Annotated in this window: 52 protein-coding genes (2 of these 52 only partly in view); 36 read left to right on the forward strand and 16 right to left on the reverse strand. The window is 43.6% G+C overall.

What is annotated here, in order from left to right:
• The 3 genes from infB to PW220_RS01740 form a co-directional block, all read left to right on the forward strand.
• Window positions 1-2,504: the 3' portion of a translation initiation factor IF-2 gene (gene infB, locus PW220_RS01730; RefSeq protein WP_248054932.1), read on the forward strand. 295 nt of this gene lie to the left of the window's left edge; 2,504 of the gene's 2,799 nt are visible here — the last part of the coding sequence; its start codon lies off the left edge, out of view; the stop codon is at window positions 2,502-2,504.
• 121 nt (window positions 2,505-2,625) lie between these two features.
• Window positions 2,626-2,979, forward strand: a complete 354-nt coding sequence (rbfA, locus tag PW220_RS01735; RefSeq protein ID WP_024391503.1) for a 30S ribosome-binding factor RbfA — start codon at window positions 2,626-2,628, stop codon at window positions 2,977-2,979.
• 243 nt (window positions 2,980-3,222) lie between these two features.
• Window positions 3,223-4,368 carry a carbohydrate-binding domain-containing protein gene (locus PW220_RS01740; protein ID WP_248054931.1) on the forward strand — a complete coding sequence of 382 codons (1,146 nt, stop codon included), beginning with the start codon at window positions 3,223-3,225 and terminating at the stop codon, window positions 4,366-4,368.
• 41 nt (window positions 4,369-4,409) lie between these two features.
• Here the strand turns inward: PW220_RS01740 and PW220_RS01745 are convergent, their stop codons facing one another.
• Window positions 4,410-5,069 (reverse strand): trimeric intracellular cation channel family protein, encoded by a 660-nt coding sequence (locus tag PW220_RS01745; RefSeq protein WP_248054930.1) that lies wholly within the window; start codon window positions 5,067-5,069, stop codon window positions 4,410-4,412.
• Between the two features lie 233 nt (window positions 5,070-5,302).
• On the opposite strand from PW220_RS01745, the gene PW220_RS01750 reads away from it, so the two are divergent.
• The 9 genes from PW220_RS01750 (at window position 5,303) to rpsR (ending at window position 13,872) form a co-directional block, all read left to right on the forward strand.
• Window positions 5,303-6,271 carry a thiamine pyrophosphate-dependent dehydrogenase E1 component subunit alpha gene (locus PW220_RS01750; protein WP_002942391.1) on the forward strand — a complete coding sequence of 323 codons (969 nt, stop codon included), beginning with the start codon at window positions 5,303-5,305 and terminating at the stop codon, window positions 6,269-6,271.
• A 51-nt stretch (window positions 6,272-6,322) separates the two neighbouring features.
• On the forward strand, window positions 6,323-7,318 hold the full coding sequence (locus tag PW220_RS01755; RefSeq protein ID WP_248054929.1) for an alpha-ketoacid dehydrogenase subunit beta: 996 nt from the start codon (window positions 6,323-6,325) through the stop codon (window positions 7,316-7,318).
• Window positions 7,319-7,535: 217 nt separating this feature from the next.
• On the forward strand, window positions 7,536-8,921 hold the full coding sequence (locus tag PW220_RS01760) for a dihydrolipoamide acetyltransferase (protein WP_248054928.1): 1,386 nt from the start codon (window positions 7,536-7,538) through the stop codon (window positions 8,919-8,921).
• A gap of 196 nt (window positions 8,922-9,117) precedes the next feature.
• Window positions 9,118-10,878, forward strand: a complete 1,761-nt coding sequence (lpdA, locus tag PW220_RS01765) for a dihydrolipoyl dehydrogenase (protein ID WP_248054927.1) — start codon at window positions 9,118-9,120, stop codon at window positions 10,876-10,878.
• Between the two features lie 95 nt (window positions 10,879-10,973).
• The gene (locus tag PW220_RS01770; RefSeq protein ID WP_105095601.1) at window positions 10,974-11,357 is read left to right on the forward strand and encodes a VOC family protein; all 384 of its coding nucleotides are present in this window, start codon (window positions 10,974-10,976) and stop codon (window positions 11,355-11,357) included.
• Between the two features lie 286 nt (window positions 11,358-11,643).
• Entirely contained in the window at window positions 11,644-12,633 is a 990-nt protein-coding gene (locus PW220_RS01775) for a lipoate--protein ligase (RefSeq protein WP_248033733.1), read from the forward strand.
• A 171-nt stretch (window positions 12,634-12,804) separates the two neighbouring features.
• Window positions 12,805-13,095 carry a 30S ribosomal protein S6 gene (rpsF, locus tag PW220_RS01780; RefSeq protein WP_024418487.1) on the forward strand — a complete coding sequence of 97 codons (291 nt, stop codon included), beginning with the start codon at window positions 12,805-12,807 and terminating at the stop codon, window positions 13,093-13,095.
• An 11-nt stretch (window positions 13,096-13,106) separates the two neighbouring features.
• Entirely contained in the window at window positions 13,107-13,601 is a 495-nt protein-coding gene (locus PW220_RS01785; protein ID WP_044754145.1) for a single-stranded DNA-binding protein, read from the forward strand.
• A 31-nt stretch (window positions 13,602-13,632) separates the two neighbouring features.
• The gene (gene rpsR / locus PW220_RS01790) at window positions 13,633-13,872 is read left to right on the forward strand and encodes a 30S ribosomal protein S18 (RefSeq protein WP_002939250.1); all 240 of its coding nucleotides are present in this window, start codon (window positions 13,633-13,635) and stop codon (window positions 13,870-13,872) included.
• 208 nt (window positions 13,873-14,080) lie between these two features.
• On the opposite strand, the gene PW220_RS01795 is transcribed toward rpsR, so the two are convergent.
• Both PW220_RS01795 and PW220_RS01800 read right to left on the reverse strand, forming a co-directional pair.
• Window positions 14,081-14,737, reverse strand: a complete 657-nt coding sequence (locus PW220_RS01795) for a DUF1129 domain-containing protein (RefSeq protein ID WP_248054926.1) — start codon at window positions 14,735-14,737, stop codon at window positions 14,081-14,083.
• A gap of 15 nt (window positions 14,738-14,752) precedes the next feature.
• Entirely contained in the window at window positions 14,753-15,697 is a 945-nt protein-coding gene (locus PW220_RS01800) for a magnesium transporter CorA family protein (RefSeq protein ID WP_105118273.1), read from the reverse strand.
• A gap of 574 nt (window positions 15,698-16,271) precedes the next feature.
• On the opposite strand from PW220_RS01800, the gene uvrA reads away from it, so the two are divergent.
• The 5 genes from uvrA to nusB all read left to right on the forward strand — a co-directional run bounded on the left by uvrA (window position 16,272) and on the right by nusB (window position 21,907).
• Complete coding sequence (gene uvrA / locus PW220_RS01805; RefSeq protein WP_248054925.1) at window positions 16,272-19,100, forward strand: excinuclease ABC subunit UvrA; 2,829 nt, start codon at window positions 16,272-16,274, stop codon at window positions 19,098-19,100.
• A 99-nt stretch (window positions 19,101-19,199) separates the two neighbouring features.
• Window positions 19,200-20,261: a M24 family metallopeptidase gene (locus tag PW220_RS01810; RefSeq protein WP_248054924.1), complete on the forward strand. Its 1,062-nt coding sequence runs from the start codon at window positions 19,200-19,202 to the stop codon at window positions 20,259-20,261.
• 260 nt (window positions 20,262-20,521) lie between these two features.
• The gene (gene efp, locus PW220_RS01815) at window positions 20,522-21,079 is read left to right on the forward strand and encodes an elongation factor P (RefSeq protein ID WP_029998462.1); all 558 of its coding nucleotides are present in this window, start codon (window positions 20,522-20,524) and stop codon (window positions 21,077-21,079) included.
• A 26-nt stretch (window positions 21,080-21,105) separates the two neighbouring features.
• Window positions 21,106-21,498 carry an Asp23/Gls24 family envelope stress response protein gene (locus PW220_RS01820; RefSeq protein ID WP_105118270.1) on the forward strand — a complete coding sequence of 131 codons (393 nt, stop codon included), beginning with the start codon at window positions 21,106-21,108 and terminating at the stop codon, window positions 21,496-21,498.
• Window positions 21,488-21,907: a transcription antitermination factor NusB gene (gene nusB / locus PW220_RS01825; RefSeq protein ID WP_248054923.1), complete on the forward strand. Its 420-nt coding sequence runs from the start codon at window positions 21,488-21,490 to the stop codon at window positions 21,905-21,907. The genes PW220_RS01820 and nusB overlap by 11 nt, the downstream gene beginning before the upstream one ends.
• Window positions 21,908-21,973: 66 nt before the next feature.
• On the opposite strand, the gene PW220_RS01830 is transcribed toward nusB, so the two are convergent.
• Both PW220_RS01830 and PW220_RS01835 read right to left on the reverse strand, forming a co-directional pair.
• Complete coding sequence (locus tag PW220_RS01830) at window positions 21,974-22,939, reverse strand: LacI family DNA-binding transcriptional regulator (RefSeq protein WP_248054922.1); 966 nt, start codon at window positions 22,937-22,939, stop codon at window positions 21,974-21,976.
• Window positions 22,920-24,374 (reverse strand): sucrose-6-phosphate hydrolase, encoded by a 1,455-nt coding sequence (locus tag PW220_RS01835; RefSeq protein ID WP_248054921.1) that lies wholly within the window; start codon window positions 24,372-24,374, stop codon window positions 22,920-22,922. The genes PW220_RS01830 and PW220_RS01835 overlap by 20 nt, the downstream gene beginning before the upstream one ends.
• A gap of 201 nt (window positions 24,375-24,575) precedes the next feature.
• On the opposite strand from PW220_RS01835, the gene PW220_RS01840 reads away from it, so the two are divergent.
• The 8 genes from PW220_RS01840 (at window position 24,576) to PW220_RS01875 (ending at window position 40,943) form a co-directional block, all read left to right on the forward strand.
• On the forward strand, window positions 24,576-26,465 hold the full coding sequence (locus PW220_RS01840; protein WP_248054920.1) for a sucrose-specific PTS transporter subunit IIBC: 1,890 nt from the start codon (window positions 24,576-24,578) through the stop codon (window positions 26,463-26,465).
• A gap of 193 nt (window positions 26,466-26,658) precedes the next feature.
• Window positions 26,659-27,540, forward strand: a complete 882-nt coding sequence (gene scrK, locus PW220_RS01845; RefSeq protein ID WP_105118265.1) for a fructokinase ScrK — start codon at window positions 26,659-26,661, stop codon at window positions 27,538-27,540.
• Window positions 27,541-27,711: 171 nt separating this feature from the next.
• A complete protein-coding gene (locus tag PW220_RS01850; protein ID WP_105118264.1) occupies window positions 27,712-28,377 on the forward strand; it encodes a divisome accessory protein ZapJ in 666 nt (221 codons plus the stop codon).
• 1 nt (window position 28,378) lies between these two features.
• Complete coding sequence (murC, locus tag PW220_RS01855; RefSeq protein WP_248054919.1) at window positions 28,379-29,710, forward strand: UDP-N-acetylmuramate--L-alanine ligase; 1,332 nt, start codon at window positions 28,379-28,381, stop codon at window positions 29,708-29,710.
• A 54-nt stretch (window positions 29,711-29,764) separates the two neighbouring features.
• Window positions 29,765-30,247, forward strand: a complete 483-nt coding sequence (locus PW220_RS01860) for a GNAT family N-acetyltransferase (protein ID WP_248054918.1) — start codon at window positions 29,765-29,767, stop codon at window positions 30,245-30,247.
• A 74-nt stretch (window positions 30,248-30,321) separates the two neighbouring features.
• Window positions 30,322-32,127: an endolytic transglycosylase MltG gene (gene mltG, locus PW220_RS01865; RefSeq protein ID WP_248054917.1), complete on the forward strand. Its 1,806-nt coding sequence runs from the start codon at window positions 30,322-30,324 to the stop codon at window positions 32,125-32,127.
• 85 nt (window positions 32,128-32,212) lie between these two features.
• Window positions 32,213-32,695, forward strand: a complete 483-nt coding sequence (gene greA / locus PW220_RS01870; protein ID WP_248054916.1) for a transcription elongation factor GreA — start codon at window positions 32,213-32,215, stop codon at window positions 32,693-32,695.
• Between the two features lie 427 nt (window positions 32,696-33,122).
• A complete protein-coding gene (locus tag PW220_RS01875; protein WP_316716442.1) occupies window positions 33,123-40,943 on the forward strand; it encodes a mucin-binding protein in 7,821 nt (2,606 codons plus the stop codon).
• A 132-nt stretch (window positions 40,944-41,075) separates the two neighbouring features.
• Here the strand turns inward: PW220_RS01875 and yidC are convergent, their stop codons facing one another.
• Window positions 41,076-41,993, reverse strand: a complete 918-nt coding sequence (gene yidC, locus PW220_RS01880) for a membrane protein insertase YidC (protein ID WP_248055928.1) — start codon at window positions 41,991-41,993, stop codon at window positions 41,076-41,078.
• Window positions 41,994-42,057: 64 nt separating this feature from the next.
• The gene (locus PW220_RS01885) at window positions 42,058-42,339 is read right to left on the reverse strand and encodes an acylphosphatase (protein WP_105125105.1); all 282 of its coding nucleotides are present in this window, start codon (window positions 42,337-42,339) and stop codon (window positions 42,058-42,060) included.
• A 70-nt stretch (window positions 42,340-42,409) separates the two neighbouring features.
• On the opposite strand from PW220_RS01885, the gene PW220_RS01890 reads away from it, so the two are divergent.
• Genes PW220_RS01890 through PW220_RS01900 form a run of 3 tightly spaced genes read left to right on the forward strand, consistent with a single transcriptional unit; the run spans window position 42,410 to window position 44,402 of the window.
• On the forward strand, window positions 42,410-43,150 hold the full coding sequence (locus PW220_RS01890; protein ID WP_248055927.1) for a TrmH family RNA methyltransferase: 741 nt from the start codon (window positions 42,410-42,412) through the stop codon (window positions 43,148-43,150).
• A 48-nt stretch (window positions 43,151-43,198) separates the two neighbouring features.
• Complete coding sequence (locus tag PW220_RS01895; RefSeq protein WP_248043839.1) at window positions 43,199-43,681, forward strand: HD domain-containing protein; 483 nt, start codon at window positions 43,199-43,201, stop codon at window positions 43,679-43,681.
• 19 nt (window positions 43,682-43,700) lie between these two features.
• A complete protein-coding gene (locus PW220_RS01900; protein WP_248055926.1) occupies window positions 43,701-44,402 on the forward strand; it encodes a Bax inhibitor-1/YccA family protein in 702 nt (233 codons plus the stop codon).
• Between the two features lie 54 nt (window positions 44,403-44,456).
• On the opposite strand, the gene manA is transcribed toward PW220_RS01900, so the two are convergent.
• Window positions 44,457-45,410, reverse strand: coding sequence for a mannose-6-phosphate isomerase, class I (manA, locus tag PW220_RS01905; RefSeq protein WP_248055930.1), 954 nt, complete (start codon window positions 45,408-45,410; stop codon window positions 44,457-44,459).
• A gap of 197 nt (window positions 45,411-45,607) precedes the next feature.
• Here manA and hprK point away from each other — a divergent pair, with 197 nt between their 5' ends.
• The 5 genes from hprK (at window position 45,608) to PW220_RS01930 (ending at window position 48,774) form a co-directional block, all read left to right on the forward strand.
• The gene (hprK, locus tag PW220_RS01910; RefSeq protein WP_248055925.1) at window positions 45,608-46,540 is read left to right on the forward strand and encodes an HPr(Ser) kinase/phosphatase; all 933 of its coding nucleotides are present in this window, start codon (window positions 45,608-45,610) and stop codon (window positions 46,538-46,540) included.
• A 3-nt stretch (window positions 46,541-46,543) separates the two neighbouring features.
• Window positions 46,544-47,320: a prolipoprotein diacylglyceryl transferase gene (gene lgt, locus PW220_RS01915; protein ID WP_248055924.1), complete on the forward strand. Its 777-nt coding sequence runs from the start codon at window positions 46,544-46,546 to the stop codon at window positions 47,318-47,320.
• A gap of 13 nt (window positions 47,321-47,333) precedes the next feature.
• Window positions 47,334-47,744, forward strand: a complete 411-nt coding sequence (locus PW220_RS01920) for a DUF948 domain-containing protein (protein ID WP_192873102.1) — start codon at window positions 47,334-47,336, stop codon at window positions 47,742-47,744.
• Window positions 47,728-48,249 carry a YtxH domain-containing protein gene (locus PW220_RS01925; RefSeq protein ID WP_248055923.1) on the forward strand — a complete coding sequence of 174 codons (522 nt, stop codon included), beginning with the start codon at window positions 47,728-47,730 and terminating at the stop codon, window positions 48,247-48,249. The genes PW220_RS01920 and PW220_RS01925 overlap by 17 nt, the downstream gene beginning before the upstream one ends.
• 153 nt (window positions 48,250-48,402) lie before the next feature.
• The gene (locus tag PW220_RS01930) at window positions 48,403-48,774 is read left to right on the forward strand and encodes a hypothetical protein (protein WP_172050346.1); all 372 of its coding nucleotides are present in this window, start codon (window positions 48,403-48,405) and stop codon (window positions 48,772-48,774) included.
• Between the two features lie 24 nt (window positions 48,775-48,798).
• On the opposite strand, the gene PW220_RS01935 is transcribed toward PW220_RS01930, so the two are convergent.
• The 8 genes from PW220_RS01935 to PW220_RS01970 form a co-directional block, all read right to left on the reverse strand.
• Window positions 48,799-50,136 carry an MATE family efflux transporter gene (locus PW220_RS01935; protein ID WP_172050347.1) on the reverse strand — a complete coding sequence of 446 codons (1,338 nt, stop codon included), beginning with the start codon at window positions 50,134-50,136 and terminating at the stop codon, window positions 48,799-48,801.
• A gap of 68 nt (window positions 50,137-50,204) precedes the next feature.
• Entirely contained in the window at window positions 50,205-50,870 is a 666-nt protein-coding gene (locus PW220_RS01940; protein WP_172050348.1) for a potassium channel family protein, read from the reverse strand.
• Window positions 50,871-50,930: 60 nt separating this feature from the next.
• Entirely contained in the window at window positions 50,931-52,280 is a 1,350-nt protein-coding gene (locus PW220_RS01945; RefSeq protein ID WP_172050349.1) for a TrkH family potassium uptake protein, read from the reverse strand.
• 154 nt (window positions 52,281-52,434) lie between these two features.
• Window positions 52,435-52,782 (reverse strand): hypothetical protein, encoded by a 348-nt coding sequence (locus PW220_RS01950; RefSeq protein ID WP_248055922.1) that lies wholly within the window; start codon window positions 52,780-52,782, stop codon window positions 52,435-52,437.
• On the reverse strand, window positions 52,772-53,113 hold the full coding sequence (locus PW220_RS01955; protein WP_248055921.1) for an MFS transporter: 342 nt from the start codon (window positions 53,111-53,113) through the stop codon (window positions 52,772-52,774). Before PW220_RS01955 ends, PW220_RS01950 begins: the two co-directional genes overlap by 11 nt.
• A 12-nt stretch (window positions 53,114-53,125) precedes the next feature.
• Window positions 53,126-54,208, reverse strand: coding sequence for a DUF3278 domain-containing protein (locus tag PW220_RS01960; protein ID WP_248055920.1), 1,083 nt, complete (start codon window positions 54,206-54,208; stop codon window positions 53,126-53,128).
• A 13-nt stretch (window positions 54,209-54,221) separates the two neighbouring features.
• Window positions 54,222-54,422: a hypothetical protein gene (locus PW220_RS01965; RefSeq protein WP_248055919.1), complete on the reverse strand. Its 201-nt coding sequence runs from the start codon at window positions 54,420-54,422 to the stop codon at window positions 54,222-54,224.
• 15 nt (window positions 54,423-54,437) lie between these two features.
• Window positions 54,438-54,626 carry a helix-turn-helix transcriptional regulator gene (locus PW220_RS01970; protein ID WP_002942681.1) on the reverse strand — a complete coding sequence of 63 codons (189 nt, stop codon included), beginning with the start codon at window positions 54,624-54,626 and terminating at the stop codon, window positions 54,438-54,440.
• 270 nt (window positions 54,627-54,896) lie between these two features.
• Here PW220_RS01970 and rsmH point away from each other — a divergent pair, with 270 nt between their 5' ends.
• The 3 genes in view from rsmH to pbp2x are tightly spaced (at most 11 nt apart) and all read left to right on the forward strand, a layout consistent with a single transcriptional unit that may run on beyond the window.
• A complete protein-coding gene (gene rsmH, locus PW220_RS01975) occupies window positions 54,897-55,847 on the forward strand; it encodes a 16S rRNA (cytosine(1402)-N(4))-methyltransferase RsmH (RefSeq protein WP_248055918.1) in 951 nt (316 codons plus the stop codon).
• An 11-nt stretch (window positions 55,848-55,858) separates the two neighbouring features.
• Window positions 55,859-56,182 carry a cell division protein FtsL gene (gene ftsL / locus PW220_RS01980; RefSeq protein WP_024412194.1) on the forward strand — a complete coding sequence of 108 codons (324 nt, stop codon included), beginning with the start codon at window positions 55,859-55,861 and terminating at the stop codon, window positions 56,180-56,182.
• A protein-coding gene (pbp2x, locus tag PW220_RS01985; protein ID WP_248055917.1) for a penicillin-binding protein PBP2X crosses the window boundary here: on the forward strand, window positions 56,182-57,671 show its 5' portion. It continues 760 nt past the right edge of the window; only the first 1,490 of its 2,250 coding nucleotides appear in the window; the start codon lies at window positions 56,182-56,184; its stop codon lies off the right edge, out of view. Before ftsL ends, pbp2x begins: the two co-directional genes overlap by 1 nt.

Raw genomic sequence — 57,671 nt, forward strand, 5'->3', positions numbered from 1 at the left:
ACCGCCCTCAGAGCCGTAACTTTAAGGCGGAACGTGAAGCGCGTGCCAAGGAACAAGCAGCTAAGCGAGCTCAGGGCAGAGGCGGTCAAGGCAAACAAGGTCAAGATCGTCGTGACAACCGTCAGCAAGGCCAAGGCCGTCCAAGTAATGAACGCAATGAGCGTCGTGATAACAGACGTGAGCAGGGTTCAGACAAGCGTAGGGACAATCGTTTTGGTGACCGTTACGATAATCGTGACAATCGTCGTCAAGACAACCGTTCTACTCAATCAGCACGTTTTGAGCAAAAAGAGGTTGCAAAACCAGCAGCTCCTAAGATTGACTTCAAAGCGCGTGCAGCAGCCTTAAAAGCAGAGCAAAATGCAGAATACGCTCGTACCAGCGAAGAACGGTTCCGTCAGGCGCAGGAGGCTAAAAAGCAACCGAAAAAGCCTAAGGAAATCAAGTTCGAAGAACCGGTGATTGAAAGCAAGCCATTTGTCAAACCAACACCAGTCGCAGCGGTGCCTGAGAAGGTTGCAGAAAGTGCTCTAGATACCCGTCGTAAAAAACAAGCTCGACCAGACAAGAAACGTGACTTTAATAGTGACGAAGAAGATGGTCCACGGAAACAACAAAGAAATCGAAATAGTCAAAATCAAGTGAGAAATCAAAGAAATAGTAACTGGAATAACAACAAGAAAAACAAAAAAGGCAAGAGTAACCAACCTGTCAAGCCAGCAACTGAACGCAAGTTCCATGAATTGCCAACAGAATTTGAATACACAGCTGGCATGACCGTTGCAGAAATTGCAAAACGGATCAAGCGTGAGCCTGCTGAAATCGTCAAGAAACTCTTCCTCATGGGAGTTATGGCAACTCAGAACCAATCTCTAGATGGCGACACCATCGAACTCCTTATGGTAGATTATGGAATTGAGGCCAAGGAAAAGGTTGAGGTCGATAACGCTGACATTGAACGTTTCTTCGTCGAAGAAGGTTACCTCAATGAAGAGGAAATGGTTGAGCGTCCACCTGTTGTGACCATCATGGGACACGTTGACCACGGTAAGACAACCCTTTTGGATACCCTTCGTAATTCTCGTGTGGCTACAGGGGAAGCTGGTGGTATCACCCAGCATATTGGTGCCTACCAAATCGAAGAAAATGGCAAGAAAATTACCTTCTTGGATACGCCTGGACACGCGGCCTTTACATCTATGCGTGCTCGTGGTGCCTCTGTTACCGACTTGACCATCTTGGTCGTTGCAGCAGATGATGGTGTTATGCCACAGACCATTGAGGCCATCAACCACTCCAAAGCTGCCAATGTTCCAATCATTGTTGCCATCAACAAGATTGACAAGCCAGGTGCCAACCCAGAACGTGTCATCGGTGAATTAGCTGAACACGGTGTTATCTCAACTGCCTGGGGCGGTGAGTCTGAATTTGTAGAAATCTCAGCTAAGTTCAACCAAAATATTGATGAGTTGTTGGAAACAGTCCTTCTTGTAGCTGAGATCCAAGAACTGAAGGCAGACCCAACTGTACGTGCTATTGGTACGGTTATCGAAGCGCATTTGGATAAAGGAAAAGGTGCCGTTGCAACCCTTCTTGTTCAACAGGGAACTCTTAATGTTCAAGACCCAATCGTTGTCGGAAATACCTTCGGTCGTGTTCGTGCCATGACCAATGACCTTGGCCGTCGTGTCAAGGTAGCTGGTCCATCTACACCGGTTTCGATCACTGGTTTGAACGAAACGCCAATGGCTGGCGATCACTTCGCTGTCTATGAAGATGAGAAATCTGCGCGTGCAGCTGGTGAAGAGCGTGCCAAGCGTGCCCTTCTCAAACAACGTCAGGCAACCCAACGTGTCAGCCTTGAAAACCTCTTTGATACCCTTAAAGCAGGTGAAGTTAAGTCTGTCAACGTCATTATCAAGGCCGATGTACAAGGTTCTGTAGAGGCCCTTGCAACCTCTCTTCAGAAAATCGAAGTGGAAGGCGTGCGCGTCAATATCGTTCACTCTGCAGTAGGTGCCATCAACGAATCGGATATTACCCTTGCGGAAGCATCGAACGCACTCGTTATCGGTTTCAACGTTCGTCCAACTGCTGAAGCTCGTAGTCAAGCAGAAGCAGATGATGTAGAAGTACGTCTCCATAGCATCATCTATAAGGTGATTGAAGAGATGGAAGATGCCATGAAAGGGATGTTGGATCCTGAGTTTGAAGAAAAAATCATCGGTGAAGCTATCATCCGTGAAACCTTTAAAGTTTCTAAAGTCGGAACGATCGGTGGTTTCATGGTTGTACGTGGTAAGGTTACCCGTGATTCAAGTGTTCGTGTTATCCGAGATGGCGTTGTTATCTTCGACGGTAAATTGGGCAGCTTGAAGCGTTACAAGGATGATGTGAAAGAAGTTGGTAACGCCCAAGAAGGTGGTTTGATGATTGAAAACTACAACGACATCCGTGTAGATGATACCATCGAAGCCTACATCATGGAAGAAATTAAGAAATAAGAGCTTTTAAAAAAGCAAGGGTATCAAGGGAACTGAGATATTTGTTTTACCGATGCCCTCTTATGAAACAATGTTAAGCTGAGGAAACTCAGCTTTTCTATCATCTAAGAAAGGAATGACTATGGCAAACCATTTTCGAACAGACCGTGTTGGGATGGAAATCAAGCGCGAAGTCAATGAGATTTTGCAGAAGAAAGTCCGGGATCCTCGTGTGCAAGGTGTGACCATCACTGATGTGCAGATGGTCGGAGATTTGTCTATGGCCAAGGTTTACTATACCATTATGAGTGACCTGGCTTCTGACAATCAAAAAGCCCAAACAGGTCTTGAAAAAGCAACAGGAACCATTAAGAGAGAACTAGGTCGCAAGCTGACCCTCTATAAAATTCCTGATTTGGTCTTTGAAAAAGACCAATCCATTGAGTACGGCAACAAGATCGATCAGATGTTGCGTGCCCTTGAGCAAAAAGATTAAGCTAGGAAAGTCGGATGGCAACATTCGGCTTTTTAACTTCTGAATGGGCTATATGTGCAAAGACCAATCAATTGAATGTATTAATTCAGGTTTGGTTGACATGCTGGTGAGTTAGAAAGCATTGCGGTCTATTTTAAGTTTTCTTTTGGCTATCTTTAATCTTTCTTTTAGGAATGAGGAGTAAACTAAGAGCATATCAGGAAGGCAAGCGAACTTCCTAAAGAAAGAAAAGGAATTTACATTATGAAAACAAATCTTAAAAAACTTCTTTACTCTGGCGTCACTCTTATGAGTTTAGGTGTCTTGGCCGCTTGTTCGACAGCTTCCAGTTCGACAACGACCTCAAGTTCTGTAACAACTAGTCAAACGAATGTCGCTTCAACCACAAGCAACGGAACCTCATCGACTTCGAATACTTCTTCAATTGACTGGTCAGCCCTTCCAACAAAAGAAGTAACACTCTCAAATGATGGTTTGAACATTACAGAAGGTGGTACATATATCCTGACCGGGTCAACCACCGCAGGTGTGACAGTTGAAACAGATGCCAATGTCCGTATTGTTTTAGCAGGTGCAGAAATCTCAAGTTCAGATACTGCTGCTATCAATGTCATTCAGGCTGGTAATGTTGAATTGGAAATCAAAGATGGAACTAGTAATACTGTAAAAGATACTAGCAACCACTCAGATACAAACATTGAAGGTGCTATCCATGTTGAAGCAGATTTGACTATTACTGGTAATGGAAATCTAACAGTTGAGGCAAACTTCCAAGACGGTATTGTTTCAACGGATGACATGGTTGTCAATGCTGGCAATATCAAAGTAACAGCAGTTGATGATGGTATTCGAGGGAAAGATTCGATGACTGTCAATGGTGGAGCCATTGATGTAACTGCAGGTGGTGATGGTATCAAGTCAACAAATGACACGGATACAACAAAAGGTTATACAACGATTACTGGTGGTGCTATCACTGTGAAGGCAGGTGATGATGCCATCAAGGCAGAAACCGCACTGACAATTGATGGAGGCACGATTACTGTTCCAGAATCAGCAGAAGCTATGGAAGGAACGAATATTACCATCAATGGTGGTACATTAGATGTCTACGGTTCAGATGATGCTATCAACGCGGCAAGTACAATTTCATCAGACATCTTTATCAAAGTGACTGGTGGTGATTTGAAAGTTGCAGTAGGTAGTGGAGATACTGATGCTTTTGATGCCAATGGTGATATCTATGTATCAGGTGGTACTATTGATGTGACAGCTCCAACCTCAGCCTTTGACTTTGATGGAACTGCTGAATTGACAGGTGGTACAGTAACTGTTAATGGCCAACAAATTAGCCAGATTGTAGCAACTGGTCCTGGCGGTGGCTGGTAAAAACTGAATATTAGCTAAGAAAAAGGTCTGAGTTGAGTAACTCAGACCTTTCGTTTTCTATCCATATTTGGGAGGTTAATCTTATACTTGATGACCAAGAGTCGAATAATCAGACTGATGGAAAAAATACTAATGAAAATGGGAATTTGTGGTAATTGCCAATCGACAATACAAAGGTGGTAGAGAAGACCGGAAAAGAAGGCTAGCACAGCATAAACATCTTCTTTCAGAACGATGGGTGTTTCATTAACCAGTAAATCGCGGGCAATACCGCCACCAACACCTGTTAGAGCGGCCAAGATGCCAGTTGTCATGGCGTTTAGTTGAAGGTCAACTCCAGTATTGGCACCGATAAGGGCAAAGATGGCTAGTCCGATGGCATCAAAGACCAGATTGGTCTGGGAAAGTAAAATAATCATTTTTTTATCCAGTGGCTGGTCTTGCTTCATATTGATGACAATCACATACATGATAATGGCTACACAGATAGAAAGGTAGATGGCCTTGGGGTCTGTTAAGGCAGCTGGGATATGATTGGCCATGGTATCACGAATGATACCGCCGCCCACAGCTGTGATGATACTGAGTAGACAGATACCAAAAATATCTAGCTTCTTATTGAATCCCTTGACAGCACCTGAAACAGCGAAAGCGATTGTACCGATATAGTTGCAAATGATAAGAAATAAATCAAATTCCATAGGCACCTCCATCTATATAATAACAAAAAGAAAAAAGGCTGACAAGTCTGTCCGAAAGTTTGTGAAATAAAAAACAAATGAAAAAATAAAAAGTGAAGCAGTAGTAAAAAATAGCAGGGAAATCAGTGTTTTCACGAAATTTTCAGTAAATAAGAAAACGGTTCAAATACTTGCCATTTGTGAAATATTGGTCTATCATAGTACAGAAAGAGAAAAAACCTTTGGAGGAAATTATGGTATCTATCTCAAAAGAACAACACTTGGATATGTTCCTAAAAATGCAACAAATCCGCGATGTTGACATGAAATTGAACAAATTGGTGCGTCGTGGCTTCGTACAAGGTATGACTCACTTCTCAGTTGGTGAAGAAGCGGCAGCTGTCGGACCAATCGCTGGTTTGACAGAGCAAGACATTATCTTCTCACACCACCGTGGTCACGGTCACGTTATCGCAAAAGGGATTGACATCAACGGTATGATGGCTGAGCTTGCTGGTAAGGCAACAGGTACATCTAAAGGCCGTGGTGGTTCTATGCACTTGGCTAACGTTGAAAAAGGAAACTTTGGTTCAAACGGTATCGTAGGTGGTGGTTATGCCCTTGCAGTAGGTGCAGCCCTTACGCAACAATACCTCGGTACTGATAATATCGTTATTGCCTTCTCAGGTGACTCAGCGACAAACGAAGGTTCCTTCCACGAATCAATGAACTTGGCAGCTGTTTGGAATTTGCCAGTTATCTTCTTTATCACTAACAACCGTTACGGTATCTCAACAGACATTTCTTATTCTACTAAGATTCCTCACCTCTACCAACGTGCTGCTGCATACGGTATGCCAGGTCACTATGTTGAAGATGGAAACGACGTGATTGCCGTTTATGAGAAAATGCAAGAAGTTATCGAATACGTTCGTGCAGGTAACGGTCCAGCCATGGTCGAAGTTGAATCATACCGCTGGTTTGGTCACTCAACTGCTGACGCAGGTGTTTACCGTACAAAAGAAGAGGTAAACGAGTGGAAAGCAAAAGACCCACTTAAGAAATACCGCAAATACTTGACAGAGAACAAGATTGCGACTGACGAAGAATTGGATGCCATCGAAGCACAAGTTGCAGAACAAGTAGAAGCATCTGTGAAATTCGCACAAGAAAGCCCAGATCCAGACATCTCAGTAGCTTACGAAGACGTGTTTGTAGATTAGTCTACTGTCCAGATTGAAGAAAATTTTTGATATAGTAGGAGAAATTTTAAAATGGCTGAAACAAAAGTAATGGCCTTGCGTGAAGCGATTAACTTGGCTCAAAGCGAAGAAATGCGTAAGGATGAAAAAGTATTCTTGATGGGTGAAGACGTCGGTATCTACGGCGGTGACTTCGGTACATCTGTTGGTATGTTGGACGAATTTGGTCCAAAACGCGTTCGCGACACGCCTATCTCTGAGGCTGCAATCGCTGGTTCTGCGGTTGGTGCGGCTCAAACCGGTCTTCGTCCAATCGTTGACTTGACTTTCATGGACTTCGTGACAATTGCACTTGACGCGATTGTTAACCAAGCTGCCAAAACTAACTACATGTTTGGTGGCGGCTTGAAGACACCTGTAACCTTCCGTGTGGCTTCAGGTTCTGGTATCGGTTCTGCAGCACAGCACTCACAATCTCTTGAAGCATGGTTGACTCACATCCCAGGTATCAAGGTGGTCGCACCTGGTACAGCTAACGATGCAAAAGGTCTTTTGAAATCATCTATCCTTGATAACAACCCAGTTATCTTCTTGGAGCCAAAAGCTCTTTACGGTAAAAAAGAAGAAGTTAACTTAGACCCAGATTTCTACATTCCACTTGGTAAGGGTGAAATCAAACGTGAAGGTACTGATGTAACCATTATTTCATACGGTCGTATGTTGGAACGTGCCTTGAAAGCGGCTGAAGAAGTAGCTGCAGAAGGCATCAGCGTAGAAGTGGTTGACCCACGTACCCTTATTCCATTGGATAAAGAATTGATCATCGAATCTGTGAAGAAAACTGGTAAGGTTATCTTGGTTAACGATGCTTACAAAACAGGTGGTTTCATCGGTGAGATCGCATCAATCATCACAGAAAGCGAAGCCTTTGACTACTTGGATGCCCCAATCATCCGTATCGCTTCAGATGATGTACCAGTTCCTTACGCAAACATTCTTGAAAACGCAGTATTGCCAAACGTAGAGAAAATCAAATCGGCAATCTACAAGCAAGTAAACAAGGGTTAAGAAAGAATGGAAGGACGGGCAACCGTCCTAGCCCTGTTTGAAAGAATGTAACCTAGAATTGAGCCGACTTAGTGAATAAGTCTGGTTTAGTGGTTATGTAAGAAACTGAAAGAAAGGAATTGATCCCGTCCGGAAAACTAGGAGAAAAGATAAGTCGCTAAGAAATCAAGATTTTCTATTTTTCAATCGTTTTCTGTTCGGACTTGGTATCTTAAAAATGGCTATTGAAATCATTATGCCTAAGCTCGGTGTGGACATGCAAGAAGGTGAAATCATCGAGTGGAAAAAACAAGAGGGCGATTTCGTCAACGAAGGCGATGTCATCTTGGAAATGATGTCTGACAAGACCAGCATGGAGTTGGAAGCAGAAGAGTCAGGCGTCCTATTAAAAATTGTTCATGGAAACGGTGCTACTGTCCCTGTTACCGAAGTTATTGCCTACTTGGGTGCTGAAGGCGAAACGGTTGAAGCAGGAGCTTCATCTGCTCCAGTTGCCCCAGCTGCAGCCATCGAAGAAGTACCTGCAGGTCGCACGCCTGTTATTGTTGCTCCGGCAGCTGCTGCCAAACCACAAGGTGGTGGCAAGGTTCGTGCTACTCCAGCAGCACGTAAATTGGCGCGTGAGCTTGGAATTGACTTAGGTCTTGTACCAGGAACTGGTGCAAATGGCCGTGTCCACAAGGCTGACGTTGAAGACTTCAAGGGAGCAGCTCCAAAAGCAACTCCGCTTGCAGCCCGTATTGCAGCAGACCAAGGTGTTGATTTGTCAACCCTTACTGGTTCAGGTGTCAATGGTAAGATTGTTAAGGACGACGTTCTTGCAGTACTTGCTCCTGCAACTGTAGAAACTGTTGCTCCAGCACCGAAAGCTGAAGAGAAACCAGCTAAAGAATTGCCAGAAGGCGTTGAAATCATCAAGATGAGCCCAATGCGTAAGGCAATTTCAAAAGGTATGGTCAACTCTTACTTGACAGCTCCAACCTTTACGCTTAACTACGATATCGACATGACCAACCTCATGGCATTGCGTAAGCAAGTCCTTGAGCCAATCATGAACAAGACTGGTTTGAAAGTAACATTTACTGACTTGATCGGTCTTGCAGTGGTTCGTACATTGATGAAGGAAGAACACCGCTATATGAATGCATCTTTGATTAACGATGCTCAAGAAATCGAGTTGCACAAGTTTGTCAACCTTGGTATCGCGGTAGGTTTGGATGAAGGCTTGGTGGTGCCAGTTGTTCACGGTGCAGATAAGATGAGCTTGTCTGACTTCGTGGTGGCTTCAAAAGATGTCATCAAGAAGGCTCAATCTGGTAAGTTGAAGGGTGCGGAAATGTCAGGTTCTACCTTCTCTATCACCAACTTGGGTATGTTCGGTACTAAGACCTTCAACCCGATCATCAACCAACCAAACTCAGCCATCCTTGGTGTTGCAGCAACTGTTCAAACACCAGTTGTTATCGACGGCGAAATCAAAATCCGTCCAATCATGGCACTCTGCTTGACCATTGACCACCGTATCGTTGACGGTATGAATGGTGCTAAGTTCATGGTTGACTTGAAGAACTTGTTGGAAAACCCATTGGAATTGTTGATTTGATAAGGTTTCCATTGGTTTAAACTAGAGAATTAGATTTCTGAATAGAAAATAAAGAAAGGGAATAAGAGCGAGAGAGTTTTAGCAATTGAACCCGAGCGGAAAGCTCGGAAAAATAGATAAATCGTTTAGAAAATCAGGATTTTCTACGATTTCCTAATTTTTCAGTCGCTTTCTCTTCGCTCTTGGTATCTTAATCATGGCAATTGAAATTATTATGCCTAAACTTGGTGTAGATATGCAGGAAGGCGAAATCATCGAGTGGAAAAAACAAGAGGGTGATTTTGTCAACGAAGGCGATGTTATCTTGGAGATGATGTCAGACAAGACAAGCATGGAATTGGAAGCGGAAGAGTCAGGTGTACTCTTGAAAATCGTTCACGGTAACGGTGCAACAGTTCCTGTAACAGAAGTCATTGCTTACCTTGGTGCAGAAGGTGAAACCGTTGAAGTTGGCAGCGCACCTGCTCCAGCTGAGGTTGCTCAAGCAACTGCTGACTTGAAAGCAGCTGGTTTGGAAGTACCTGCAGCTCCTGCAGCAGCTCCACAAGCTCCTAAGGCTGAATTGGCAGCTGACGAGTATGACATGGTTGTTGTCGGTGGTGGTCCTGCTGGTTACTACGCAGCTATTCGTGGTGCTCAATTGGGCGGTAAAATCGCTATCGTTGAGAAATCAGAATTTGGTGGTACCTGCTTGAACAAGGGCTGTATCCCAACTAAGACCTACCTCAAAAATGCTGAAATCCTTGACGGCTTGAAGATTGCGGCTGAGCGTGGAATCAACCTTGCTTCAACCAACTACACAGTTGATATGGACAAGACAGTTGACTTCAAGAACAAGGTTGTGAAGACCTTGACAGGCGGTGTAGCAGGTCTCTTGAAAGCCAATAAGGTAACCATCTTCAACGGTCTTGGTCAAGTAAACCCTGACAAGACTGTTGTCATCGGAGACAAGGTTATCAAAGGTCGTAGCATCGTTCTTGCAACAGGTTCTAAGGTATCCCGCATCAATATCCCAGGTATCGATTCTAAGTTGGTATTGACGTCTGATGATATCCTTGACTTGCGTGAAATTCCTAAGTCACTCACTGTTATGGGTGGCGGCGTAGTCGGTGTAGAACTTGGTTTGGTTTATGCATCATACGGTACAGAAGTAACAGTTGTTGAGATGGCAGACCGTATCATTCCAGGTATGGACCGCGAAGTGTCTGTAGAATTGCAAAAAGTCCTTTCTAAGAAAGGTATGAAATTCTTGACATCAGTTGGTGTATCTGAAATCGTTGAAGCTAATAACCAATTGACCATCAAGTTGAACGACGGCTCAGAAATCGTTTCTGAAAAAGCCCTTCTTTCAATCGGTCGTGTACCACAATTGGCTGGTCTTGAAAATCTTAACCTTGAACTAGACCGCGGTCGTATCAAGGTCAACGAATACCAAGAAACATCTATCCCAGGTATCTACGCACCAGGTGATGTTAACGGTACTAAGATGTTGGCTCACGCTGCTTACCGCATGGGTGAAGTGGCAGCTGAAAATGCCATCCACGGTAACCACCACAAGGCTAAATTGGACTTCACACCAGCAGCGGTTTACACACACCCAGAAATCGCTATGGTTGGTTTGACAGAAGACCAAGCTATCGAGAAATATGGTAAAGAAAACATCCTTATCGGTCGCAACAGCTTTACTGGTAATGGTCGTGCCATCGCTTCTAACGAAGCACATGGTTTCGTAAAAGTTATCGCTGATAAGAAATACCATGAAATCCTTGGTGTTCACATCATCGGTCCAGTTGCGGCTGAAATGATCAACGAAGCAGCAACCATCATGGAATCTGAGTTGACAGTTGACGACGTGGCAGCATCAATCCACGGTCACCCAACCTTCTCAGAAGTGATGTACGAAGCCTTCCTTGATGTGCTTGGTGTTGCGATCCACAACCCACCAAAGCGGAAATAATCGGATGAATAAAACAGTCATCGCCAGCAATGGTAAAGACGTAGAATAAGAAAAACGGCAGTGTGCCGTTTTTCTTTAAGGGAGGATAAAATCGAATGAAAATTGAACATCTTGCTATCTATGCTCAAGACCTAGAAGGAATGCGGAATTTCTTTGAAACTTATTTCGGTGCAAAGTCCAATCAACTCTATCACAATACAAAAACAAGTTTTAAATCCTATTTCCTGACTTTTGAAGATGGAGCTCGTCTTGAAATTATGACTAGAGATGATGTGGTGGACAAGCCTAGCCAGCTCAATCACTTGGGGCTGATTCATCTAGCCTTTAGTTTGGGAAGTGAAGAAGCGGTGAATGAATTGACTGAGCAATTGGTCGCAGCGGGTTATCAGCTTCTCAGTGGCCCACGAGTTACTGGAGATGGTTACTATGAATCTTGTATTCTAGGTTTTGAGGATATCCAAATTGAATTAACAGTGTGAAACAGGGAGATAGGATAGCGAAACAATTTACTTATTGTTTCACGGTGAAGCCTTCTTTGATACTCAAAAACGAGTACAAGGGAGGGTCGATTCTCCTTTGAGTGAAAAAAGAACAGAGCAGGCGTATGTATATAAACTACGCCAAGAACCTCATTCCTTTGTTATAAAACAGCTATCGCTACAAACGGAGCGGATGTCGAATAATGTAGAAAGACAAGCCTTGGGGCTTGTCTTTTGTTATCGTTTCCACTATAATAAAAATTAGTTAACAATAAAGGAGTTTTGCATGAAATACATCGTAAACAACAGCAATGACCCAGCTTATAACATTGCCCTCGAAGCCTATGCCTTCAAGGAATTAACAGATATTGACGAAATTTTTATTCTCTGGATCAATGAGCCTGCCATCATTATCGGTAAGCACCAGAATGCCATTGAAGAAATCAACAAGGAATTCACAGACGAAAAGGGCATCCATGTGGTTCGCCGTCTGTCAGGTGGTGGCGCTGTCTATCATGACCTCAACAACCTCAACTATACCATTATTTCAAACAAGGCAGACGAGGGAGCTTTTGACTTCAAGACCTTCTCTAAACCTGTGATTGATACCCTTGCAACACTGGGTGTAGAAGCTAACTTCACTGGTCGTAATGACCTGGAAATCGACGGCAAGAAAATCTGTGGAAATGCGCAAGCCTATGCCAAAGGCCGTATGATGCACCACGGATGCTTGCTCTTTGATGTGGATATGTCTGTCCTCGCAAGTGCCCTCAAGGTCAGCAAGGACAAGATTGAGTCCAAAGGTGTCAAGTCCGTTCGTGCCCGCGTGACCAATATCAACAACGAATTGCCAGAGAAGATGACCGTTCTGGAGTTTAAGGATGCCATCCTCAACCAAATGAAGCAAGAATACCCAGACATGGACGAGTATGTCTTGTCTGAAGATGATTTGGCTCGTATCCAAGAAATCCGTGACAGCCAGTTTGCGACTTGGGACTGGACCTATGGTCAAACACCAGAATACACTGTGGAGCGCAGCGTTCGTTACCCAGCAGGTAAAATCACGACCTACATCAAGGCTGAAAAATCAGTCATCGAATCTATCAAGATTTACGGAGATTTCTTCGGAATTGGTGATGTATCGGACATCGAAGACTTGTTGGTCGGTACTCGTTACGAGTATGCAGATGTGCTGGCCAAATTGCATGAAATCGACACAGCTCACTATTTCTCTCGCATGACAACAGAAGAAGTAGCAAAAGCCATTGTGGCATAATCTATCAGACTATCCATGCACTTGGATAGTCTTTTCTTTCGTGAAATTGTTTTCAGCAAGCCCTTTTCACTTGCACATTTTCTATATTATGGTATAATTATTTTCTGTGAGTATCCCTCACTTACTCGTGGCTAGACCATGAGTCATTAGACCAAAAGGAGGAACATATCAATGGCTAAATACGAAATTCTTTATATTATTCGTCCAAACATTGAAGAAGAAGCTAAAAACGCTTTGGTAGCACGCTTTGACTCTATCTTGACTGACAACGGTGCAACAATCGTTGAATCAAAAGCATGGGAAAAACGTCGCCTTGCATACGAAATCAAAGATTTCCGCGAAGGTTTGTACCACATCGTTAACGTTGAAGCAAGCAACGATGAAGCTCTTAAAGAGTTTGACCGTTTGTCAAAAATCAACGGCGACATTCTTCGTCACATGATTGTCAAACTTGACGCGTAAGAAGGTAGATTATGATAAATAATGTAGTATTGGTTGGTCGTATGACCCGTGATGCAGAACTTCGTTATACTCCGTCTAACCAGGCTGTTGCGACTTTTACTCTAGCAGTTAACCGCAATTTTAAAAATCAAAACGGTGAGCGTGAAGCGGACTTTATCAACGTAGTCATTTGGCGTCAACAAGCTGAGAATTTGGCGAATTGGGCTAAGAAAGGTGCTCTGATTGGTGTTACTGGTCGTATTCAGACTCGTAGCTATGATAACCAGCAGGGACAACGTGTCTACGTGACTGAGGTGCTTGCGGATAGTTTCCAACTCTTGGAAAGCCGTACTGCTCGTGAAGGTCAAGGTGGTGCTTATTCAGCTGGTAATTCATTTGCCGCTGGGAATGACTATAACTCACCTTATCAAGCACCTGCACAATCTACACCTAACTTCGCTAGAGAAGAAAGTCCATTTGGAGCTAGTAATCCAATGGATATATCAGACGATGACCTACCATTCTAGGTCTGAAATAATAATATAAAGGAGAACACACATGGCTCAACAACGTCGTGGCGGTTTCAAACGCCGTAAAAAAGTTGACTATATCGCAGCTAACAAAATTGAATATGTTGATTACAAAGATACTGAGCTTCTTAGCCGTTTCATTTCTGAACGTGGAAAAATCCTTCCACGCCGTGTAACTGGAACTTCAGCTAAAAACCAACGTAAAGTAACAACAGCTATCAAACGTGCTCGCGTAATGGCATTGCTACCATTCGTAAACGAAGATTAGTAAAAAGACCCTGACGGGTCTTTTTAGCTTGCGCTCTAGAAATGCGAAAAGCGCAATAACAGTATGGGTCATTTTTTCATGAGCTCGGAAATTAGAAGGCGAATTGAGCCCCTGACGGGTCTTTTTCGCTTGCTCTAAGTAGACTGGGGGAAGCCAGTATCCATGGATAAAAACAAGGCGACTGGATAGACCAATCGCCTTTTGTTTATTATTGAACTGGTGACATTGCGTTACGGATATTGTATTTCTTTTTCAAGAGGTAGCGAGCACCAAAAGCTGCAGCTCCAATAAGAATGGTAACAAGTGGAGGCAAGACAGGGTTTAGGCTAGCAGGGATTAGTGCTGCCAAGAGGAAAACAAGTGACCATGCCAGCGTAGCAAGTCCTAGGAAGAGGATTGCTTTTAATAATTTAGGACGTTGGCCAGTTTTGATTTGTTCTCTGTAAACGAAGTGGTACATGAAATACATACCTGCGCCGACACCAAAACCAATGACCAATAGAGTGAACAAGCCGTACTGGGCACCTTGTCCCAATAAGTTCATCAATCCATTGATACCTGCAATAATAGCCAGCATGAAGAGACTAGAATCCAGCCACATCAACCAAGGATTTTCGTTGTATTCAACTTGGTCTTTCTTTTCTTGTTCAGAACCAGTTTTGCTGGCCGCCCATTCACTCGGTGCTCCATAGAGATTGCGAGCTGTTACGCCAGTTTTTTGTTTCTCGATAATAGTCGGCAAGATTTCTTCCAACAGTTCCTTAATTTCGCTATCAGACTTACCATCTTTGATGAGCTGGTTGGTGGCAATGTGGATGAATTCCTGGTTTTTTTTGGTTAATTCTTTAAATTCTGTAAATGACATTGTAATCTCCTAATGTTAGAACCATCTCTTACGAATGAAGTAGAAGGTTAATGATAAGCTGATGGCAAAGGCGAAGAGGATAATCCACCAAAATGCATAGGGAATATCGTTGAAGGGAATAATGTTATCCTTAAAGTTCATACCATAGGCAGAGAAGACCATGGTTGGAATGGACATGACAATGGTCATGAGTGCCAAGGTTTTCATGATGGTATTCTGGTTGTTGGAAATGATTGAGGCAAAGGCGTGGGTCATGGAGTTCAGGATGGAACCATAGATGTCTGCCATCTCAATAGCCTGCTGGGTTTCGACCAGGGTGTCTTCCAACAAATCTTCGTCTTCTTCGTATTTTCGTAATAGGCGAGAAGAAGAAGCCAGCTTTTTGACCAAACGTTCGTTGGTTTTGAGGGAGGCCTTGAAGTAGACGATGGTTTTTTCCAATTCCATGAGAACAATCAATTCTTCGTTACGAGTGGCTTCGTGGAGTTGTTTCTCAATCTCCTCGCTCTTTCTGTCAATGGTCCGTAGGGCAGACAGATAGAGTTGGGCATTGCGGTAGAGGATTTGGAAAACGAAGCGAGATTTCATAAAGGTGAAGAAATTCCGCAAACGACGATGGATAAATTGGTCAAAGAGTGGTAAAGGCTCTAAACAAGTTGTAATAATGGCATCCTCGGTCAAGACAATACCAAGCGGAATGGTGATATAGTAGGTCTTGTTATTTCGCTCCTCAAGAATAGGAACGTCAACCAGGATTAGTGTGTAATCATCTTCGACGGTGATACGAGAAGATTCTTCCGCATCGAGCGGTGCTCGTAGGTCAGCGATGTCAATCTTATAGTGTTCAGCCACTTCCATTGACTCGCTCTGGGAGGGGTTAACCAAATTAATCCAAGCCCCAGGTTCAAAGGTTTGGATTTCTTCTAAATCAGTCATGGTTGATAGAAAAATCTGTTTCATATGACGCCCTCCTTTTGCAATTGTTTCGTTAACGCAACCTCTATTATACCAAAAAATGTGTCGTTACGGAAAGCTTTTATGCAGAATTGTGATATAATATGAAGACATTTAAGGGAGTAGGTTGTACGAACTTTTTCTAATCTCTCATGGTACAGCTAGAGCCTCTTAAGAAAGGAATTGAACACGGGCTAAATGCAGTGTCAAAAAGTACTAGTTTCTTTATGGAATAATTATGGGAACTGGTTTCTACGTCGTAGACATCTGTACTTTCTTCGGTTTTCGACCTGTGAAAGCACTAGTTGTCTTGACGGGGTGCGTCTTCGAAATCACAGATTTCGGGCTTACCGCCTATTTTGACTGTGCGTTTTACGGTCTTTGTATCTTTAGAAAGGATTTGAATGCGTGCTAAAAGCGTCGAGTTTTATACGGTTTCTTGACGTGAGATTTTCAAAACGATATTTTTTGAAAATCGAGCTAATACAAGATATAGAAATTGCCCATAGGCAGTTTCGTCTGATGATGCGGAGCTAGTTGACCGTCACCAGTTATCTTGTGAACGCACTTATATCATGTTATGCAAGAAAATATTGTGATTCATGGGGCGCGTGCCCATAATTTGAAAAATATTGATGTGACCATTCCGCGTGAGAAGTTGGTGGTGGTGACTGGTTTGTCGGGGTCTGGTAAGTCGAGTTTGGCTTTTGATACTCTGTATGCCGAAGGCCAACGTCGCTATGTGGAGTCCTTGTCTGCCTATGCTCGTCAGTTCTTGGGCAACATGGACAAGCCTGATGTGGATTCCATAGAGGGTCTCAGCCCTGCTATTTCCATTGACCAAAAAACCACATCGCGGAATCCGCGTTCGACAGTCGGGACGGCAACGGAAATCAATGACTATCTCCGCCTGCTCTATGCTCGGGTCGGGGTGCCGTACTGTATCAATGGGCATGGGGCGATCGCAGCTTCTTCGGTGGAGCAAATCGTTGATGAAGTTTTGGAATTGCCGGAGCGTCAGCGACTGCAGATTTTAGCACCGATTGTGCGGAAGAAAAAGGGGCAACACAAGACCATTTTTGAGAAAATCCAGAAGGACGGCTATGTTCGGGTACGTGTCAATGGTGATGTCTATGATGTGTCGGAAGTGCCTGAATTGTCCAAGAGCAAGGCGCACAATATTGAAGTCGTAGTCGACCGGATTGTGATCAAAGAGGGCATTCGTTCGCGGCTCTTTGACTCGATTGAAGCGGCCCTGCGGATTGCGGACGGTTATGTCATCATCGATACAATGGATGAGAAGGAACTGCTCTTCTCTGAGTACTATGCCTGCCCAGTTTGTGGTTTTACGGTACCAGAGTTGGAGCCTCGTCTTTTCTCTTTCAATGCGCCTTTTGGGTCTTGTAGCGACTGTGACGGTTTGGGCATGAAGCTGGAAGTGGATACGGATTTGATTGTCCCAGATGCCAGCAAGACCTTGCGTGACGGTGCCTTGGCTCCTTGGAATCCAATTTCATCCAACTACTATCCTCAGATGTTGGAGCAGGCCATGAACCACTTTGGTGTGGATATGGACAAGCCTTTCGAGGAATTGACGGAAGAAGAGAAGAATCTGATTTTCAATGGATCGGACGGCAAAGAATTCCATTTCCATTATGAAAATGAGTTCGGTGGGGTGCGTGATATTGACATTCCCTTTGAAGGCCTAATTACCAATATCAATCGCCGCTACCGTGAAACCAACAGTGACTATACGCGGACGGTTATGAAGGCCTATATGAATGAGTTGACCTGTGGAACCTGCCACGGCTACCGCCTCAATGACCAAGCCCTGTCTGTCAAAGTCGGAGGCGAGCAGGGACTTCATATTGGGCAGTTATCTGACTTGTCTGTAGCGGATCATTTGCAAGTCATTGAAAATCTGACCTTGTCTGAAAATGAAGCCACCATTGCGACGCCCATTGTCAAGGAAATCAAGGATCGCCTGTCCTTCCTAAATAACGTTGGACTAAATTACCTAACCCTTTCACGAGCAGCGGGGACGCTTTCTGGTGGTGAAAGCCAGCGGATTCGTTTGGCGACCCAGATTGGCTCCAACCTATCTGGTGTTCTCTATATTTTGGATGAGCCGTCGATTGGACTGCACCAGCGGGACAATGACCGCCTGATCGCTAGTCTTAAGAAAATGCGGGATTTGGGCAATACCTTGATTGTGGTGGAACATGATGAGGACACCATGCGGGAGGCGGACTGGCTGATTGACATCGGTCCGGGTGCGGGTGTGTTTGGCGGAGAAATCGTGGCCTCTGGGACACCTGCCCAGGTGGCTAAAAATAAAAAATCCATTACAGGCCAGTACCTGTCTGGCAAACGTGAAATTCCTGTACCTCTAGACCGTCGTGTTGGCAATGGTCGATTTCTAGAGGTGACCGGTGCCAAGGAAAACAACCTGCAAGATGTGACGGTTCGTTTCCCGCTCGGAAAATTTGTGGCGGTGACAGGGGTGTCTGGCTCAGGTAAATCAACTCTGGTCAACTCCATTTTGAAAAAAGCCATTGCCCAGAAACTCAATCGTAATTCGGACAAGCCAGGTAAATTCAAGTCTATTTCAGGAATCGAACACTTGGATCGCTTGATTGATATTGACCAAAGTCCGATTGGACGGACACCGCGTTCCAACCCAGCTACCTACACAGGTGTTTTTGACGATATTCGGGACCTCTTTGCCCAGACCAATGAAGCCAAAATCCGTGGCTACAAGAAGGGACGGTTCTCTTTTAACGTCAAAGGTGGTCGTTGTGAAGCCTGCTCTGGTGACGGGATTATCAAGATTGAAATGCACTTCTTGCCCGATGTCTTTGTACCTTGTGAAGTCTGTCATGGCCATCGCTACAACTCGGAAACCTTGGAAGTACACTACAAGGAGAAAAATATCGCCCAAGTCCTTGATATGACGGTCAATGACGCGGTCGAGTTCTTCAAACACATTCCGAAAATTGAGCGCAAACTCCGTACCATTCAAGATGTAGGCTTGGGCTACGTTACTCTAGGTCAGCCAGCGACCACTCTGTCAGGTGGTGAGGCCCAGCGGATGAAGTTGGCATCGGAACTTCACAAGCGGTCAACTGGTAAGTCCCTCTATATCTTGGATGAGCCGACGACAGGTCTTCACACAGAGGACATTGCCCAGTTGCTCAAGGTCTTGGCCCGCTTTGTCGATGACGGCAACACTGTGCTGGTCATCGAGCACAATCTTGATGTGATCAAGACAGCTGACCACATTATCGACATGGGACCAGAAGGCGGTGTCGGCGGTGGTACCGTTGTTGCGACAGGAACGCCAGAAGAAGTGGCTAGCAACCCAGCCAGCTTTACAGGCCAGTATTTGAAAACCAAGTTGAAGTTATAAGTTACAAAAGTCGCTCTAGCGACTTTTTTGTCTGCTTCAACTAATTGGTAAATCCTAGTATTTCTGCTATAATAGTTACAAAATCTTTGGAGGTAGCTTATGCAAGCGCGTGTGGAAAAATTTGAAGCAAAATTAGCCCAATCAGATGTGGATGGGATTTTGGTAACAGGACAGAACAATATCTACTATCTGACAGGTTTTTGGGGAACAGAGGCGACTGTTTTTATCAGTAGCAAACGTCGTTTGTTTGTGACGGACGCACGCTATACCTTAATTGCCAAGGCGACAGTGCAAGGCTTTGATATTATCGACAGCCGTTTTGCTCTTGAAGAAATTGCTAAGGTGATTAAGGAAGATGGACTTGAAACCATTGGTTTTGATAGCGAGGTGACTTATGGTTTCTATCAAAGTCTGACTAGCATTTTTGAGGGCTACCAACTGGTTGCTATGTCCAACTTTATTGAAGACTTGCGTATGATTAAGGACGAGAAAGAAATTGCGACCATTCGTCGTGCATGTCAGATTTCGGATCAGGCTTTTATTGATGTTCTGGACTTTATTAAGCCAGGTCAGACGACTGAGATGGAGGTCAATCATTTCTTAGACCACCGCATGCGTCAACTCGGTGCAGAAGGGGCATCATTTGAGTTTATCGTGGCGTCTGGTTACCGCTCTGCCATGCCCCACGGAAGAGCTTCAGAAAAGCTAATCCAAACTGGTGAAAGCTTGACCTTGGACTTTGGTTGTTACTACCAGCATTATGTCAGCGATATGACGCGAACCATTCATATCGGTCATGTTACTGATCAGGAGCGAGAGATTTACGATGTGGTCTTGCGTGCCAATAAAGCCTTGATTGAGCAGGCCAAAGAGGGTGTGACTTACCGCGAGTTTGATGCGATTCCTCGTGAGATTATCAATGCGGCGGGTTACGGAGCCAACTTCACCCATGGCATCGGTCACGGAATCGGCTTGGATATTCATGAGTATCCATATTTTGGAAAATCTGACGAACCTATCAAGGCAGGAATGGTCTTGACGGATGAGCCTGGTATCTATTTGGATGACAAATACGGAGTCCGTATCGAAGATGATTTGCTAATCACGGAAAATGGTTGTGAAGTCTTGACCATGGCTCCAAAAGAATTAATTGTTCTATAGTTTTCAGTTTATCTTTTATTACGTCGGTTAATGATGAAACTTCGTTTCGATATTTCCAACTTCAAATACTCCACTGGAGTATTTGAACTCGCCTCGCCGCACCTTAGTACAGCCTTCAGCTCGTTGCCTAGTACTAAAAGTAAATTGATAAACTATATGCTAGGAGTATTTTCTAATGTAGCATTAGAAGATTTGAGAAATTTGTCAGTTTGTGGTAAAATAAAACGAATAAATAAATTTTTGAAGAGGTATTCAATACAATGATTGAAGCAAGTAAACTTAGAGCAGGTATGACCTTTGAAGCAGAAGGAAAATTGATTAAGGTTTTGGAAGCTAGCCACCACAAGCCAGGTAAGGGAAACACCATCATGCGTATGAAATTGCGTGATGTGCGTACAGGTTCTACTTTTGATACAACTTACCGTCCAGATGAAAAATTTGAACAAGCTATTATCGAAACGGTTCCAGCACAATATCTTTACCAAATGGATGATACAGCTTTCTTCATGAATACGGAAACCTACGACCAGTATGAAATTCCAGTAGCAACTATCAAAGAAGAATTGCTCTACATCTTGGAAAACTCAGATGTGAAAATCCAGTTCTACGGAACAGAAGTAATCGGTGTGACTGTACCAACAACTGTTGAATTGGTTGTAGCAGAAACCCAACCATCTATCAAAGGTGCTACAGTGACTGGTTCAGGGAAACCAGCTACAATGGAAACAGGTTTGGTGGTAAACGTACCAGACTTTATCGAAGCAGGTCAAAAACTTGTGATTAACACAGCTGAGGGAACTTACGTATCACGCGCTTAATCGTTTCCTCCTAGAAAGGAGAGCTTATGACAACAGAATACCAAGGTGAAATTGTTATTGCACCACGCGTTCTTGAAGTGATTACAGGTATTGCAGCAGCCAAAGTAGAAGGAGTACATTCTCTCCAAAACAAACGTGTTGCAGATACTTGGTCAAAAACATCCTTAAATAAAGGCGTCTATCTTCAAACTGATGAAGAAGGTAAGGTCACAGCAGACATCTATGTTTACCTAGAGTACGGTGTCAATGTTCCAGCTGTGTCTATGGATATTCAACGTGCAGTTAAAACAGCTATTTATAACTACGCAGAAGTTGAAGTGACTGCTGTCAATATTCATGTCAATGGCATTGTTCCAGATAAAACACCAAAACCAGCCTTGAAAGATTTGTTCGGAGAGGATTTCCTCGATGAAGAATAATAGACACGCCCTGCGTAAGTGTGCTTTGCAGGCAATCGTATCACTGGAATTTGGTCAAGAACCTGTACAGGCAGCCCAATTCTCCTATCTTTACGACCAAGAAGAAGAGCATGAAGGTGTTGAAATTCCGCTTTTCCTTCTAAATCTTGTCAATGGTGTGGCAGATTATCGTGAGGATTTGGACAAGGAATTATCTAGCCGACTAAAAGCAGGTTGGACCTTGGACCGATTGACCTTGATTGATAAGAATATCATGCGTTTAGGTCTATTTGAAATCTTGCATTTTGAAGAAACACCAGACCGTGTAGCTGTCAATGAGGCTATCGAACTAGCCAAAGAATTCTCAGATGAATCCTCAGCCAAATTTATCAATGGTGTTTTGAGCAAATTTATAAAAGAAGAAGCCTAAATGGTTTCTTCTTTTATGTTTGACAAACAAAAAACAGTACCTGATTGATGTCAAGTACTGTTCTTTTTATATACTGCCTCCTGCTAGCAGGGATACTGGCAAGATATAATTATGTTTGCTTAATTCCTTACCCTCAATTTTCTCAATCAATAAGTCAACCATTAGTTTTGCAATATCCTCTAGGGGTTGCTTAATCGTTGTCAGTTGAGGATAGTAGTTTTCAATAAAGTGGGTTCCATCATAGCCAATCAGTTTAAGTTCTTGTGGAATGGACAGATTGAGTGAACGTGCCACATTCCAGACCAGCATAGCAGTAGCATCACCTGACACGAAAATACCATCTGGTTGATGTTTTTCAATAATCGTACGGATTTCCATTTCTTTTCTAACGGGGGAGAAATCACTGGAAACGTGGTAGACTATGGCATCTGGAAGGATGGAGAGAAATCCTAATTGCCGGAGCCCGGTTGGTGAGTTGGAATCGTCATTACCAGAAATCATAATAGGTCGCTGGCACCCAGCCTTTTTCAATGTTTTGGCAGCAAGTACACCGCCAGCATGGTTATCAGAAGATACCACTGGGATGGAAGGGGACAGGTTGCGGTCGAAGGCTATGATGGGAGCAGACACTCGATCATAATCCTTGATACCCAAGTTATGACTACCAGAGATAATTCCATCTACCTGGTTGGCTGCCAACATTTCCAGATATTCTCTTTCCTTCTCAGATTCGTGTTGGCTATTGCAAATAATCGTCTTGTAGCCCCGATTGAAGAGCTGGCTTTCTAAATGGCTAATTAACTCGGCATAAAATATGTTGTTGATATTAGGGAAAATCAAGCCAACCAACTTAGCTGACTTTCCTTGCAAACTACGAGCTAAGTTATTGGGCTTGTAGCCTAATTCTCGCATAGCTTCCTCAACCTTGCGGACCGTTTTTTCCGATAAATAGCCTTTTTTATTGATGACACGAGAAACCGTTGTCGGACTAACTCCGGCTAACTGTGCGACATCAGTTAGTTTTGCGACCATAATCTAAATGGTAGTAGGTTCCAGTTGGGTTTCCAGCAGTGATGGCAATACCATTTTGATCTGCATCAGGGAAAACGCGACCAGAAAATACTTTTTCTCCTTTATTGATGAAAATTTCAAAGACAGACTTGTCGATGAAGATATTGGCAGTAAGCGCTCCAGGCTCAATATCACAAGCTCGACTTGTGCCAAAATCAAGAGCAAATGGCTGACCACAATGTTCGCGGTCTAGCGTAATCTGTCCATTTTCTGTATCGACAGTCAAGATTAGACCCTTGTTTTCTTCATTTGCGAAAAGCACAAGTTCATGTTTGCTTCCAGCAGCAAATTCAAGTTCTAATTCATAAACATTGTTGGTTTCTTTTTGGTTTGAAAATGGCTGCGCTTCTTGACGAAGGCTGGTGATAGCTTCGACTGGATACTGGTAAAGTTTGCCGTCCTTGATAGACAATTCTTTGACCAAGGACAAGCAACCTTGATAATCATAAGCATCAGTTGGGTACTCTACATCAGGAAGGGCCAACCAGCTGACTGATAAAGTGCGACCATCAGGAGCGTTGAAGGCCTGGGTTGCATAGCACTCAAAACCATAGTCTAAATTGATAAGTTCACCTGGCTCTACAATGGTTGCTGATTCAGGATCAAAACCTTGACCAATCTTGTACATGTTTGGATAAATATTGCCGTAGTCCAAAACGTCCTTGTCCAAACCTTGAGGGCAATAAAGAAGAATTGGTTGCTCACCGACAAAGGCAATGTTTGGACATTCCATCATGTAGGCAGTCATATCATTAGCAAAATCTAGGTCACCAACCAAGGTCCAGTTGAGGTAGTCATTGTTTTCAGCCTTATAGAGCTTGACAATACCTTTTTTATCTAGATTTTGTCCGCCGACGATGGCGTAATATTGTCCCTTGTAGTTGAAGATTTGCGGATCACGGAAGTGGTCGGTTGTATCTTCTGGTTGGTCAATCAAAATCTTATCAATCTTTTCAATCTGACCATCCTTGTCCATTAAGGCACCGATTTGGTAAGGATGGCGAACCCAGTTTTCATCGCGGACATTTCCTGTATAGAAGAGGAAGAGCTTGTCACCGAATTCCATAGCAGAACCAGAGTAGGCACCGTGGCTATCCAGTGGTGTATCCGGATAAACAACTGTTCCCGTTTCTTCAAAGTGAACCAAATCTGTTGACTCTGTATGTACCCATGATTTTAATCCGTGTGCAGCACCAAATGGGAAGTATTGGTAAAAGAGGGTCCATTTTCCATTAAAATATGAAAATCCATTCGGGTCATTCAAAAGACCGTGTGGTGTTTCAATGTGGAAGTTGGTTCTCCAAGGGGAACTCTCCGTATTCTTTTTGATTTTTTCAATGTATTCTGGCGTCCAGTCAGCATAAGCTCTGTAACGTTCTTCAGTAGTAAAGGCCATACTATCTCCAATTTTATCTAATATTTCAATTAATATAGTAAACGTTTTCTTGTGAAAAATCAAGCTTTTACTGTGATTCTTGGAATATTTTTAAAAAATTCTGCAAAACGTTTGACATATTTTGTAAAAGTGATATAATTAAACCATCGAAAGCGTGAAAACACTTTCAATAAAGAAAAAATATAAGGAGATTTTTGCAAGATGAACAATACTGAAATTGCAAAAAAAGTCATTGACGCCCTTGGCGGACGTGAGAACGTACGTAGTGTTGCCCACTGTGCGACTCGCCTTCGTGTCATGGTTGTTGATGAAGGAAAAATCGACAAGGATACAGTCGAAAATATCGAAAAAGTACAAGGTGCTTTCTTCAACTCTGGTCAATACCAAATCATCTTTGGTACTGGTACAGTTAACAAAATCTACGATGAAGTTGTTGCCCTTGGTTTGCCAACTGCTACAACTGGTGAGCAAAAAGCAGAAGCAGCAGCTCAAGGGAATGCTTTCCAACGTGCCATCCGTACTTTCGGTGACGTATTCGTTCCAATCATCCCTGCTATCGTAGCAACTGGTCTTTTCATGGGTCTTCGTGGTCTTCTTGGAGCGCTTGGTTACACACTTCCTGAAGATTTGAACGTTTACTCACAAATCTTGACAGATACAGCCTTCATCGTATTACCAGCCTTGGTAGTATGGTCAACATTCCGCGTATTTGGTGGGAACCAAACAATCGGTATTGTACTTGGTATGATGCTTATTGCTGGTCAATTACCAAATGCTTGGGTTGTAGCATCAGGTGGCGATGTGAAACCAACTATTTTCTTTGGTTTCATCCCAGTTGTAGGTTTGCAAGGTTCAGTATTGCCAGCCTTCATCATTGGTTTGATTGGTGCTAAATTTGAGAAAGCAGTCCGCAAGGTGGTTCCAGAAGTTCTTGATCTCTTGGTAACACCATTCATTACCTTGTTTGTTATGTCAATCCTTGGTCTCTTTGTGATTGGTCCAGTCTTCCACGTGGTTGAAAACTACATCTTGGCTGGTACACAAGCTATTTTGAACTTGCCAATGGGTCTTGGTGGTCTCCTTATCGGTGGTGTTCACCAAGTTATCGTTGTATCAGGTGTTCACCATATCTTCAACTTCTTGGAAGCTCAATTGGTAGCAAACACTGGTGCTAACCCATTCAACGCTATCATCACTGCAGCTATGACAGCACAAGGTGCTGCTACAGTAGCGGTTGGTGTTAAAACGAAGAATCCTAAATTGAAAGCTCTTGCTTTCCCAGCAGCTCTTTCTGCCTTCCTTGGTATTACTGAGCCAGCTATCTTCGGTGTTAACTTGCGTTTCCGTAAGCCATTCCTTCTTTCATTGATTGCTGGTGCTATCGGCGGTGCTTTCGCATCAATCCTTGGTCTTGCTGGTACAGGTATGGGTGTTACAATCATCCCAGGTATGACTTTGTACGCAGGTAACGGACAATTCTTCCAATATATCCTTATGGTAGCAGTATCATTTGCACTTGGTTTCGCTTTGACTTACTTCTTCGGTTATGAAGATGAGGAGAAAGACGTAAAAAAGCCTAATGCTTCAGCACAAGAAACAGCAAAAACGCTTGAAGAAGCAGAGACAGGACTTGTAGCTGAAGAAACTCTTGTATCTCCACTTTCAGGTGACGTAGTTGCCCTTGAAAATGTTAATGACCCAGTCTTCTCTTCTGGAGCTATGGGTAAAGGTTTGGCAGTTAAACCAACTGAAGGTGTTGTTTACGCACCAGCAGATGCAGAAGTAACAATCGCTTTTGAAACAGGTCATGCCTATGGTTTGAAAACAGCTTCAGGTGCAGAAATCTTGATCCACATCGGTATTGATACAGTATCCATGAACGGTAACGGATTTGAGAAATTGGTTGCAGCTGGCGACAAGGTGAAAGCTGGTACGCCACTTGCTAAATTCGATGCGGCGAAAATTGCTGAAGCTGGTCTTGATGATACAACTATGATCATCGTGACAAACACTCCTGACTTTACAGAAGTTTCACCACTTGCTGAGGGACCAATCGCTCATGGTGCAGACTTCTTGAAAGTTGCAAAATAATTCTAGACCTCCTCTTTGCTTTCATTACTTCGTTAACTCGCCTTGCCTAACTTCAGTTATGCCTGCGGCTCGTTGCCTAGTACTGAAAGTAAGATGAAAGCCTAGAAATAATATATCTAGGAAAAAGGCGGTAAGCCTTTTTCTTCTATTTCTATCTATGGTATAATGAAAAAAACAAAAAGGGAGAAAATTCATGACAAAATTATACGGAAGCCTTGAAGCTGGTGGAACGAAGTTTGTTTGTGCGGTTGGTGATGAGAATTTCCAAGTAATTGAAAAAACACAATTTCCAACGACAACGCCTTATGAAACTATTGAACGTACAGTTGAATTTTTCAAGCGTTATGAAGACCGTTTGGCAGGTATTGCCATTGGTTCATTTGGTCCGATTGATATTGATCAAAATTCACAGACCTATGGCTATATTACCTCTACTCCAAAACCACACTGGTCAAACATTGACTTGCTTGGTTTGATTGCCAAGGAATTCAATATTCCGTTCTATTTCACGACAGATGTTAACTCATCTGCCTATGGTGAAACCTTGGTTCGTAAAGGTGTTAAGAGCTTGGTTTATTACACCATCGGCACAGGTATCGGTGCTGGTGCTATCCAAAACGGTGAGTTTATCGGTGGTTTGGGCCATACGGAAGCAGGTCATACCTATGTTGCTCTCCATCCATATGATGTCAAGCACGAGTTCAACGGCGTATGTCCCTTCCACAATGGCTGTTTGGAAGGCTTGGCTGCAGGTCCTTCACTTGAGGGCCGTACTGGCATCCGTGGAGAATTGATCGAACTTAACTCAGATGTCTGGGATGTTCAAGCCTACTACATTGCTCAAGCAGCTGTTCAAGCAACTCTGCTATACCGTCCACAAGTCATTGTATTTGGCGGTGGGGTTATGGCCCAAGAACATATGCTCAATCGTGTACGTGAGAAATTTGTCGGCCTCATGAATGATTACCTTCCAACACCAGATGTCAAAGAGTACATTGTAACCCCTGCAGTTGCTGAAAATGGTTCAGCAACACTTGGAAACTTTGCCTTGGCCAAACAAGTATCTGAAAAATAATGAAAAATCCGACTTGTTCGGATTTTTTTGTGGCAAAAAAGCTGGTGCGAAAGGACGTAAGGGAGAGGCACTTTTAAATACGAAGCAGGGAATAGGATTCCTATCATCCAGCATAGAATTAGGCAAATACTGCTCAAGTATGGTATAATAGAGTTTCGAAAGGACTAACTTATGATTAGAAAAGAGAAAAGATTTCCGCTAGTAGCTGATAATGAAGTGCTAGTTGGAGTAAATCCAATTATGAGTTTATATGATGAAAGCGACTTGATTAGTAATATCAAGGGGCCCTATCAAGAAAAAGACTTTGCCTGGGAACCAAGCAGCCAGCCTAAGCAAGGCTCGACAAGTGGTCGAGGAGAGCTGGATGATGATCTCCTGCCTCCGCTTTTTGAGGCCAAATCAAGTCATTATTCGCGGAGAGAGCGTTTGCAACAATATCCCCAAGCCAAACCTACTCAGGTTAAGACTCAGGGTCAACTAGCGCGTGAGACTGCTCGTGAAGATTTGAAGAAGAAACGGTCCGCAACTTACCTGAGAGATGAAAAACCAACACCGGCCAAGGTTTTTGTCAAGTCAGCAGCCAGTCCTGCACCTGAGGTAAAAGTAGACACCTTGTCTCATCTGGCAGATAAGCTCCGTCAAACAGACTATATCTTGGCAGATATTCCTGCGGTTTATTCCTTGAAAAAGGAGGATAGAGACCAAGAGCAGCCGATTATCAAAAATTCCTATGACTTTTTGAAGAAAAGTCAGGTTTACAACTATCCTGAGCGTCAGCAACAGAGAGAGCGTCGCATTGCCCAGGAATTGAATTTAACAACTATAGAAGAGGACTAGTATGACAAAAACCTATCATTTTATCGGGATTAAAGGATCAGGCATGAGTGCCTTGGCACTGATGTTGCACCAAATGGGCTATAAGGTTCAGGGAAGTGATGTAGAGAAATACTACTTCACCCAACGTGGCTTGGAACAAGCTGGTATTGAGATTCTGCCCTTCGATGAGAAAAATATTACGGCTGATGTGGAATTGATTGCAGGGAATGCCTTTCGTCCAGATAATAATGTGGAGATTGCATTTGCTGATGCACAAGGCTTTAGCTACAAACGCTACCATGAGTTCTTGGGTGAATTCATGAAAGGTTTTACTAGCCTTGGTGTAGCAGGAGCTCATGGTAAGACATCAACGACAGGTCTTTTGGCTCATGTGATGCGCAATATCACAGACACCTCTTTCTTGATTGGGGATGGAACAGGTCGTGGCTCAGCCAATGCCCAGTATTTTGTCTTTGAGTCTGATGAGTATGAGCGCCATTTTGCTCCTTATTATCCTGAGTACAGCATTATCACCAACATTGACTTTGATCACCCAGATTATTTTACTAGCCTAGAAGATGTTTTTAACGCCTTTAACGATTATGCTAAACAAGTTAAAAAAGGCCTCTTCGTCTATGGTGAAGACGAGCAGTTGCGTCGTATTACGGCCAATGCCCCAATCTACTACTACGGAACAGGGCCAGACAATGACTTTGTTGCCTATGATTTGAAGCCGTCGACGACTGGTTCACAGTTCAAGGTCCGTCACAAAGAACAAGAATTGGGTGAATTCCAAATTCCAACCTTTGGTAAGCACAATGTCATGAATGCAACAGCAGTTATTGCCAATCTTCACATAGCTGGTTTTGATTTGAGCTTGGTTGCAGAGCACTTGAAGACCTTTGCAGGTGTCAAACGCCGCTTTACAGAGAAGGTTGTCAACGATACAGTCATCATTGACGACTTTGCCCACCATCCAACAGAAATCATTGCGACTATCGACGCGGCTCGTCAGAAGTATCCAAGCAAAGAGTTGGTAGCTATTTTCCAACCTCACACCTTTACACGGACCATTGCCCTTTTGGATGAATTTGCAGATGCTTTGAATGGAGCTGATGCTGTTTACTTGGCACAGATTTATGGTTCGGCGCGTGAAACGGATAATGGTCAGGTCAAGGTAGAAGATCTGGCAGCTAAAATCAATAAAAAAGGTGGTCTGGTCACTGTGGAAAATACCTCACCGCTTTTGGATCATGACAATGCAGTCTATGTATTTATGGGGGCTGGAGATATTCAGTCTTACGAGTATTCTTTTGAAAGATTGCTTTCCAGCTTGACAAATAATGTTCAATAAGAAGAAAGACGGAGGCCTCTGGCCCCTGTTTTTCCGCTATTTAGGGGGATGTTTATGGAGATTCGTTTTGCTCGATTATCGGATCTAGACCAGGTTTTTGAACTTGAAACTGCTAATTTTTCCAAAGAAGAACGGATTTCGGAGCAGGTTCTGGCAACCTTTTTAAGAGAGGTACCGCAGACTTGCTTGGTCATGGAAGAAGAGGGCCAATTAGCAGGCTTTATCCTGGCCAGTCCATGGGCCTCTGCCACAGTTACAGATGAAATTTTCTATCTGGAGTCTGGTCAGTTGCCGACAGGTCAGCACCTGGCGATAGCCAGCCTATCAGTAGCTCCCAACTATCAAGGCCAGGGGATAGGGACCCTCTTGCTTGCAGGTCTAAAAGAAGTAGCTGTCCAAGGAAACTATCAAGGGATTGCCCTGACCTGTAAGGAGAGCCTTATCAAATATTACCAAATCAATCAATTTGAGGACCAGGGACCTTCACAATCTCAATTTGGAGGAAAAACCTGGTATGATATGTATTGGAAAGCTTGATATAAAGGGAATTTCTTGCATTTCCTAGGCCTTTGAGATATAATGTATAGTAACTGTGTGAAAGGAGCGATAGCGTGACAAAGGATACGAATGAAAATAACACGCAGTCTTCAAGTTTTCGCGATCAGATTTTGCGGGATTTGGAAGAATTGAAATTAAAACGTTTGGCAGACCAGGCCATCAAAGGTCAGACGGAACAACCAAACCAAGTGAAGGTTGACCAGCAAATAGAATTCCCTGCTGAACCAGTTAGCCAAAGTGAAACCATTCCAGTTGGAGAAATGACTTATCCGGAGACCTATTTGGCAGAGGAAGGTCAAGAAAATCTTGAAGAAGAGGTTGAGGAAATCATTCCATCAGAGCCTGTTGTTGAGACGGAAGACCTTGTTGTCGAGAAGGAAGAAGTACCAACTTCTGCTCCAGTGACCCAAGATACGGTCGAACGCAATCTGGAAGAGTTGAGAAGATTGGTTGCGGCGAATACCACTGGTTTTGAAAATGAACCATCACCAGTTGCAACTCCAGAAGCAGAAGTTGAACCCAGCTTAGAAGAGACATTTGTTGATTTTCCAGTAGAAGATGTTTCAGCAGTGACAGGTGATACAGAAATCATCTCCCTAGAAGATACCCTTCTAGCTTCAAAGATCAATGATGAAGCGCCTGCGGAAGAGTCAGCTCAGCCAGTAGTTGCAGCAGCCTTGCCATCTAGGAAGAATCTATCGAATAAGAGCAGTCTTCAACGCCGCAAGAAACAAGACAAGGCAGCCAAGCGTATCGTATCGGTAATCATGTCCTTGATTCTAGTAGTGGTAGTTGTGACTGGAATCGCAGGTTATATGTGGATCAAATCCAGCTTAGAGCCTGTGAATGCAAAAGCAACTGAAGCTGTACAGGTTGAAATTCCAGAAGGTTCTTCTACATTAGAAATCGGTAAGATCTTGGTAGACAACCGGCTGGTGAAGAATGCAACGGTCTTTAATTACTATTCAAAAATCAAGAGCTATAATAACTTCCAAAGCGGTTACTACAATTTGAAGCAAAGCATGTCGGTTGACGATATTGCAAAAGCCCTACAAGAAAGTGGGACTCCGACTCCTCAGAAAGAGCCGGCAGGTAAAATCTTGATCGTCGAAGGCTACACACTGACTCAAATCTCACAGGCTATTACCAATAATACCAAGACAGAAGATAAGAACGATAAGACACCATTCACATCAGAAGAGTTTATGGCGACAGTGACCAACCCAGATTTCATCAATCGGATGGTAGCTGCCTACCCACAACTTTTTGCTAGCCTCCCAGCAGCAGATAGCGGTGTGCTTTATCAATTGGAAGGCTACCTCTTCCCGGCTGTCTACGAGTATGCTGATGATACGACCGTCGAAGAGCTAGTTGAGCAGATGATTGCAGCTATGGATAACCGTCTGCAACCTTACTATGAAACGATTGCAGCCAAGAACTTTACTGTCAACGAAGTCTTGACATTGGCTTCATTGGTTGAAAAAGAAGGCTCTACAGATGAAGACCGTCGTAATATAGCAAGCGTCTTTATTAACCGCCTCAATGCAGGGATGCCTCTTCAGTCCAATATTGCTATACTCTACGCAGAAGGCAAACTAGGACAGGAAACAACCCTTGCTGAAGACGCAGCAATTGACACCTCTATCGAATCTCCATATAATATCTATTGGACCCCAGGTTTGATGCCTGGACCAGTGGACAGCCCAAGCGTATCAGCGATTGAGGCCGTGCTGAATGCCAATAAAACGGACTACCTATACTTTGTAGCGGATGTTACAACTGGTACTGTTTATTTTGCACAAACACAAGAAGAGCATGATCAGAACGTTGCCCAATACGTCAATGCCCATCTAGAATAACTTAGTAAATGTATTACAAAATTATGTGGATCTCCACATAATTTTGTTTTCATGAAAAATAAAGACAAAAGAAAAGGAAATGAAAATGGCAGAAAAAACTTATCCAATGACCTTGGATGAAAAAGAAAAATTAGAAAAAGAATTGGAAGAGCTAAAGCTTGTCCGTCGTCCAGAAATTGTAGAGCGTATTAAAATCGCTCGTTCCTATGGGGACCTCTCAGAAAACTCTGAGTATGAGGCAGCCAAGGACGAGCAGGCTTTCGTAGAAGGTCAAATTAAGATTATCGAAACAAAGATTCGCTATGCTGAGATTGTCAACAGCGACGCAGTAGCAGCAGACGAGGTAGCTATCGGTAAGACTGTTACGGTTCAAGAAATTGGTGAAACAGAAGAGGAAGTTTACCACATCGTTGGTGCTGCAGGCGCAGATGCCTTTGCCAACAAGATCTCTAATGAAAGCCCAATCGGTCATGCCTTGATCGGTAAGAAAACAGGAGATGTTACAGTGATTGAAACACCTGCTGGAAGCTATGAAGTGAAAATCTTGAAGGTTGAAAAAACCAAATAGTGTGGAGAGGGTCATCAGGACTCTCTTTTTTTCTATAATCGGCTCGATCGGCTCTTCAGATCTACCGCAAATCACCGGGAAGTATCCATCCGACTACATAAATAAGAAAAGAAGTGTTAATATGTTGAAAACTAATCCAGGAAAGCTGACAAATTACTTGCAAATAAGGGGGGGGTGTGGTATGCTAGGAAGTAGTCCTTGTAGAGGGCTAGCACTAGGCAGGACGCAGTTCAAAAAGTCTTGTTCTACACTGCTTGATTTCTCGTTTCATTCCCTTATGTCAATATGAATTTTCTCCCCTATATAAAATTCTAAGGTATAAATCATAAAAGAATAAGAAGTTAAGTAATGTAGAACAAGCCTAGAGCTCAGAAGGAGACAAGCCCTTCACATCTGTCTGGCAAGAAAAATTTTCAGGGAGGTTTCAATGCGTAAGGCAAAGAAAAAATCATTTGACTGGTATGGAATGAGACAACATTTCTCGATTCGTAAATACCACTTTGGAGCAGCTAGCGTATTGCTTGGTATGTCCTTGGCACTCGGTGCAGGCGGACAAGCAGTAAAAGCGGAAGAAACAGTTGCTTCATCAGAAGCGTTAGCTTCTACGACAGCGACATCTTCAACACAGGCTAGTTCAGAAGTTGTGCTAGCTACAAGTGTTGAGACAGCAGCTACAGAAACAGTAGCATCAACGACACCAGCAGCTACAACAACAGAAGTAGCCGCTACAGAACGTACAGCAACTATCAACTATATCGTTCAGTACCTTCTTGAAGATGGTACTCTTGTTGATGCAGTTGTGAAGACAACAACAGTTACTACAACAGATGCAACTGCTAAAACAACAGTTGAAGTAGTAGCAGAACTACCAGAAGGCTATGAATTGGCTGAAGGTCAAGTAGAAACAACTTTACAAGAAGTAACAGAAGGTGCTGAAAACCTTGTTACTATCAAACTTGTTAAGAAGGCTGAAGTAGCTGCAATTACACCAGCAGCAACTACGACAACAACAGAAACAGCAGCACCAGCAGCGACAACTCCTGTAACAGTAGAGGAAGCTAAAGTTGTCCTTGAGCAAAACATCTCTGAGGCTGTTGTTTTGTCAGACGAAGCTAACCGACTTTATACTGCTGCACCAGAAGGCAATGAGTCTTTAAAAACAGCTGCAGATGCAACGAAATTGGCTGCAACAGATGCAACTGCAGTTTTGAAAGACTCAGTAGCAACTCTTGAGCAAGTGAATGCTCAAATCAATGCAGTTCGTACAAATGTGGAAGCTCTTGCTTTGGAATTGCGGAAATTCTTGGGAACTGAAGATATCCAGGTCTTGCTTGCAGAGACTTCTACTAACCTAAAAAATGTGGGTGATGCGGAAGGTATCCTTATCGAAACAGGTACAACTGCAACTCCAGATATGTCCGATCCAAATGGTGCAGCTGTAACATCAAAAGTTAGTGGGTCCCTTAAAGCTACTGAAGTTGCAGATTATTTGACAATTCAATATACACCTGTTGCATACTTTGATGCTGTTGCGCCTGTCTATACACCTTTCAAAGAAAACGGTGGGCAGTCAACTGGTGGTGCGTACTTCCGTACATCTGTTAACCCAACCAATCTTTACGGCAAGCTCTTAGTAGAGTTGGTTGCAAACGACGGAACAGTTGTTGAAACTAAAGAAGTTGAGCCGAATACTGCTGTAGAATTTGATTACTTCAAGACTACACATGGTGCAGGCTATCCATTTGTATATACCTATGACCCCGACTATGATTCGAAAGATATGTTCGGTGTTGTTCGTATTCAATGGGCTTACAACACAATGAGTGCTGTCAGTCAAAAGTTAATCCGACCAACCACTAATACGACTGTCTACAAGACAGAGGATGGTCAACAACTAGCTACCTATACGGTGTTAACAACACCAGACTTGAATACAACACCGTCTGAAAAGAGAGAGTTTGCGGGTTATACTTACAAAGAAACGACAACAACAACATCTAACGTCGTTCTAGTTCCATCAGAGCCATACGTTGAAGTAACTCGTTTTGCTACAAGTGGTGTACAGTTCAAGACTATCGTTGAAGCTGTGGGTACAGATGGAACTATTAAGAAAACATACTACATAGCAGATCCGAACTACACAGGTACACAGAGTTTTACAGATACTAATCTAGATGGATTCCTACCAATCTTGGTAACAGATGACATGCCAGTTGGTACAGTGAATACAAACTTGAAGCTTCTTCCTTCTCTACTAACATCTGGCTATGAAGTTTATCGTGTAGATGCTTCAACAGAGAAGATTTATCCAGACAAAGAAGGGGATAAGCAACCAACTCCAGTTCGTGGTACTTTGATTACAGATCCAGCAGAGCTTGATTTCAGTACCTTGACTTCAACAAGCCAGTGGTTCCATATCAAATTTAACGAGAAACAAGATGGTACACTAGCATTTGCTCGTCTTCGCCCAGCAGACTTAGGTAACGCATCGCGAATAACCTTTGAATATGATACTCGTAAGAATGATGGTTCGACGGTTGATACGAGTGGGTGGGGAGGTGATCAAGATCTTGGTGTACGTCCAAAGTCTTGGAATGGGATTCACCATACTATCAGTTTGAATAACAATGCCCAAACTGTTTCTGAAACAACTCACATTTATACACCAGTTCCACAGGAAGCCATCATCCGCTACCAAGTTGAAGGTGCGACAGACTTCTTGGAAGATTCAGGTACTTTGACAGGTAACCCAGGTACAGACATCACTTACTCAACAGAAGCTACCATTAACAAGTATAAGAAATTGGGTTATGAGCTTGTATCTGACAACTTCACAACAGAGGCTGGTCAAGACTACGACTATGATTCAGATAAGTTGCAAGAATTCCTTGTTGTTATTAAGCCACGTGTTGTTGATGTTCCTAAGACTGTTGTACCAGGTGCCCCAGTAGATCCAACAGATCCAAACTCGCCAGTATGGCCTGCAGGTGTAGATAATCTAACCCTTACTGAAGAAGTAACCAGAACTATTACTTATGTGGATGAGGCTGGTAAGGAAGTGGCAACTACCTTCACGGATAAAGTAACCTTCACCCGTACGGCTAAAGTCAATTTGGTAACAGGTGAGATTACTTATAGTGATTGGACTGCGGATAAAGCAGACAATGTTCTTGACGGGAACAAATTGCCGGAAGTACAAGGCTATACAGCTACAACTGCAACTAAGGACGGTAAGGATGTAACACCTGACTCAACGACTGAATATGCACAAGTAACAGCAGAAACTGCTGATATTGTTGAAAAAGTTGTTTACGTGCAAGATACGCAAACTGCTAAGATCACAATCTCAACTGTAGATGCAAACGGTGAAAACAAAACTGAATTTGCTACAGTTACAGAAACTGGTAAAGCAACGGAGCCAATCGCTACAAAAACCACAGAAGATGTTCTTCTTGAGTTGAAACGCGAAGGCTACGACGTTGAGACTAAGGTAGCCGATGACTTCCTCGATTCAGCGAAGACGTTCGATAATGTGAAAGATGCAGCAGATCAACCATCTCAATCTTATGAAATCGTTGTAAAACCACGTATCGTTGATATTCCAAAAGATGTTGTTCCAGGTCAGCCAGTTGATCCAACAGATCCAAACTCACCAGTATGGCCTGCGGGTGTAGATAATCTGACCCTTACTGAAGAAGTAACTAGAACTATCACTTATGTGAATGAAGCGGGCGAAGAGGTAGCAACCACCTTCACGGATAAGGTAACCTTCACGCGTACGGCTCAAGTCAACTTGGTAACAGGTGACATTACGTATGGTGCTTGGACAGCAGATAATGCGGACAGTGTTCTTGATGGAAATGTCTTGCCAGAAGTGCCAGGTTATACAGCTACAACCGCCACTAAGGACGGTGCAGATGTAACACCTGAGTCAACAACAGTTTATGCGCAGGTTACTGCTGACAGTGCTGATATTGTTGAGAAAGTTGTGTACGTACAAGATACTCAAACTGCTAAGATAACTATCTCTACAGTAGATGCCAACGGCGGGAACAAAACAGAGTATGCGACTGTGAATGAGACAGGTAAGCATACAGAACCAGTAGCGACGACCACTGTTGAAGAAAAACTTCTGGAGTTGAAACGCAAAGGATACGACGTTGAGACTAAGGTAACCGATACCTTCCTTGATTCAGCGAAGACATTCGATAATGTAAAAGACGCCGCAGATCAACCATCTCAAGTCTATGAAATCGTTGTAAAAGAGCGTGTGGTTGACGTTCCAAAAGATGTTGTTCCAGGTCAGCCAGTTGATCCAACAGATCCAAACTCACCAGTATGGCCTGCGGGTGTAGATAATTTGACCCTTACTGAAGAAGTAACTAGAACGATCACTTACGTGGATGAAGCAGGCAATGAAGTGGCAGCTACCTTCACTGAAAAGGTAACCTTCACGCGTACAGCCCAAGTCAACTTGGTAACTGGTGAGATTACTTATAGCGATTGGACTGCGGATAACGGCGATAATGTCCTTGCTGGAAATCCATTGCCAACAGTAGCAGATCACCAAGTATCAACTGCTACCAAAGACGGTGTTGCGGTCCTACCTGCTTCAACAACAACTGATGTAACAGTAGCAGCAGATAGTGCTGATATCGTTGAGAAAGTTGTTTATGTTAAAGATAAAGGTTCAGTTACCATTCAGTACAAGGACACAGATGGTAATGTCATTAAGGCACCTGTCATCGACGAAGATAACGTTGCCGTTGGTACTGAATATGACACGACTGACGAAGGGGATAAACCAACTGTTATCCCGAATGCGGATGGTACCAAATATGTACTTGTTCCAAGCTTGACGGAAGGCGACGAAACAGGAACAGTTGTTAAAGATGGAACAACTGTTACTTATGTCTACCAAAAAGTAGCCAACTGGATCCCAGTTATTCCAGGTCTTCCTGAAAACGAGCGTCCAGTGCTCCCTTATCCGTTTGATCCAGAGAACCCAGAACAACCACTCACACCAACACCAGATACAGTAATTCCTTATGTACCAGGATATGTACCAGTAGGTCCAGATGGTGAGACGCCATTGAAACCTGTGGATCCAAAAGACCCAACTAAGGGATATGAACCACCAACACCAAGCACTCCAGGTGATAACACCTATATTCCATATGTGAAAGTGGAAAAAGGTTCAGTTCTTGTTGCGTTTGTGGATGAAGCTGGAAGCCCAATTAAGTCCGTCGTGACAGATACTGACAATGCTGAAGTTGGTACTAGCTACGATACAACGGATCAAAAAGAAGATGTCATTAAGGCAAACGGCTTCACGTACTACTTCAAGGAAGTGAAAGCTGGTTCTGAAGAAACAGGTACTGTAGTAGAAGGCGTAACCACAGTAACATACGTCTATACGAAAGTAGCGAACTGGATTCCAGTAATCCCAGGTATACCTGAAGATGAACGTCCAGTGTTCCCTTATCCGTTTGATCCAACCAATCCGGATAAGCCAATTGACCCAACAACACCAGGCACGGTGATTCCATACGTTCCAGGATATGTTCCAGTAGGTCCTGATGGTACGACGCCATTGACACCGGTTGATCCAGAAGATCCGTCTAAGGGTTATGTACCACCAACACCAAGCACACCAGGCGATAATACATATATTCCTTATGTGAAGGCTGGTTCGGTAGTTGTTAAGTATCAAGATACTAACGGTAAGGAATTGATTGCACCTGTTGTAGATGAAAACAATGTGAAAGTTGGTACAGCCTACGATACGACTGATCAGAAGAAATCTGAAATTGTTGATGCTGAAGGCAACCGCTATGTCCTAGTTCCATCTAAGACAGTTGGTTCAGAGACTGGTGAAGTAACAGATGGTACAACAGAAGTTATCTATGTGTACCAAAAAGTAGCCAACTGGATTCCGCAAATCCCAGGTGTTCCAGAAAACGAACGTCCAGTAATTCCATACCCATTTGATCCAAACAATCCGGAAAAACCAATTACGCCAACACCGGGTACGGTGATTCCATATGTTCCAGGTTATGTGCCAGTAGGTCCAGATGGTAAGACTCCATTGACGCCGGTAGATCCAGAAGATCCATCTAAGGGCTATGTACCACCAACTCCAGATGAGACTGGCAAGGATACACCAATCCCTTATGAGAAGGCTGGTTCGGTTGTTGTTAAGTATAAAGATACTGACGGTAGAGAATTGCTTGCACCTGTAGTCGATGAGAACAATGTTAAAGTTGGTACTGCCTACGATACAACTGATCAGAAGAAATCTGAAATTGTTGATGCTAAAGGCAACCGCTATGTCCTCGTTCCATCTAAGACTGTTGGTTCAGAAACTGGTGAAGTGACAGATGGTACAACAGAAGTCATCTATGTGTATCAAAAAGTTGCCAACTGGATCCCACAAATTCCAGGTGTTCCAGAAAACGAACGTCCAGTAATTCCATACCCATTTGATCCAAACAATCCGGAAAAACCAATTACGCCAACACCGGGTACGGTGATTCCATATGTTCCAGGATATGTTCCAGTAGGTCCTGATGGTACGACGCCATTGACACCGGTTGATCCAGAAGATCCGTCTAAGGGTTATGTACCACCAACACCAAGCACACCAGGCGATAATACATATATTCCTTATGTGAAGGCTGGTTCGGTAGTTGTTAAGTATCAGGATACTAACGGTAAGGAATTGATTGCACCTGTTGTAGATGAAAACAATGTGAAAGTTGGTACAGCCTACGATACGACTGATCAGAAGAAATCTGAAATTGTTGATGCTGAAGGCAACCGCTATGTCCTAGTTCCATCTAAGACAGTTGGTTCAGAGACTGGTAAAGTGACTGATGGTACAACAGAGGTCATCTATGTGTACCAAAAAGTTGCCAACTGGATCCCACAAATTCCAGGTGTTCCAGAAAACGAACGTCCAGTAATTCCATACCCATTTGATCCAAACAATCCGGAAAAACCAATTACGCCAACACCGGGTACGGTGATTCCATATGTTCCAGGTTATGTGCCAGTAGGTCCAGATGGTAAGACTCCATTGACGCCGGTAGATCCAGAAGATCCATCTAAGGGCTATGTACCACCAACTCCAGATGAGACTGGCAAGGATACACCAATCCCTTATGAGAAGGCTGGTTCGGTTGTTGTTAAGTATAAAGATACTGACGGTAGAGAATTGCTTGCACCTGTAGTCGATGAGAACAATGTTAAAGTTGGTACTGCCTACGATACAACTGATCAGAAGAAATCTGAAATTGTTGATGCTAAAGGCAACCGCTATGTCCTCGTTCCATCTAAGACTGTTGGTTCAGAAACTGGTGAAGTGACAGATGGTACAACAGAAGTCATCTATGTGTATCAAAAAGTTGCCAACTGGATCCCACAAATTCCTGCAACGCCAGAGAATCCAACTCCAGTTAATCCAGTAATCCCTTATCCATTCGATCCAACGAACCCAGATAAGCCAATCGATCCAACTACACCTTACCCAGGTGGAGGAGTTCCATCAATCCCTCATGTACCAGGTTATGTTCCAGTTGATCCTAAGACTAACGAGCCATTGAAACCGGTTGACCCAACGGATCCAAGCAAGGGTTACGTACCACCAACTCCAGACAAACCAGGTGTTGACACACCAATCCCTTACGTACCTGCAACACCAACTAAGAAAGTTGTTACCAACTACGTTGATGAAGAAACAGGTCTTCCAATTGCACCGCAAGAAGAAGGAACAACACCTAACAAGTCAATTCCGGGTTATAAGTATGTACGTACAGTTGTAGATGCAGATGGTAACACAACTCATATCTACCGTAAGAAACCAACGACGCCTGTAACACCAGTTGTACCAGGTGAGCCAGTAACACCGCCTGTAACACCAGTTGTACCAGGTGAGCCAGTAACACCGCCTGTGACACCGGTTGTACCAGGTGAGCCAGTAACACCGCCTGTGACACCAGTTGTACCAGGTGAGCCAGTAACACCACCTGTAGCACCAGTTGTACCAGGTGAGCCAGTAGCGCCTGCAACACCAGTTGCACCTGCAGTACCTGCTAAACCAGCGGCACCAGCTACATCTGCTAAGTCAGGTGCGGCACAGTTGCCAAATACAGGTGAGTCAAGTACAGTAGCAGCTTCTGCCCTTGGTGTGGGTATGCTGGTTGCAGCACTTGCTTTGGCAGGTAAACGTCGTCGTAACGAAGACTAATTCAGATTTTTTCAAGAGGAATCTTTCTTGATAAAAAGAATATGAATGAAATAAGCAAGGGTTTAGGCCCTTGCTTTTTTCCGTGGTTTTAAATATAAAAAAACAACCATCCTAGGAGATGGTTGTTATTGTTTATCTAGACCGTTGTTTGCCAGCATTACGATTGGTTTTCTTAGAAGCTTTTTCTTCAATGATGGCAGATGCTTTTGGAGTAACATCTTTTACTGTAGATTTGTAAGGTTTTGGCGGGTTGTTCTTAAATTCTTCCTCTACCTTAGCGCGAACTTTTGGCTTGAGGATGAAGTTGGTCAAGGCTTGTTGGACAAGTCCGATCATACCACCGACTACCCAGTAAAGAGTGACACCTGCTGGTGAAGTCCAGGAGAAGATGACAATCATGATTGGGTTCATATAGGCTACAGTTTGCATTTGCTTTTTCTGCTCTTCATCCATCCCCACCTGCATCAGCATGGATTGGGCATAGTAGAGGATACCAGCTACAGCAGTTAGGATCATACTTGGTTGACCAAGTGAGATTCCCATGAATTCAGCTGTAGAAATACCAGGTGTGTGACGGGCTGCGTAGAAGAGGGCAGTGAAGAATGGCATTTGGATGAGCAGTGGAAGACAGCCCATACCGCCAAATACACTTACTCCATACTGCTTTTGAGCCGCAAAGAATTCTTGCTGGGCAGCTAATTGTTCCTCTTGAGAGCTTGCATTTTTCATGCGCTCTTGGATAGGACCCAAGATTGGCTTGAGGTAGTTCATCTTTTCCGATTGGTAGGTTGCTTTCCAAGACTGATAGATACCGAGTGGCATAATCACGAAGCGAACGATGAGGGTTACCACGATAATGGCAAGACCAAAACCAAGTCCTTGGTTTTCAGCAAAGAAGGTAATCAGGTTTCCCATTGGTTCTACCAGATAGTTATAAACCCAGCCTTCACCGGTTGGAACACCTTTTTTATCAGTTTTGACACATCCAGCCAAAAATACAAGGCTGGCAAGAGCCATGCTGGCTAAGAGTAGACGTTTATTCTTTTTCAAATTGCTACATTCCTTTTTACATGATACATTCTATTTTACTGTTTTTACGGTCAATTTTCAAGTTTTATCTATGACTGACCTGAAAATCATGGTAGTCGTCAAAGTTAGCAAGTGTCACATCCAGATAGCTAACCTTTGCCATGCGAGAGGGGCCTTTTCGGATTTCATGGATAAAATGGCTGAGCTTCTCAGCGTTTTCGGACTGAGCCAAGATGGTCACTGTTCCATCATCATTGTTCCAGACCCTGCCGTAAATATCACCAATTTCTACTGCTAAAAATTGGACAGCCCAACGAAAACCAACTCCTTGCACCCGACCAGATGCAATCATTTTAACCTTTCTCATAAGCTTCTCCTTTTGACAAGAACTTAACTTTATTATATCATTGTTGGGTAAGAAAGAAAATGAGGAAACTATGGAAATTATCCGGTCAAAATCCAATAATCTGGTCAAACAAATTAAGAAATTACAACAGAAAAAATACCGTACTTCATCTTACTTGATTGAAGGCTGGCATTTATTAGAAGAAGCAGTCAAGGCTGGAGCGACTATTCAACATATTTTGGTGGTGGAAGAGCATGTGGGCAGGGTTGCTCATATGGAGCAAGTGACAGTGGTCAGCCCAGAAATCATGCAAGATTTGACTGATTCTAAGTCACCGCAAGGGGTTCTTGCCCAACTTGCTCTACCTAGTCAGGCTTTGCCTGAGCGGCTGGAGGGTAGGTTTCTAGTCTTGGAAGATGTGCAAGATCCGGGGAATGTCGGTACCATCATACGTACGGCTGATGCGGCTGGTTTTGATGGCGTATTTTTGACAGATAAGTCGGCTGATATTTACAATATGAAGGTCCTTCGTTCTATGCAGGGAAGTCATTTTCATCTACCTATTTATCGCTTGCCAATTGAGGATGTTTTCTCTACTTTAAAAAATAATCAGGTGGAAATATTAGCGACAACCTTGTCCAGTAGGTCTGTGGACTACAGGGAGATTTCGCCAGGAGCTTGCTTTGCACTTGTTATGGGCAATGAAGGTCAGGGCATTTCTGATTTTGTGTCCGCAGAGGCAGATCAATTGGTTCATATTACCATGCCTGGTCAGGCAGAGAGTTTGAATGTGGCTATTGCAGCTGGTATTTTAGTCTTTAGCTTTATTTAAGCCAAGAAGTCTAAACTGTGTTATAATAACAAAACGAGGTTTACATCTATGGGTGCTTATAAAAAAGATAAAGAATATATGGCCTATGTCGGTCACTTGATTGACACTAAAAAGGTGCAAAAGTTAGCAGATATTCCCCACCACTACCATTCGACCCGCTTGGAACATTCTATCAATGTTTCCTATACCAGTTACAAAATCGCTAAGAAATTTGGCTGGGATGCCAAGTCGACTGCACGAGGTGGTCTTCTGCATGATCTCTTCTTCTATGACTGGCGTGAAACTAAATTTAACAGGAGTCATGCCTGGGTCCATCCACGGATTGCCAAGCGCAATGCCCAGAAGTTGACCAAGCTCAACAAGGTGGAAGAAGATATTATTGTTAAGCATATGTTTGGTGCAACCTTGGCTCCGCCCCGTTATAAGGAATCATGGATTGTGACCTGTGTAGATAAATATTGGGCAGTTCGTGAGTTTACCCTGCCCCTGCAATATAAATGGAAAAATCGAAAGGTCCTGCGCTTTGAGTAGGATATAAAAGGAGAACTATATGAATAACGATTCATTTATCATCAATCAGGTGGATAACACCGCTCTTAACCGTTTCTTTGGGAAGATTTATGCTGTAGTTGCTATGGGAATTGGCTTGTCAGCCCTTGTTTCCTTCCTAGCAGTTACTGTTTTCCAGCAGTTGCTCTATGCCTTGCTTAGTGCAGGTTCTATTGTCATGATGTTGGTCATGTTGGGACAAATTGCCTTGGTGGTTGCTGCTTCTACCATGGCTGCTAAAAATAGTCCAATGGCTCTACCAATGTTCTTGGCCTACTCGGTAACAAACGGCTTGACCATCAGCATGGTCTTGATGTTCTATACGACCGAAACAGTTGCCTTGGCCTTCCTATCTGCTGCTCTGATGTTTGCCATTATGGCAGTGATTGGTATGACGACCAAGAAAAACCTTTCAGGTATGGCTCAAGCCTTGCGTGCTGCCCTCTGGGGAATTATGATTGCCAGTGTCATCAACATCTTCCTTCGCAGTTCAGGTATCAGCTTTGCCATGTCTATCGTTTCTGTCCTTGTGTTCTCAGGTTTGATTGCCTATGACAACCAACGTATCCGCGACGTTTTCGAGCAGACGGGTGGCAATGTCCAGAATGGTTGGGTAGTGTCTATGGCTCTTCAACTCTACCTTGACTTTGTTAACCTCTTCCTCAACTTGCTTCGCATTTTTGGAATGATGAATAGAGATTAGTAGGATAGCAATGCTTAAAAACTCAGAAGTTTTTGGACTTCTGAGTTTTTTTGCTTACTTTGTGTCATTAGCATGGCTAGCGATGATTTCCATCTGGCCTGTAAAGGTCCATTCAGTCACATCGGCTGGCAGGATGAAGTGGGTTCCTTTTTCAAGTGGGTAGCTGGTTTCACCGACCTGGATGGTTCCTTGACCGTCAATAACGCTGACAAGTAGGTAGGGAACGGTTTGCTCCATCTGGATTTCTCCTTTGGTCTGCCATTTATAGACAGTGAAGAAGGGATTAGAAACCAGGAGGGTGGTGTCAAGCTTGTCTACTTTGAGTTGGGCGGGTGTTGAATTCGCTACGGGACCGATTGTCAATACGTCGATAGACTTTTCAATGTGGAGTTCCCGAAGATTTCCAGCGTCATCGCGGCGGTCAAAATCATAGACCCGGTAGGTTGTATCGCTAGACTGCTGGGTTTCTAAAATCATGATCCCTTTACCGATGGCGTGCATAGTCCCGCTTGGAACGAAGAAGAAGTCGCCTTTTTTAACGGGTACATGGGTCAAGAGCTTGTCCCAATCTCCAGCTTGGATTTGCTGGCGGAGTTCTTCTTTGGATTGGGCATTGTGACCGTAAATGATTTCAGCCCCTTCCTCGGCTTCCAAAATGTACCAACATTCTGTCTTACCAAGTTCGCCTTCATGAGCTAGGCCGTAGCTATCATCAGGATGGACTTGGACGCTGAGCCAATCTTCAGCATCGAGGATTTTGGTTAGGAGTGGAAAAACCTCATCTTTTAGATTGCCAAATAAATGCTTTTCATTTGTGTAGAGGTCATCTAGTCCTCTGCCCTTGTAGCGACCGTTTGAAACGGTGGTAACCCCATTTGGATGGGCAGAAATAGCCCAGCACTCGCCAGTTTTATCACTTGGAATATCGTAGTTGTAATTGGTTTTCAGGCGATTGCCACCCCAAATTTTTTCATGCATGACAGGTGTGAGGAATAATGGTTCCATGATCTTCTCCTTATTGTTGACTTTCTATGACTAGTATAACAGATTATGGAAGAATTTTGTAGTGGGACAGAAAGGTAGGTCTTACTTGATCAGGAGGCTGTCTGCTTGGCAGGCTCTATTCTGAGGAAAAGGGCTAGTTGTTTTCCCCTCCCGCCCCTTGCTTGTGGTATAATATACTAAAACCGAAAGAGAGGGAAGACATGACCGTTTTTGTAAAAGACTTACTTGATAATCTGCGGATTGAATGTGCCTATAGTACAGAGGAACTGCTCCAAAAAGAGATTACGACTTCCGATATTACCCGGCCTGGTTTAGAAATGACAGGCTACTTTGATTATTATTCTCCCGAGCGTATTCAGCTCATGGGGATGAAGGAATGGTCTTATTTGATGGCCATGACAGCCCATAACCGCTACCAAGTGCTCTCGCAGATGTTCCAGCCAGAAACGCCGGTTATTATTGTGGCGCGTGGTTTGGAAATTCCAGAGGAGATGTACCGGGCGGCGAAAGAAAAGAAGATTGCTATCTGTCGCAGTAAGACAGCGACCAGCCGTCTGTCAGGAGAACTGTCTTCCTATCTGGATAGCCGACTGGCACAGCGGACCAGCGTTCACGGTGTCTTGATGGACATCTACGGCATGGGTGTCCTTATCCAAGGGGATTCTGGTATCGGTAAGAGCGAAACGGGTCTGGAGTTGGTCAAGCGTGGTCACCGTCTGGTTGCGGATGACCGTGTGGATGTCTATGCCAAGGATGATGTGACCCTCTGGGGTGAGCCAGCGGAAATTCTGCGCCACCTATTAGAAATCCGTGGTGTAGGGATTATCGACATCATGAGTTTGTATGGTGCTAGCGCGGTTAAGGATTCTTCAGAGGTCCAGTTGGCTGTTTACCTAGAAAACTATGAAACAGGTAAGGTCTTTGACCGTCTGGGGAATTCGGGAGATACTATTGAAATTGCGGGAATTTCTATTCCACAAATCCGCATCCCTGTTAAGACTGGTCGCAACATCTCTGTGGTCATTGAGGCTGCAGCCATGAACTACCGTGCCAAGCAGATGGGTTATGATGCTACGAAAATTTTTGAAGAGCGTCTAGGAAATCTTATTCAGCAGAATAAGGAAGAGGGCTAGTATATGGATCCAATTGCCATTCGATTAGGACCTTTAGAAATTCGCTGGTATGCTATCTGTATCTTGCTGGGTTTGGTCTTGGGTGTTTACCTGGCGACCAAGGAGGCACCGCGCAAGAAGATTTTGCAGGATGATATTTTAGATTTTATCTTGTTGGCCTTTCCCCTTTCCATCATCGGAGCAAGGATTTACTATGTAGCTTTTTCTTGGAGCGAATACAAGGATAATCTGCTCTCTGTATTTGCCGTTTGGAATGGTGGCATTGCTATATATGGTGGTTTGATTACAGGTGCCCTTGTTCTTTATTTCTTTACTCGCTACCGCTTTATCAATACGCTTGATTTTCTGGATGTGGTGGCTCCTTCAGTCATGATTGCTCAAGCCATTGGTCGCTGGGGGAATTTCTTTAACCAGGAGGCTTATGGTAAGGCAGTGGCGAGTTTGGACTATTTGCCAGCCTTTATCCGTGACCAGATGTATATTGATGGAGCCTATCGTCAGCCGACCTTCTTGTTTGAAAGTCTGTGGAACCTACTTGGTTTTGGTTTGATTTGTGTCTTGCGTAGACGGCCAGGCTTGCTCAAGCAAGGTGAGATCACAGCCTTTTACCTGATTTGGTATGGTTTTGGTCGCCTCTTGATAGAAGGCCTGCGGACAGATAGCCTCATGTTCTTGGGAATTCGTGTTTCCCAATGGCTGTCTGGACTTCTTATCCTCATTGGAATTAGCATGGTTGTGGTGCGGAGAAGAAAAACTTCTATTCCATTTTATCAATCATAAAGGAGAAGGTATGATTATTGAAATTTCTGTCTTGATTATTGCCCTGTCCATCGCGGCGGTTGCAATCTATGTTATCTTGTTATTGAAGAAGTTGGGGACGGTGACGGAAGAGGCTCAACAGACCCTCAAGGTCTTGACCAGCGATGTTAATGTGACCCTCTATCAGACCAATGAACTCTTGGCCAAGACCAATGTTTTGGTGGAAGATGTCAATGGGAAGGTTTCCACCTTGGACCCGCTTTTTGTAGCGGTGGCAGATTTATCTACTTCTGTGTCTGACTTGAATGCTTCGGCGCGTGATTTGACGGTCAAGGCCAAGTCGGCAGGTGCTAATACGGTTAAAGCTGGCGGAGCCCTCTCTGCCTTGTCAACTATCTCATCTCTCTTAGGTAAGAAAGGAGAAAAAAATGGTAAAAAAATCTAGTGTTTTGACCAGTATCTTATTGGGAGTGGCTGGCGGTGCAGCTGCGGCAGCCTTTCTAGCAAGTAAAACGGGTCAAGTGGTCAAAGAAAAAGTAGTCAACTTTGCCAATGACTACAAGGAAAACCATGAGGAAATCAATGCTGATTTGGTCAACAAGGCCCAGGACTTGGGTAAACAAGCTACAGACCGCTTCACAGAAGTCAAAACTCAGTTGGAAACTGGTGAATTGACTGTGGAAGATTTGGTCAAGTCAGGCAAGGAAAAATCTGTCGAAACCTTTGAGCAAATCAAGGAAAAAATTGCAGAACAAAATCTGACTACTGCGGATATATTGGAAGCTATCAAGGCTAAAACAGTCAAGGCTCCAACGGTAGATGTGACGGAAGAAGAAGTCGAGGACGCTGTCATTGTATCAGAGGATATTGAAATTTCCATTGATGATGTTGTGACGGAACCGGTTTTAGAAGAGGAAGCGGAAATTCCGTCAGAAACGACAGAAGCATAAAAGGAGGACTAGCTTAGGCTATTCTAGGCTGGTTTTCTTTTCGTGTCTGAGAGGCTGTAGCCAAAAAAGTAGATTCTTGTTTTGAATAGACTTGCTAGTATTTTAATGATATGTTAAAATATAGACGAACAATAAATTATTAGGAGGTTGGTCATGAAAAAACTTGTATATGTCTTCTTGGTGCTTGCCTATATCACTGTAGCTGTTTTGTCGGTTTATCTACTGCCTCACTATTATTTTGGTGCGATTATGGGGGCGGCTGGGGCCAATCTTGGCGCTAGTTTTAAACAATTCAAGGAAGTGCAAGCCTGTCCTGACAAACCTTTTTCAGCCTATTTTAAGTGGGATAAGACAACGACAGCTATTCTATTACTGGTTATTTTGGGACTCATTCTTTTTGTTCATTCGCTACCAGTATCCAATGTGCAAGTTGGCTTTGCTTTCTTGGTTGGGCTTAGCTATGGTGCGCTTTGGAATATCTTGCATATCCAATTTTTACGGAAATACTATTTTAAAAACGCATGAGCTTATTTCATGCGTTTTTCTTGTTTATATACTTTGTCCAGCTTTTAATTTTTTCATAAAAATGATAGAACTTGGAATGAGGACCAAGATACTGCCAATCCAAGCAGCAGGGTTGGCGGCTGCTGTTCCATAAAATCCGAAATACTGCATGCCAATGACGGCAACTGCTGCTCGGAAAATCAATTCTCCAAAGCCTGCTAATGTCGGTATAAAGCCCTTGCCCAGCCCCTGAATAAAGCTACGAAGAATAAAGAGAGAGGCAACGATCCAGTAACAAGAGCCGTTGATGATGTAGTAAACTAGGGCCAAGTCTAGCACGGTTTGACTGGCATTTGGAAGAAAGAGGCCAGAGAAGAACCGGTTGCCTAGAACGAGAATGAGGGCAAAAATTAGAGCCCAAGCGATATTGAGGTAGAGTGCCTTGCGAACCCCTTCTCGAATTCGATCATAGAGTTTAGCTCCGTAGTTCTGGGCTGTAAAGGTTGCAATAGCCAGCCCCAGATTGACCATAGGTAGCATAGCCAGCTGGTCGGTGCGGAGGGCAATAGCTTGGGCAGCGATGGCATCTGTTCCTAGCTGGTTGACCATAAACTGTAGGGTCATGGCTCCGATGGCAATGATACTAGCTTGAAATCCCATAGGAAAACCGAGTTGGGCATGTTTCTTGAGATTGTCCTTGTCCAATCGTAAGTCAGAAAAGCTAATATGGTACTGGGGAACCTTTTTGACGATGTAGAAAATCAGAAAGATAACGGAGCAAGCCTGGGCGGTGATGGTTGCAAACCCTGCCCCAAAAACACCCCATTTCATGACTAGGATAAAGAAAAAGTCCAAACCGATATTGATAAAACAGGCAATGATAAGGGCCACTAGAGGTGTTTTAGAATTTCCAAGACTGCGCAGGGCTGAGGACAGGAAATTATAGAAAATAGTAAAGGTTAGTCCGCCGAACATGGCAGTCAAAAAGGCTTGAGAATGCTGGATGATACTAGCAGGTGTCTTCATTAAGACCAAGATAGGTTGTAAAAAAGTCAATGCAAGGATTGTCAATATCAGGCTGATAAGGAAAGAGTAGAAAAGACCATGAACAAAGGATTTTTTCAATCCTTCAAAGTCCTCAGCTCCGAAGCGTTGGGCAGAAAGAATGGTCAGTCCATTTGTCACACCTTGGGCGAAGCCGATAATGAGAAAAATCAAGCTGGCAGTCGAGCCAACACTGGCAAAGGCATCCTTGCCTAAGGTATGACCAACAATCATGGAATCGGCAAAGTTATAGGCTAATTGGAAGAAGGAACCAATTAGCAGGGGAATGGCAAACTGTAAGATAACTAGAATGGGTTTGCCCTTGGTTAAGTCGCTCATAAAATCTCCTTGGTAACAGAGGATAAGCCTACTAGAATGCATCATTTCTAATAGGCTTTTTCCTTATTTTAATGGGTTAAATCTTCAAAGTGGTCTACGGTATTATGGTCTGTAACAGCCATGATGAGTTCGTGGCTCTTGAAGATATAGTCTGGGGTTAGCTGGATGTTCAATTCCTGATTTTCTCCGCTACGGTAACCGATGATATTCATTTTGTAGTGCTGACGGAGTTTAAGTTCACCCAAGGTCTTACCAATCCATTTTGCAGGTGGATGGAATTCTACGATAGACACATTGCCTTCTAGTTCCAGGAGGCTAGTTGTATCTTTATGAAGAAGTTGCTTGGCCAGTGAAATACCTGTTTCACGTTCTGGAGAGATGACTTTGTCAGCACCGACACGGAGGAGAACTTCTTTGGCTGTGGTTCCCTTGACCTTGGCAACGACCATTGGTACTCCGAGAATCTTACTGTGCATAACAGCGAGCACACTGGATTCCAAATTATCTCCAGTTGCAACGACGACTGCATCACAGTTTCCAATGCCCGCAGCTCGCAAGAGAGAACGGTCTGTTATATCACCGACAATTCCTCGAGTGAGAATGGGTTCGAGGTGGTTAATCTGTTGTTCATGATTATCAATGGCAATGATATTGCAGTCATAATTGTGTAGGGTCTTAGCAATGGTGGTACCAAATACTCCTAAGCCCAGAATTCCGATAGTATAGTTTGGCATGATTTCTCCTTTTTAGAACCTATATTCACAAGTGAAGTGCTGAACTGTGCATACAGGTTCTTAAACTAACATAGATGATTTAGCGTATTGCAGGCTTTCTGTTTTAGAAGCCTTGCGGAGGGCAAGACTGGCCAGAATGGATAGGGGGCCAATGCGACCGAAGAACATGAGGGCCATGATAACAGCCTGTCCTGCCATGCTTAGTGATGGGGTTAGGTTGGCAGTTACTCCAACGGTTGCTAGGGCTGACATTACTTCAAAGACCAAGAAAAGTAAGGGTTGGTGCTTGTCTGTGATAGCGAGGGCAAATAAGCCTGCTAAAAATACAAGAAGGAAGACAGAGAAGGTCGCAAAGGCCTTGCGGATGGTCAGGCTGTCAATGGTTCGACCAAGGAAGTTGGTATGGGGCAGTCCCAAAATCTCGCTTCGGGCATAGAGGATCAAGGTCAGAAAGGCTGTAATTTTGATTCCTCCTGCTGTTCCACCTGGTGCTCCTCCCAACATCATTTGGAAGATGTAGATGAGGAGGGTGATGGGTTCAGCCTGGGTATAATCAATGCTGGCAAATCCTGCCGTTCGCATGGTCACCGTTTGGAAAAAGCTAGCCAATAGTTTGTGACCAAAGGATAGTTGACCAATGGTAGCAGGGTTGTTCCACTCTGTAAGTAAGGTCAACAGGGTTCCTAATCCCAAAATAGTTGCAGTTAAGCCTAGAACGACCTTGGTATGAAAACCTAATTTGGGAAGATGGTGTTTTTGACCAAGCTGTGTATGTAAATCAAACCAGACTGAAAATCCAAGTCCTCCCATGATGATGAGGCTGGCTAAGGTCAGATTTATCAGAGGATTGTCAACATAGCGGACAATGCTGTTGGCTCCGAAATTATCAAAACCAGCATTACAAAAAGCTGAAACAGCTAAGAAAATAGAAGTAAATAAACCCTTAGCCCAACCAAATTCTGGCACGAAATGAAAGGATAGGAGAATGGCTCCCAGTGTTTCAATGGCTAGGGTAAATCCAAAAACAGACTTGAGAAAGCTTCTAAAATGCTTGGTATCGGAGCGATTGAGGGCTTCTTGGAGGGTTGCCATACTCATAAAATTGATTTTCCGACCACCTCGTAGGGCAAAGAGACCGACAAAGCCAACCAGGCTCAGTCCTCCAATCTGAATGAGTAACATACAGATGATTTGACCCACTGTAGAATAGGTATCAGCAACAGCCTTTGTAAACAATCCTGTCACGCAGACCATTGAAACGGTTGTAAACAGATGGTCCCAATAACTAGCAGTCGATGTAGGAACTTGCGAAATGGGCAGACTGAGTAAGAGAGAGCCGACCAGTATAACGAGTAGAAAGCTCAGAATAATTCGTTGACTGGGAGTAAGGTGTATCTTAAATGCTTTCATAAAGCTACCTTTTCAAAAAAATAAAGATGAGCATATTGTAGCACAAATAGGGAAAAAAGTAAGCGACAAAGTGGACGATTTTGTAATAAAAAAGGCTGGCCTTGCGCCAGCACGATAATTAGGAAGAGTTCTCCTGTTCTATTGGTCTAACTCCTTATTTTTTCAACTGTCCAACAAAGAGCAGGATAGCAAGGATTCCCCAAAATCCAGCTAGGAGCGGTTTGATTTGACCAGTGAAAAATCCAATGGATAAGGTTAGGACAAGACCTGCAATGAGAAACCAGAGCAGTGGTTTACGATAAAGATGGATAGCTTCTTGGAAAGCATTTGATTCTGGGCTGGTAGTTTGCCAGTCACTATTCAAGATTGGAAGTATAGTGAACGGTAAGATAAAGATTGGTGGATTGTCCCCAGTCAGGTAGCTATGTATATACAGGCTACAAATTGTTGTATAGGAGAGAACAATCAAAGTGAGTATGAGTTTTGGTTTGTTAACGTTCATCTGTTTTCTCCTTTTTGAAATACAATCGATAAAGAATAGCCAGAGCAAATCCAGCAGGAAGGATGAGAACACGTGGTTTGACATGTCCTAGCCAAATGCCCACGGAATAGGTCAAGGTCATGGCAAACAGGGCAAAGATGGCTTGGATGATATAGTAGCGTTTTTCTTCTGTTTTAAAGGATCTGATAATCTGAATGGTCGGTAAGGTAAGCAAGAATGAACCACTAATCGGCTCATTGACCATGTAAGAGTAGATGAAGAAGGTAGAAAATAAAGCATAAAATAGAACAAAAAATCGACAGGTTTGTTTGGGTGTAAAAGGTTTATTCATTGGGTCTGCTCCTTATTTTTTCTTTGCAGTATCTGCTTCCAGTTTTTGCAGATAGGCAAGGGCAGACAGGGCTAGACTGGCAAAGAGGCCCATCATGCCACCGAAGAGGAGGGATTTTACGTGGAAGATGGAATCCAGTAGGGGAAGCTGGAGGCTAAAGAGGTCTGCCAGCCCAGCAAAGAGGCTAGATAGCAGGGCAACTCCCAGTCCCCAAAGAATTGGGTTAAGGAGCCGACCTTGTCTTTCCTCAAGGCTAAGTTCATCCAAGTCATATTGGGGCAAGTCAGCATGGAGGGTCTGCATATTGACGATACCAATTAGGATAATACTGAAGAAGGCAATGATCATTGGATAGTAGGTAGCCACCTCGACAGGATAGCGGTAGGCTAGGAAGTAGGCGATGGCATTTCCGAGAGCTAGGAAGTAGAAGTAGTAGATAAAGGCTATTCCCCCAATCTCATCTGCCTTAGTCCGTCGGTACTCGTCTAAAGGTCCGCGAATACCATAAACGTGCCGTATCATGTTTTGGATCCACTTAGGTTCTTTTTTGGAAATAGCAGAGCTGACAGTCAGTTGTTCTGCTTTTTTCATGCGCTTGCGTAACATGATTTCGATAGCAATGCCTGTGAAAATACCACCTAGACAGGCTGCAAGGAATTTTCGGAGGTCAAATAGGTGGTCGAGAGGATTGAGTCCCTCCATCCAGGCACCAAAAACAACAGTCCAAATATACATAACGGCAGTGAAATAGAGGGTGAATTTGAAACTTGCTCCCTTGAGCTGCTTCTGTTCCTTGCTAGTCAATTCTTCTACATCTACACTGTCCACTTGGCTGTGGCGCATCTTGGATGCCATATACATACTGGCGGAAAGAGTGGATAGGAGTAGAGCAGTTGGGTAGCCATAGGCGACGACTTCTGGGTAGCGTTTGGATAGGGCGAGTGCCAGTAGGGTAAGAGCCATGGTGCCCCAAAAGAGCAGGATAAAGCAGGTATTGCCCAGTCGGAAGGCTTCTTGTTTGCGATATTCATCCAAGGGACCTGCGATACCGTAAAATCGTTTGATCAATTTATCTTGAAAGGTTTCCTTTTTCATACGATACTCCTCTTTACTTACGACGGAAAATGAGTGGTAGATAAGATAATCCTAAGAAGTAGATTGCCCCGGTAATCAGAAGTTGTATCCAGAATTTGGCTTGGCTGATAATGTGCAAGATGTCTGCTCTGCTATTGCCCCAAAGCTGAAAGAGAACAAAGAGAGGGATAAAAATGAGAGTGGAGATAAGGGCTTTGCGTGTATTCTTTTTCATGGTAATTTTTCCTTTCTATTCATTCCAAAAGAGGCTGTTGAGGTCAGTCTGTAAAGCTTTGGCTAGGTTGATACAGAGGTCTAGCGAGGGGTTGTACTTGTTGTTTTCAATCATGTTGATGGTCTGCCTGGATACGCCGATGGCCTTGGCTAAATCCAGCTGGGAAATACCTAGCAGTAGGCGGTAGTCTTTGACACGGTTCATGTGCCCTCCTTTCTATGTCAATTATATCTGACACAATTGTCTAAAAATGAGAGGATAGGTTGGCTATCCTTTTAAAATGTTGTCAATTATATCCGACATATAACTGTAAAAAAATGTGGGAGGCCTCCCTGGTTATGTCAACTATATCTGACATCTTTCTGTAATGTTATTATATACCTATCCAGAAATCTTGTCAACTATATTTGACATATTTTTTGTAAAAAGTTTGCAACATCTTTTTGATTTATTTTGTGGTACAATAGATAAGATATGAGCAAGGAATTTAATCACACTACTGTGCTTTTGCATGAAACAGTAGATATGTTAGACATCAAACCAAATGGAATTTATGTAGATGCAACGCTGGGTGGGGCGGGTCATAGCGAATACCTGCTCAGTCAGTTGACAGATGGTGGGCATCTTTATGCCTTTGACCAGGATCAGACGGCTATTGATCATGCCCAAATCCGCTTGGCAGCCTACATTGAAAAGGGACAAGTCACCTTTATCAAGGACAATTTCCGCAACCTCAAGGTCCGCTTGGCAGAACTTGGTGTGACAGAAATTGATGGGATTTGTTACGATCTAGGTGTGTCCAGTCCTCAGTTGGATGAGCGAGAGCGAGGTTTTTCCTACAAGCAGGATGCCCCTCTTGATATGCGGATGAACCGTGAGGGACATTTGACAGCCTATGATGTGGTCAATACCTATGATTATCATGACTTGGTGCGGATTTTCTTCAAATATGGAGAGGATAAGTTTTCCAAGCAGATTGCTCGTAAGATTGAACAGGCTAGGGACATCAAGCCCATTGAAACCACAACTGAGTTGGCAGAGCTGATCAAGTCTGCTAAGCCTGCCAAGGAACTCAAGAAGAAGGGCCATCCGGCCAAGCAGATTTTCCAAGCTATTCGGATTGAAGTCAATGATGAATTAGGTGCGGCGGATGAGTCTATCCAGCAGGCTATTGATCTCTTGGCTTTGGATGGACGTATCTCGGTCATTACCTTCCATTCCTTGGAAGATCGTCTGACCAAACAACTCTTTAAGGAAGCTAGCACCATTGATGTGCCCAAAGGCTTGCCTTTTATCCCAGATGATTTAAAGGCGCCACTGGAGTTGGTCAACCGCAAGCCGATTTTGCCGAGTCAGGAGGAGTTGGAGGCCAATAACCGGGCCCACTCAGCCAAATTACGTGTAGCTAAGAGAGTACATAAGTAGGAGAAGAATCTATGTTACAAGAAAAACGTAGAGAAGCCACCATGCGAGTGATTGGTGATAAGTTTAAAACCTTCACCCGTGTAGAAAAAGCCTTTTATACAAGTATTATCCTATCCGGTCTGGCCTTGGCGATAGGGATTATTTTCTTGCAGACCCGTTTGATTCAAGTCCAGTCTGAAATGGCCAAGGTCAATCAAAACATCAACCAAAAACAGATTGAAATCAATGATGCCAAACAGGCTGTTAACGAACTCACTCGTTCTGCTCGTCTGATGGAAATTGCTGAGAAGGCCGGATTAACATTTAACAACGACAATATTGGAGTAGCTGAATAATGCCCAGAAGAAACAATAAACTCTTACAATATGTTTTGAAAAAACGATATATTCCGTCCCAAAATCGTCGAAAAGTGGGCCAAGGTCTGCTGTTTTTGACGGTTTTAGTCTTTTTTATCTTTCTATTTAATTTTGCCTTTATTATCGGAACGGATAGCAAGGCAGGGGTAAAACTGTCTGAGAGGGCAGATGCTGTTCATCAGAAAGAGGTAACCATCCAGGCAAAACGTGGAACAATCTATGATCGTACGGGGATTCCTATCGCAGAAGATTCTACCACCTATACCGTTTATGCCATTATTGATAAGGAATATGTATCAGAACTGAAAAAAATTCTCTATGTTGAGGACAGTCAATTTACTAAGGTGGCGGATATTTTCAAAAAACACCTTGGGATGGAGACGGATTATGTTCTTCAGCAGTTGAGACAGCCAGAATTAAAGCAGGTTTACTTTGGAACATTAGGGAAAAATATTTCTTATAGTACCATGACCACTATCCAGGAGGAGATGAAGGCTGCTGGGATTGAGGGGATTGCCTTCAATGCCAGTCCAGGACGGATGTATCCAAATGGTAACTTCGCATCCATCTTTGTCGGACTTGCCAACTTGATTGAAAACAAGGATGGCAGTCATAGCCTGCAAGGGATGAGTGGTATGGAGTACTACCTCAACGATATTCTAGCTGGTCAGGATGGCAAGGTTGTTTATGAAAAGGATAGCCAGGGTCGAGTTTTGCCAGGGACAGAAACGGTGAAAGAGGCCACTATCAATGGTCAGGATGTTTATACGACTATTTCAGCAGACCTGCAGCGGTCACTAGAAACCAATATGAATACCTTCTTTGATACTGCCAGAGGTCGTTATGCAAATGCCACCTTGGTTTCGGCTAGGACTGGAGAAATTTTAGCAACGACGCAACGTCCCAGCTATGATTCAGACACTAAGGAAGGCTTGGGACAAGAGGGACTCCTAGAACGTTCGCTCCTTTACCAAGAAGCCTTTGAACCTGGTTCTACCATGAAGGTCTTGACGGTCGCATCAGCTATTGATAACGGTACTTTCGATCCAAATGCCTACTATACCAATAATGAGTATGTGATTGCCGATGCAAAAATCAATGACTGGACCCTCAATGATGGGATGTCTGCCGTGACCTTGAACTACGCCCAAGGCTTCTCCCTGTCAAGTAACGTTGGTATGACCCTGCTCCAACAGCAGATGGGGGATGAGAAATGGTTGAATTACCTGACTAAGTTTCGTTTTGGTTACCCAACCCGTTTCGGTATGGGAGATGAGGCCCCTGGTTTGGTACCTGAAGACAATATCGTAACCATTGCCATGTCCACTTTCGGTCAGGGGATTTCTGCCAATCAGGCTCAGATGATCAGAAGTTTCACTTCCATTGCTAATAATGGGGTCATGTTGGAGCCAAAATTTATTTCTGCTCTCTATGATCCCAATACGGAGTCGGCTCGTATTTCTGATAA

Origin of the sequence: Streptococcus sp. 29892 (assembly GCF_032594935.1) — a bacterium.
GTDB lineage: Bacteria > Bacillota > Bacilli > Lactobacillales > Streptococcaceae > Streptococcus > Streptococcus hyiners.

Excerpts from the sequence above, each read along its gene's own strand:
- PW220_RS01860 (WP_248054918.1), top strand. The coding sequence starts at position 29,765 with ATGGAGATTCGTTTTGCTCGATTATCGGATCTAGACCAGGTTTTTGAA.
- PW220_RS01965 (WP_248055919.1), bottom strand. The coding sequence starts at position 54,422 with ATGAAAAAGAATACACGCAAAGCCCTTATCTCCACTCTCATTTTTATC.
- PW220_RS01955 (WP_248055921.1), bottom strand. The coding sequence starts at position 53,113 with ATGAATAAACCTTTTACACCCAAACAAACCTGTCGATTTTTTGTTCTA.
- PW220_RS01770 (WP_105095601.1), top strand. The coding sequence starts at position 10,974 with ATGAAAATTGAACATCTTGCTATCTATGCTCAAGACCTAGAAGGAATG.
- rpsF (WP_024418487.1), top strand. The coding sequence starts at position 12,805 with ATGGCTAAATACGAAATTCTTTATATTATTCGTCCAAACATTGAAGAA.
- PW220_RS01750 (WP_002942391.1), top strand. The coding sequence starts at position 5,303 with ATGGTATCTATCTCAAAAGAACAACACTTGGATATGTTCCTAAAAATG.
- PW220_RS01840 (WP_248054920.1), top strand. The coding sequence starts at position 24,576 with ATGAACAATACTGAAATTGCAAAAAAAGTCATTGACGCCCTTGGCGGA.
- efp (WP_029998462.1), top strand. The coding sequence starts at position 20,522 with ATGATTGAAGCAAGTAAACTTAGAGCAGGTATGACCTTTGAAGCAGAA.
- lpdA (WP_248054927.1), top strand. The coding sequence starts at position 9,118 with ATGGCAATTGAAATTATTATGCCTAAACTTGGTGTAGATATGCAGGAA.
- hprK (WP_248055925.1), top strand. The coding sequence starts at position 45,608 with ATGACCGTTTTTGTAAAAGACTTACTTGATAATCTGCGGATTGAATGT.
- PW220_RS01950 (WP_248055922.1), bottom strand. The coding sequence starts at position 52,782 with ATGAACGTTAACAAACCAAAACTCATACTCACTTTGATTGTTCTCTCC.
- PW220_RS01875 (WP_316716442.1), top strand. The coding sequence starts at position 33,123 with ATGCGTAAGGCAAAGAAAAAATCATTTGACTGGTATGGAATGAGACAA.
- PW220_RS01835 (WP_248054921.1), bottom strand. The coding sequence starts at position 24,374 with ATGGCCTTTACTACTGAAGAACGTTACAGAGCTTATGCTGACTGGACG.
- PW220_RS01930 (WP_172050346.1), top strand. The coding sequence starts at position 48,403 with ATGAAAAAACTTGTATATGTCTTCTTGGTGCTTGCCTATATCACTGTA.
- PW220_RS01755 (WP_248054929.1), top strand. The coding sequence starts at position 6,323 with ATGGCTGAAACAAAAGTAATGGCCTTGCGTGAAGCGATTAACTTGGCT.
- PW220_RS01745 (WP_248054930.1), bottom strand. The coding sequence starts at position 5,069 with ATGGAATTTGATTTATTTCTTATCATTTGCAACTATATCGGTACAATC.
- PW220_RS01935 (WP_172050347.1), bottom strand. The coding sequence starts at position 50,136 with ATGAGCGACTTAACCAAGGGCAAACCCATTCTAGTTATCTTACAGTTT.
- rpsR (WP_002939250.1), top strand. The coding sequence starts at position 13,633 with ATGGCTCAACAACGTCGTGGCGGTTTCAAACGCCGTAAAAAAGTTGAC.
- PW220_RS01970 (WP_002942681.1), bottom strand. The coding sequence starts at position 54,626 with ATGAACCGTGTCAAAGACTACCGCCTACTGCTAGGTATTTCCCAGCTG.
- PW220_RS01810 (WP_248054924.1), top strand. The coding sequence starts at position 19,200 with ATGCAAGCGCGTGTGGAAAAATTTGAAGCAAAATTAGCCCAATCAGAT.
- PW220_RS01775 (WP_248033733.1), top strand. The coding sequence starts at position 11,644 with ATGAAATACATCGTAAACAACAGCAATGACCCAGCTTATAACATTGCC.
- uvrA (WP_248054925.1), top strand. The coding sequence starts at position 16,272 with ATGCAAGAAAATATTGTGATTCATGGGGCGCGTGCCCATAATTTGAAA.
- PW220_RS01945 (WP_172050349.1), bottom strand. The coding sequence starts at position 52,280 with ATGAAAGCATTTAAGATACACCTTACTCCCAGTCAACGAATTATTCTG.
- PW220_RS01925 (WP_248055923.1), top strand. The coding sequence starts at position 47,728 with ATGGTAAAAAAATCTAGTGTTTTGACCAGTATCTTATTGGGAGTGGCT.
- ftsL (WP_024412194.1), top strand. The coding sequence starts at position 55,859 with ATGTTACAAGAAAAACGTAGAGAAGCCACCATGCGAGTGATTGGTGAT.
- murC (WP_248054919.1), top strand. The coding sequence starts at position 28,379 with ATGACAAAAACCTATCATTTTATCGGGATTAAAGGATCAGGCATGAGT.
- PW220_RS01895 (WP_248043839.1), top strand. The coding sequence starts at position 43,199 with ATGGGTGCTTATAAAAAAGATAAAGAATATATGGCCTATGTCGGTCAC.
- nusB (WP_248054923.1), top strand. The coding sequence starts at position 21,488 with ATGAAGAATAATAGACACGCCCTGCGTAAGTGTGCTTTGCAGGCAATC.
- PW220_RS01940 (WP_172050348.1), bottom strand. The coding sequence starts at position 50,870 with ATGCCAAACTATACTATCGGAATTCTGGGCTTAGGAGTATTTGGTACC.
- PW220_RS01800 (WP_105118273.1), bottom strand. The coding sequence starts at position 15,697 with ATGAAACAGATTTTTCTATCAACCATGACTGATTTAGAAGAAATCCAA.
- PW220_RS01795 (WP_248054926.1), bottom strand. The coding sequence starts at position 14,737 with ATGTCATTTACAGAATTTAAAGAATTAACCAAAAAAAACCAGGAATTC.
- rsmH (WP_248055918.1), top strand. The coding sequence starts at position 54,897 with ATGAGCAAGGAATTTAATCACACTACTGTGCTTTTGCATGAAACAGTA.
- PW220_RS01740 (WP_248054931.1), top strand. The coding sequence starts at position 3,223 with ATGAAAACAAATCTTAAAAAACTTCTTTACTCTGGCGTCACTCTTATG.
- PW220_RS01760 (WP_248054928.1), top strand. The coding sequence starts at position 7,536 with ATGGCTATTGAAATCATTATGCCTAAGCTCGGTGTGGACATGCAAGAA.
- PW220_RS01850 (WP_105118264.1), top strand. The coding sequence starts at position 27,712 with ATGATTAGAAAAGAGAAAAGATTTCCGCTAGTAGCTGATAATGAAGTG.
- PW220_RS01820 (WP_105118270.1), top strand. The coding sequence starts at position 21,106 with ATGACAACAGAATACCAAGGTGAAATTGTTATTGCACCACGCGTTCTT.
- PW220_RS01885 (WP_105125105.1), bottom strand. The coding sequence starts at position 42,339 with ATGAGAAAGGTTAAAATGATTGCATCTGGTCGGGTGCAAGGAGTTGGT.
- PW220_RS01900 (WP_248055926.1), top strand. The coding sequence starts at position 43,701 with ATGAATAACGATTCATTTATCATCAATCAGGTGGATAACACCGCTCTT.
- PW220_RS01785 (WP_044754145.1), top strand. The coding sequence starts at position 13,107 with ATGATAAATAATGTAGTATTGGTTGGTCGTATGACCCGTGATGCAGAA.
- rbfA (WP_024391503.1), top strand. The coding sequence starts at position 2,626 with ATGGCAAACCATTTTCGAACAGACCGTGTTGGGATGGAAATCAAGCGC.
- PW220_RS01830 (WP_248054922.1), bottom strand. The coding sequence starts at position 22,939 with ATGGTCGCAAAACTAACTGATGTCGCACAGTTAGCCGGAGTTAGTCCG.
- lgt (WP_248055924.1), top strand. The coding sequence starts at position 46,544 with ATGGATCCAATTGCCATTCGATTAGGACCTTTAGAAATTCGCTGGTAT.
- greA (WP_248054916.1), top strand. The coding sequence starts at position 32,213 with ATGGCAGAAAAAACTTATCCAATGACCTTGGATGAAAAAGAAAAATTA.
- scrK (WP_105118265.1), top strand. The coding sequence starts at position 26,659 with ATGACAAAATTATACGGAAGCCTTGAAGCTGGTGGAACGAAGTTTGTT.
- PW220_RS01960 (WP_248055920.1), bottom strand. The coding sequence starts at position 54,208 with ATGAAAAAGGAAACCTTTCAAGATAAATTGATCAAACGATTTTACGGT.
- PW220_RS01890 (WP_248055927.1), top strand. The coding sequence starts at position 42,410 with ATGGAAATTATCCGGTCAAAATCCAATAATCTGGTCAAACAAATTAAG.